We start from the raw sequence: 47,109 nt of genomic DNA, 5'->3' as shown, positions 1-47,109 counted from the left end.
CGGGAGCCGATACCATGATCGGCGGCGCCGGCAACGACACCTACTATGTCGACAATCCCGGTGACATCGTGCGCGAGACCGCCGGCGCCGCCTTCGCCGTTCCCGCCGGATGGACCCTCAAGGGCACCGCCGACTACAACGGCGACGGCGAGCTCGACGTCGTCGTCAGCCAGGGCAACACCAACCAGCTGTGGCTGCTCTCCGGCGGCGCCCTCCAGTCGACCGTGGCCCTGCCCGACCTCAGCGCCGGCGGCTGGCAGTTCCTCGGCATCGCCGACGAGAACGGCGACGGCACCAAGGACCTCCTCTACCGCCACACCTATCTCGGCATCTACTACAGCCAGCTCATGAACGGCGCCACGGTCGGCGGCGGCGCCAACGCCCCCGTCACCACCCCCGATCCCCTGCAGCCGCTCACCGCCTCCAACCAGGGCAACGACACCGTCATCTCCTCGATCACCTACGCCCTGACCGCCGGGGTCGAGAACCTCACTCTCGCCGCCGGCGCCGGCGCCATCGACGCCACCGGCAACGCCGTCGCCAACCTCATCGTCGGCAACGAGGGCAACAACCGCATCACCGGCGGCGGTGGCGCCGACACCCTCACCGGCGGCGCCGGCAACGACACCTTCGTCTTCACCGCCGCTTCCGACAGCACCCCGGCCGCCGCCGACACCATCACCGACTTCACCCAGGGCAGCGACAGCCTCGACCTCTCCGCCATCGGCCAGTTCCGCTGGCTCGGCACCGCCGCCTTCGATCACCAGGCCAATGCCCTGCACTATGCCTCGGCCGGCGGCATCACCACCCTCTCCGCCGACATCAACGGCGACGGCGTCGCAGACTTCGCCGTCAACCTCACCGGAACCCTTCCCCTCACGACCGCGGACTTCACCGCCGCCAGCATCGCCGGCGCATCGAGTGCTGTGATGACGCCCATGGATGCGCAAAGCGCGCAACTCATCCAGGCCATGGCAACGTTCGATACCACGGCGGCAGGACAATCGACGCTCTCGGCGATGCCCCAGGACTCGACCACCATCCCGCTCGCCGTCAATCACCACAACGCGTGACGGCGGATGGCATTCACTCCATCAAGCCACGTCCCTTCGGCTTGGCGAGTTCAGCGGTTTCGGGCCTCTTGGGGGTGAAGTAACCGGCCGCCTTTTTGGCGTCCATCTCGACCTGGGCGTCGGCCGGAATCAGTTCCTCCGGGATCGGCACCTGCTCGACGATCTCGATGCCTTGCTGGCGCAGGGCATCGGACTTCATGTTGCTCATCGAGGCGAAGCGATCGATCCGACTGATGCCCAGCCAGTGGAACACGTCGGGCATGAGCTCCTGGAAGCGCATGTCCTGAACGCCCGCGACGCATTCGGTGCGGTTGAAGTATTGCGCCGCCGAGTCGCCGCCGGGCTGCCGCTTGCGCGCGTTGTAGACGAGGAACTTGGTGACTTCGCCTAGCGCCCGGCCTTCCTTGCGATTGTAGATGACGACGCCGACGCCGCCTTTCTGCGCCATCTCGATGCAGATCTCGATGCCATGCGCGAGGTAGGGCCGGCAGGTGCAGATGTCTGAGCCGAACACGTCGGAGCCGTTGCATTCGTCGTGGAGCCGGCAAGCGATCCTGGTTTCGGGTTTGCCAAGCTGCGTCACGTCGCCGAAGAAGTAGATCGTCGAGCCGCCGATCGGTGGCAGGAATATCTCCAGATCGGGGCGTGTCACGAGCTCGGTGTACATGCCGCCGGTATGCTCGAACAGCGTCCGCCGCAGATCCGTCTCCTTGACGCCGAAGCGCTCGGCGATACCGGGCAGCCACCAGACCGGCTCGACCGCCGCCTTGGTGACCTTCACGTCGCCATTGGGCGTCAGGAGATCGTTGTCCGGCTTCAGCCGCCCGGCCGCGATGGCGTCGCGGATCTCGGGCATCTGCACGTGGGCCTTCGTGACGGCAATCGTCGGTCGGATGTCCCAGCCGGCGGCAAGCTTGTCGGCGAATACTTCCGCCACCATGTGCCCCCAGGGATCGAGCGACACGATCTTCTTCGGGTCGAACCAGCTCTCGAACGGGCCGATCGGCTCGGCCGGCGAGGTATTGGTGAAGTCCGGCCGATGGCCCGGCTTCAGCTCCTGGGCGGCAATGGCCAGCGCGCGGTAGATTCCGTAGCTGCCCGAATGGACGCCGATGGCGTTGCGCTTGGCGGGATCGGCAACGGTGCCCACCACCGGGCCGCGCAGCTTGGGATCGCGGGCACCCCAGATCACCGGAGGAGCAGCCTGGCCGCCCTGGGCGGGGTGAGTATTCAGTCTGATGTGAGCCATATGCTTTCCAGATGCCAAGAGGCGGGAAAGCGAGGCATTCTAGGCCCTGTGGATGAAGAAGAAAAGACGGCCTTGTGCCTGCAAAAACCGGGGCCGCTGACCACATAGCCGCTGAAACCGGAGGAGACCGCCCATGCCCGATAGTCATGCGACCCCAGGCAAACTCGCCATCGTCAACCATCTCGGCCCGGACTCCTTCAAACCGGACGGGCTGCGCCCCTTCTTCGAGTATCGGCCGCTCGGCCTCGACACGCTGACCGGGGGCAAGGTCGGCGCCCATGTGATCCGGGCCCGGCCGGGCATGCATGCCGACGCGCCGCGCCATACCCACGCGCTGACCTTCCAATTCATCTACGTGCTCAAGGGATGGGCCATCTTCGAGTATGACGGCTACGGCGAGCACAAGCTCGTGCCCGGTTCGACGGTCTATCAACCACCTGGAATCAAGCACAAGGAGATCGCCCACTCCGACGATTTCGAAGTCCTCGAAATCACCATGCCGGCCGAGTTCGAAACCGCGACGGTGGAGTAGCGGAAGCCCGTCATGAAATCGGCCATGGCCTTCTGCCTCGCGTTGCTGTCCGCTGTCTCGATCGCTTATGCCGCCGACCCCGGGCCTCAGCCGGTGCCCAAGCCCCGCGCCATCTTCTTCGCCACCGGTTCGAGCAAGGGCACGGTCGGTGGGCACGTGGCGCGTGGCGAACGCGATCTCTATTCGCTGGGCGCCAAGGCCGGCCAGATCATGACCATCACGATCACCGCGCCAGATGACAATGCCGTGTTCCAGATCTACGAACCCGGCACCAAGGTCGAGCGCGATGCCGACGGCACGCTCGACTTCAAGGGCAAGCCGTTGCCCGGTGTCGGAGATGGCGACGACGCGACACGATGGAGTGGCCGGCTGCCCCAGACCGGTCTCTATCTGATCGTGGTAGGCGGGACGCGCGGGAACGCACGCTACAGCATGGACGTAAAGATCGAGTAGCCGATGCCGACCACGATCGACGCCCAAACCGCGCTGGACACGATCCTGGGGGAGATCGATCAACCTTTTTATGCGGTCGACGGATCGTGGCGGATCACGCATTTCAATGCCGCCGCAGCGGCCCATTTCGGACGGCATCCCGACGATGTCATCGGACGCAAATTCTGGGAGATCTTTGCCGAGGATCGGCATTCCGAACGGGCCCGCGCCTTGCTCGAGGTCATGGACGGCCGCAGGACGCTGCGCGGTGAAGGCGCTTCGATGATGGCGGGCCGATGGGTCTCCTACTGCATGTTCCCGCTCGGCCAGGGCATCGGCGTGATGTTCCGCGACGTCAGCGACCGTCAGCAAGCCCGGCTCGAGAGAGACGAAGCGGTCGAAGCGCTTCGTAAGCGGACCATCGAGCTGGAAACCGTGCTGGAAGCGATCCCCACAGCGGTGTGGTTCAGCTACGACCGCGAGCTGCGCCATCTGACGGGCAATCGCCAGGCGGCTCAGCTTCTCCATCTCGGAAGCAGCAACCGATTCCCGTCGCTCAGCAACCTTCTCGAGGAACGCCGGCCATACAGCTTCTATCGAGATGGCCAGGAAGTGCCGGCCGACGCCTTGCCGATGCAGCGCGCCGTCCGCGGCGAAGAGGTGATGGACGAACTCCTGGAGCTGCGGTTCGAGAGTGGCGAGGCGCGACTTCTGCTGATGCGGGCCATGCCGCTGAGATCCCCCACGGGCGAGATCCAGGGCGCGGTTTGCGCCGCCGCCGACGTGACCGAGCGCCATCGCTACGAGGAACATCTCAAGCTGCTGCTGAACGAACTCAATCACCGCGTGAAGAACATGCTGGCGATCGTGCAATCCATCGCCGCGCTTACGCTGAAGAACGTCGATCCTGCCGCGCGTCGCGACTTCGAGCAGCGTCTGCTTACCCTGTCCGCCGTCCACAGCCTGTTGACCGATGCGAACTGGGAGGGCGTCCAGCTCCAGGCCCTGGCCCGAGGGTCGTTGCGTGCTCATTTCGACACCGACCGCGAGCGCATTCGTTTCGTGGGCGAGGTTTTCCGACTGCGCCCGAAAAGCGCGGTCGCGCTGTCGATCGCATTGAACGAACTCGGCACCAATGCCCTCAAATATGGCGCTCTGTCGGTGCCAGCAGGCCACGTCACGGTCAGCTGGACCGCCCTCAACGGCCGTTTCCATCTGCGCTGGGAGGAGCAAGGGGGGCCGGCGGTCGTCAGGCCGACTCGCCTCGGCTTCGGCGCCCGTATGATCGAGCGCGGCCTGCCGGCCGAACTGCAGGGCGAGACGCGCATCGAATACCGGCCGGAGGGGCTCGTCTGCACCATCGATGCGCCCCTCGAAACCATTCGCGAACGGCCTTTGGAGCCCGGCCGTGAGCCCGGGGACGTGGCGGCATGAGTGATCCAGACAAACGGCGGGTCCTGGTGGTCGAGGACGAAGTGCTGATGGCCATGCTCCTCGAGGACATGTTGTGCGATCTCGGCTACGAGGTGGTCGCTCATTCGGGCGAGCTCGATCAGGCCGTGCAGTTGGCCCAGACAGCTGCCTTCGACTTCGCCCTGCTCGATATCAACCTCAATGGGCAGCAGAGTTTCCCGGTCGCGGACGCCGTCCGGGCCCGCGGCCTGCCAGTGGTCTTCGCCACGGGCTATGGCAGCCGTATCCTCGTCCCGCCCTATCTCGACACCCCTCTCCTGCAGAAGCCCTTCAGCCTCGAAGAACTGCGCCGTACCCTCGTCACGGCCGGGGTCTGATCTCTGTTTTTGCACGCAACGTTCCATCGGCTCTTGTCGTTCTCTGTGGTCAGGCGTTGCGGAGGATGGCGGGGATGGACAGGGAGACCGGGCGCGAGCAAGGACGCGCACCTGCAAGTAGCGAGTTGCTGCGTCTGGTCTTCGAGAGCGCCAAGGACTACGCGATCTTCTCCCTCGACCCGGAGGGACGGGTAACAAGCTGGAATCCTGGCGCCGAGCGCCTGCTCGGATACGCTGCGCGCGAGATCAAGGGCCATTCGGCCGATGTGATCTTCGTCCCCGAGGAACGCGCGGCCGGGGCGGCGGAGGAGGAGCGCAGAAGGGCCTTGTCGGACGGTCGGGCCGAAGACGAACGCTGGCAGCAACGCAAGGATGGATCGCGCTTCTGGGCCTCGGGCCTGATGATGCCGCTGGCCGACCGCCGGCTGGGATTCGTGAAGATCCTGCGCGACCGTACAGACCAACATCGCGCCGAGGAACAGCTGCGCGAGGCCGAGCAACGCTTCCGGCTGCTCGCCACCAACGTCCCCCAGCTGGTCTTTCTCGCCCGCGCTGACGGCAGCCGGACCTGGCCAAGCCCGCAGTGGATCGACTTCACAGGCATGAGTGCCGAGGCGAGTGCGGGCTTCGGCTGGCTTGAGGCTGTCCATCCCGACGATCGCGCTCATACGTTGGCGGCATGGGAGACGGCGCGAGCAGCCGGGGAGTATCAGGCCGAGCATCGTGTCCGCCGCGGCAGCGACGGCAGCTATCGCTGGCACCAGACCCGTGCTCGGCCGATCGCCGGGTCGAGCCACCATGCAGTGCTGTTCGGCGACCAGGTCGATTGGGTCGGCACCATGACCGACGTGCACGACCTGCGTACCCTGCACGATCGCCAGCAGGTATTGATGGCCGAGCTGCAACATCGCACCCGCAATTTGCTGGCCATCACCCAGGCCATCGCGACCCAGACGTTGCGCAAGAGCGCCAGCCTCAAGGATTTCCAGCTCGAGTTCGAGAATCGGCTGCGGGCGCTGAGCCGCGTGCAGATGCTGATGTCGAGTGTCGACTACAAGGACATCGACCTCGGCGAGTTGCTGGGGGGCGAATTGCGTGCCCACGATGGCAACAGTCTGGAAGGCGGTCGCGTGCATTTCGACGGCCCGTCGGTAGCGCTGCCAGCCGCAGCGGCCCAGGCACTGGGCCTCGCCCTGCACGAACTCGCCACAAACGCCGCCAAGCACGGCGCCCTGTCGCAAGCCGATGGCCGGCTCGATGTCACCTGGCGCCTGGAGGACGACGACGAGGGGCGCACGATCGTGCTCGACTGGCGGGAAAGCTGTGTGGCCATGCCGCGGCTCGATGGCACGAGACGCTACGGCTACGGCACCGAGCTGATCGAACGCGCCCTGCCGTACCAGCTGGGCGCCAAGACCCGATTGGCCTTCAAGCCCGACGGGGTCCATTGCCATATTTCGGTCGGTCTGGGTCCGAAGGTGAGCAAAGCATGACGACAGACCCGGTCGAGATGGAGCGGCGGCTGCACGGCAAGCGCCTGCTCGTGGTCGAGGACGAGTACATGATCGCGCTCGACATCGCCGGCACGCTCGAGTCATTGGGTGTCCAGGTGGTGGGCCCGGTCGGATCGGTTCGCGAGGCGCTGGCGATCGTCAACCGCGAGGAAGAACGGCTGGACGCGGCGGTGCTCGACATCAATCTTCGCGGCGAACGGGTCTATGCGGTCGCCGACGCGCTGCTCGCGCGTCACGTGCCATTCATCTTCGCCACCGGCTACGCCGAGCTCCTGCTCGACAAGGCCTACATGCGTATTCCCCGCTGCGAGAAGCCCATCGACAAGCGCGAACTGATCCGGCAGCTCGCCACAGCAATGGACCAGGCTCACTAAAGATCCGTTGATCCTCAACAAATGTATGGCATTGGAGCCCGCGACGGCGCGCTCGTTACCGCGCGGTAACGCTTTAATAAATGGAAATAAAATGGAGCACGACCGCGCTCGCGCAAAAACGGCACCCTGCATGCCATACAAAATACACTCGGCGCCGCCGCAGCCCGATTCCGGTCTCTACTCCGGCCGTCACCAGCGCAGCAGCCGCCGCCCGAGCACCGCGCCGACGGTCACGGCCGGCACCATCGCCAGCGGGTACCAGACCAGCACGAACAGCGGCGAATCATCGAAGCAATGGAAGGCATAGATCACTGCGGCGCAGGTCGCGGCGAAGGCGCCGGCGGCCGCCCCGGCCAGCATCGGCGAGGCTGGTGCGGTGCGGCGCAGCGCCAGCAGCAACCCAACCAGCGGTGCGAGCGAAAAGAGCGGGATGGCCGTCGTGCAGACAAGCGCGTTGCTGCCGACCAGGCTGATCATCCACTGGCCGCGCGGCAGCACCGACAACTCCGCCGCCAGAGCGCCGGCCGCCAGCACGACCAACAGCGCCACGCACAGCCTCCAATGCGCGCTCGACTGGGGTCGCGCGAAGGCAAGGCAGCACGCGCCTGCCGCCATCACCGCCACCGCCACCAGCACCAGCTTGAGATCGAAGCGCCACGTCTCCAGGGCCGGCATCAGGTCGACGCGCGGTCCCAGCGTCACGGCAAAGATCGCCAGCGACACAGCGAGGCCCGCCGCGAGAGCGCGCGCGATGGTGGCGGCGATCGGGCGGCCCGCTCGTCCACCGTCGGCCACCAGCGCGGCTACGAGCTGTTCGGTCTTCATGCCTTCTCTCCCCGATAGACCCGCGCCAGCGCCTTGAGCGCACGATGCAAGGTCACCCGTACCGCGCCCTCGCTTAGGCCGAGCGCCGCGCCGACCTCGCGGGCGCTGCGCCCCTCGATCGAGATCGCCTCGACGATCGTGCGCTGACGCTCGGGCAGGGCCGCCAGCATCTGCTGCGCATCAGTGGAAGCGCCCTCCTCGCCTCCTCCTGGCGCCGCCAGGGTCCCGGCATGGTCGTCGATATCGACGTGGTCGGTGAAACCGCGACGGCGCAGGTGATCGACCAGCTTGTGGCGCGCGATGGCGCGCAGCCACGGCTCCAGCGGCTGTGTCGTATCCCAGGTCTCGCGCTTCAGATGCATGGCCAGCAATGTCTCCTGCACGATGTCTTCGCCATCCGCATGCGGTCGCCCAGCTGCCGCCAGCCCGCGTCCAACCACGCGACGTAGCCATGCCGCGACATGGAGCAGAAGGCGGCGATAGGCGTCGTCATTCCCCGCCAGGGCAGCCCGCATCAGCGCGGAGGGATCTTCGGGGAAGGACACGCAGATCGCTCGATCACGTATTCGTATGGGAGGGGCGAAACGTTACAGGCCGGCAAGCCGGATAAAAATCACGCTCCCCTGTAACACCTGCGACGGCTCCTCCGAAAGACATCATGCGAGGCCAAGATCGGCCTGCGCTTAATCCCGAGGAGGACTTCAAGATGACGATCCGTACCACCCCCATCGCGCTGGCCGCCGCCGTCGCCGCCGCATCGCTGCTTTCGGTCGCCGCCAGCGCCCAGACTCCCGATGCCAGCAAGGAGAAGTGCTACGGCGTCTCCATGGCCGGTCACAACGACTGCGCCTCGGCCGGCAACAACTCCTGCTCCGGCCAGTCCAAGGTCGACTACGACGCCAAGGCCTGGAAGCTGGTCGCCAAGGGCACCTGCACCGCGATGGAGGTGATGGCCAAGGACGGCATGAAGCACAAGGGCATGCTCGCGCCGATGTAACGGCCTGTTCGGGAGCTTTCGATCATGACGACGGACCGCCGCGCCCTTTCCCTCTCCCGCCCTCCTATGCGGGCGGGAGTCGGGCTCAAGCCTGAGCATTATCGGCCCATCCTCGACGACCATCCCGATATCGGCTGGTTCGAGGTGCATGCCGAGAATTACATGGGCGCCGGCGGTCCGCCGCACTATTTCCTCGAACGCATCAGGGCGGACTATGCGCTTTCCGTTCACGGTGTCGGCCTGTCGATCGGCTCGGCCGCCGGCCTGACCTCCGGCCATCTCGATCGCCTCAAGACCGTGGTCGACCGCTACCAGCCATTCGTCGTCTCCGAGCATCTCGCCTGGTCGACGCATGGCAATGCCTTCTACAATGATCTGCTGCCGCTGCCCTATACGCGCGCCACGCTCGACCTCGTCGCGCGCCATGTCGATGTGACGCAGGAAGCACTGGGTCGGCGGTTGCTGCTCGAGAACCCCTCGACCTACTTGCGCTTCGATGGTGAGGAGATGGGCGAGACGGATTTCCTCGCCGAGCTGGCGCGGCGTACTGGATGCGGCCTGCTACTCGACGTCAACAACGTGTTTGTCTCGGCGGCCAATCATGGCTTCGACGCGCGGGCCTATCTGGATGCCTTTCCCCTGGCGAGGGTGCAGGAGATCCACCTCGCCGGCCACGAGACACAGCATGGCGACGCCAACATGCCGACGCTGCTGATCGACACTCACGACCGGCCTGTCGCCGATCCAGTATGGGATCTCTACCGCCATGTACTTGCCCGACTCGGCGCCTGCCCGACCCTGATCGAATGGGATTCGGCCTTGCCCACCTGGCCGGTGCTGGCCGCGGAAGCGGCACGCGCCGAGAACCTGTTGCGCGCCAGTGAGGGAGCAGACCATGCGCGCGCGGCCTGAGACGTCGGCCGCTGCGGCTCAGCAGGCGGCGTTCGCGCAAGCGCTGCTGCACCTCGATGCGCCGACGCCGGCTGGCCTGACAACTTATAGCGAGGCCGAAGCGGCGCGGCGCTTCGCGGTCTATCGCAACAATGTCAGGGTGAGCCTCGTCGCCGCACTCGGTGCGCGCTATCCCGTGGTGCGTCGCCTGGTGGGCGCCGAGTTCTTCGATGCCGCCGCGCTGCTGTTCATCGCCCAGCATCCGCCGACCGGGCCCGTACTGGCCAATTACGGTGCGGGCTTCGACGCCTTCCTGGCCAGCTTCGAGCCCGCGGCGGACCTGCCCTACCTGCCTGATATGGCGAAGCTGGAGTGGTTGCGGCATCGCGCCTTCCACGCCGCCGACGCCGATCCGATCGGCATCGATCGTCTCGCCATGCTGCCGCCCGAACGGCTCGACACAGTGCGATTAGCACTCCATCCCGCCGTGCAGTTCATCGTCTCGCCGTGGCCGGTCCTGTCGATCTGGACCACCAACACCGAAGACGACGAGGTCAGGCCGCTCGGCCCCGAAGCCGGATCCGAATCGGTGCTGGTGACGCGGCCGGCGCTACAGGTGCTGACACAGCGGCTGCCCGCAGGCGCGGATCGGCTGCTTGCGGCGCTAGCCGACAACGCCCCGCTGGGCGCGGCGGTGGCAGCCGCAGTAGAGGCCGAGCCTGCCTTCGATATCGCGGGTTGCCTGGCCCTGCTTTTCTCCGCCGGCGCGATCGTCGGACTTACTGAAGGATCCCGCTCATGACTGCCCTGCTCGCCCGACTCGATGCGCAGCTGGACCGTATTCCGCACGACCTGATTGCCGCCCTGGCGCGGCTCGGCATCGGCACCACCTTCCTGCGCTCGGGCCTGCTCAAGCTCGACGGCTGGGCGGATGGCACGACGCTGGCGCTGTTCCGCGACGAATACCGCCTGCCGCTACTGCCGCCCGATCTCGCCGCGCCGCTGGCGATGGGCATGGAACTGTCGATGCCGGTGCTGCTGTTCCTCGGCCTGCTGACGCGCCCCGCAGCACTGATCCTGCTGGGCATGACGGCCGTGATCGAGATCTTCGTCTACCCCAACGCCTTCGACACGCACGCGGTGTGGGCCGTGGCCCTGCTCTACCTCGCGAAATTCGGACCGGGAACGCTGTCTCTCGATGCGCTTTTCACGCGCGGGCGAAGCGCCGCTGCGCCAGGAAGCCACCCGCGGCCAGCAGCACCAGCACCGCGACCTGTGCGATGACGAAGGGCGGCTCCGACTGGGTGGGCGCCAGCGCCGTCAGGGCCGGTATCTTGCCGAACGCCTGCGCCACGGCGACGAATACGTTGAAGTAGAGAGCGAGCGCTGCTGCCGCGGCATAGAGTGGCCGCCAGGCGCCGCTCAGGTGGCGTGGATAGAGCGCATAGAGCGCGATCGCCAGCACTAGCAGCGACAGCACGCCGAGAATGTGCGCCGGACCGAAGCCATGGAACGGGAACAGGAAGCCCGTCACGCTGGTCAGGATCGTCGTCACAAGGAACAGCTCGTTCCATCCGACAATCGGACGGAAGGCGACCATGCGATAGAGCACGACGATGCCTGAAACGATGCCGATCAGGCTGATGCCCACATGCACAAGTGTGAAGGTCGCCAGCGACAATCCCAGAACCATGATTCCTCCCGGCTTCCTGCGGGCATCCTGCACGGCTTTCCACATCAGGGATACTACCGATCATTAGTGGAGATACGGGTACAACCTCATCGATTGCAGGGACATCGAGCGCCGTGCATCCGATGGTGTGCCGAAAGCGGTGACCTTCACGGGAATGTAAGCACCGCGGCGTAAAGCGCGCGGGCCCGGCATTCGATCATGCTCCCCTCACAGAGCAAGACCTGCGTGTCGCGCATCGCCAATCCGAGAAAGTGCCACGCCTCGGGGCACGGATATTGCGGCATCTTCCGCCGCAGGCCCACCGGCCACGACAACAGAGACGCCGCGCCAATGACGGGGCAAAGGCGTCCGATCGGATCCCGACTCGCGGCCTCTCATCTCCAGGAAGGCCGCGTTTGATTCCATCTTGCCGACCGGCCCGCCGGTCGGAGCGTCCGCGTAACCAGAGTTCGAGAGTAGAGTACCCATGTCCACCCAGTCGCTTTCCGTCTCCGCCCCCTCCTCCGTTCGCTATGCCATCGTCCTTGGTCTCATCGTCGCGGTCGGTCCGTTCGCGATCGACATGTACCTGCCGGCGCTGCCCGCACTGGCACGCGATCTCGGCGCCGACACCGGTTCGGCGCAGGCAAGCCTGATGGCCTATCTGCTGGCCGTCGGCATCGGCCAGCTCCTATCCGGTCCACTGTCGGACATGTATGGCCGCAAGGCGCCGCTCTATGCCGGGCTCTCGATTTTCATCATCGGCAGTGCCGGCTGCGCCTTCAGTCCGACCATCGGCATGCTGATCGCCTGCCGCGTGCTGCAGGGCCTGGGTGCCTGCTTCAGCATGGTGATCCCGCGCGCGGTCGTTCGCGACCTGCACAGCGGGCCCGAGGCGGCGCGTCTGATGTCGATGCTGATGGTCGTTTTCAGCGTGTCGCCGATCCTGGCGCCTCTCGGTGGCGGCGTGGTCACCGAAGCGTTCGGCTGGCGCGCGGTGTTCGGCGTCGTCGGCGTACTGGCCTTCGCCTGCATGGCGATGGTGAAGACGCTGCTGCCTGAGACGCGGCCGGCGGTGGCGCGGAGCCAGAGCACGATCGGCAGCGCGCTCGCCTCCTATGCCGCGCTGCTGCGCGATCCGCATTTCCTGGGCATCGCGCTGATCGCCTCCTGTGCTCTCTCGGGCTTCTTCATCTATATCGCCAACTCGCCCTTCGTGATCGCCGCGCATTACGGCCTGCCGCCGCGGCTCTATGCGATCCTGTTCTCGCTGAACGGCGTCACCTTCGTCGCCTTCTCGCAACTCAACGGCCGACTCGCCAAGCGCTTCACCTTGCGCCGGGTCGTGCGTGCCGCCGTGATGCTCAACTGCGCCACGATCCTGGCGCTGCTCGCGTTGGTCGTCTCCGGCATCGATGCGTTGCCGGTGCTGGTGATCGGCCTGGCGCTCACCTTCGGCTTCGCCGGCATCATCGTCCCTTCCAGCATGGTGCTGGCGATGGAAGCGCATCCTGTCCGCGCCGGCGCCGCCTCAGCCTTCGTCGGCACGATGAACTTCGCCGGCGGCGCGCTCGGCTCGGCACTGGTGGCGCCATTCGCCAACGGCACGCCGATGCCGATGGTGACCGGCATCGCCGCCTGTTCGCTGCTCGCCGTCCCCGTCGCACTCGTCACGCTACGCCGCCGCAAGTCGCTGCCGTAGGCGTCGCCTGCACGCCCCCTCACCTCGGCGCTCGGCCGGAGGGGAACAGGAAAGCGGGAGAGACGAATCGGCTTGCTCTCTCCCGCGACAGCGATGGCGCTGCTAGGCCGCTTTCGGACCGGTCTGTCCCATCGCCGCCAGCGCCATGATGCCGCCCGGGTTCATGCTGTCGATCATGGCGGTCGGAATGAGAATCGTGGCGCCGCGTTCCTTGGTCGTCTCGTAGATGATGTTCATGGCCCGAAGCTGCAGGGCGGCGGGTGTGCTTGCGTAGACGGCGGCGGCCTCGACGAACTTCTGCGCCACCTCGAGCTCGGCCTGCCCGAGCGCCACGCGCGCGAGCCGTTCACGCTCCGCCTGGGCCTGCCTGCTCATGGCATCCTGCAAGGCCGAGGGTACGCCGATGTCGCGGATCTCGACCGAGATGACGTTCACGCCCCATTCCGCGGTCTTGCGGCCGATATCGTCACGGAGCATCTGGTCGCCCTGCTTGCGGTCGGAGAGCAGCGTCGCGAGAAGCGAGGATCCCACCATCTCCCGCAGCGATGTCTGGGCGACGCGGGCGATCGCCGACCGGTAATCCGAAATCTCGAGCGCCGCCCGCTCGGGATCATGCACCTGCCAGAATATGATGGCATCGATATTGACCGGCACGGTGTCCTTGCTGAGCGCCTGCTCGGCATTGAATTCCGTTGTCTGGATGCGCTGGTCGAGCCATGTGGCGACGGTATCGACGAAGGGGATGATCAGGAACAGGCCGGGCCCGCGGATCGCCTTCAGTCTGCCAAGGCGCAGGACCACCGCGCGCTCCCACTGGTTCGCCATCATGAGGGTCTGCGGGACGAGCAGCCCGGCGATTACCAGCACGACGGCCGCGCCCCACATGAACGACGACGCATGGTCATGGGCGGTCACAGCCGTGGCGACTCCGAGGGCAATGAGTAAGAAAGCGAGAACTCCAGCGGGCCGATTGCGCCCACCTCCGGTCAAGGCGTTCATCATGGCTTGGTCTCCTTCCCTGCGAGGGCCGTTATTCGGTCGGCCAAGTTTTTCGGGTCGACTCCCATGGCGAGTGCTGTCGCGATCACCTGCTTGGCCAGCGCATCGGTTTGCGCCGTTGCCTCTCGCCCGTTGAGCGCGGCGGGAGGATCGGCGACGAAACTGCCACGGCCGCGCACCAGCGTGATGGCACCGAGCCGTTCCAACTCGTCATAGGCATGCCGCACGGTGTTGAGATCGACCTTCAGCGCCACCGCGACCTCGCGCATGGTCGGCATCTGATCGCCCGGCCGCAAGACGCCTGCTCCCAGCAGCCTCAGGATCTGTTCCCGAAGCTGGACGTAGATCGGCACACCCGTGTTCTCGAGGCGCACCCGCTGAAGGACGGCCTGTGTATGCATTAACTAATACACTACTCTTTTAGCACAATGCGGTCAAGATCCGACCGCGCTGAGAGGGACGGTGCGCGCTCTCCCCTGACCTGTCCCGCACACAGGAAGAGGACCGTAAGAGCAAAGACGGACGACGAGAACGCTACCCCAGCGCCACGCACGCGCTGGTGCCCTCAAGAACGATCGTCGTCCCGAACGGCTTCGAGAGCGCCGCGAACCGGTCGAGGATCGATCGCGCCTGGTCGCCTTTGGCCAGGCGCGGGCGGCCGCGCCTGTGGCGCGCTTCCTTCCAGCCGAGGCTGATCGGAATAAGCTCGATGCCCTTCAGCGCGTTGCCCTGCCAGGAGAGCACCGGCACCACCGATTCCCAGAAGCGGCGGTCAGCGGGGAAACCGCCCTGATCGTTGTTGGTGCGCTTCTGGTAGACCTGCCCCGGCGTGAGATCGGGATCGGCACGGAAGCGGTCGTAGGCATCGGACGGCATTTTGGCCACCAGCTCATTCTGGCCGATGAAGTTACCGAGCGAATAGAAGATCGGCTTGCCCTTGTAGAGCTCCAGTCCGCGCAGCAAATGCGGGCCGTGGCCGATGACGAGATCGGCGCCGCCGTCAATCATCTCGCGCGCGAAGGCGGGGATGAACTCGGCCGGCACTTCCTTGCTCTCACCCTGCTCGTGCGCATGCAGGCTCACCACGACGAGATCGGCCAGGCCGCGCGCCTCCCGCACCCAGCGCAGGATGCCCTCGACGTCCTTGCGGTTCGCCGTCGTGCGCACGGCAGGCCGGTTGGAGCCGGCCGGCAGGGCGCGAAACCGCAGGTCGCCGAGCGGGAAGAGGGCTGGATCGGCGGGCGGAAATGCGAAGCCCATCTTGATGCGCTGCAGCCGCTCGGCCTCGAGTCCGAGCTGTTCGGCCATCTCGCGCAGGCTGGCGAGTTGCGCTTCCGTCACCTCGTGCACCGTCTCGAAGCGCAGAGGGTTGAGGCCAGGGCGGCCGGGCAAATCCGGCCGCTGCGCGCTCGCCTCCTGGCCCTTGGCGAAGGACGAGGCGCAGGAGATCAGCGCTACGGTGCCGTTGGGATGGGTGTGGTAGCAGGGGCGCCGCGCGTCCTCGAGATTGCGGCCGATGCCGGCGAAGGAAAGGCCCCGTCCCTCCAGCGCCTCCAGCGTGTGCAGCAGGCCCGAGACACCATAATCAAGACTATGGTTGGTGGCGGTGGCGAAGAGATCGAAACCGGCCACCCGCAATTCGTCCAGCACCCAGGCCGGCGCGCCGAAATGCGATCCGCCGCTCTCCAGCGCCGGATCGCCGCGATAGTCGTTCGCCAGCACTTCGAGATTGGTGAAAGCCACATCCGCTGCGCGCACGCGCTCGAACAGAGGCCGCAGCACGGGGTCGGCGTCGCTCAGAAGGCGGCGCTGGAGGATGGAATCGCCGGTGAGGAGGAGGTGGAAGGGAGAGGAGGTGGAAGGCGGGTACGCTGGACCGTTCATATCCCGACTCTCCAAAGCCGAGCCAGCGATGTCAAAACCATCTTGCTCGGCCCCCTCCCATCAATCGCCGCCGCTCCCTGCGGCAACAACTACCATCTCAGAACCCGCTTCAAGAGGGCCCAGGCAATGGCGACCAGGATCGCCGCGACAGCGACAAGAGAAGCGAGAACGATCAAGTTCATCTCCTTCTAGGTGCCGACCTGGGACCGAGGACGATGCCCGGTTTCGGGCACCGGCGGGGCGCTTGCCCCTAGGACTTAGGACCGAATCGGCATTTTCAATAGAAGCTGGGGCTCGTGCGCAGGATCGCGGGGGGCGTCATGCACGACTTCGCGGGTTGAGACGCGTGGGGGATACCCACTCGGCAACCGGCACGACGGGAGAAGCGCGGCCGGTTGCACCCCAAAGGGCTGGTTCACTTTTCCTGTGCGGGGGCGACCCTCCTTCGGCGATCGGACGCGCCGTGATCGCGCGTACGGTCAATCGTGTTTCCGGCTCCCCGTCCCTTCGGCGCAGCGCGCTGCCGGGACCTCGCCGCCTTCGGCGCGGCGACCGCTGTCTTCCGCGAGGCGCCGCGGTTCTCGTCCAGGCAGGCAGCGAAGATCCCCTCGATCAGCCCCCGGCAATCCTCGCTCGACATGTTGGCGAGCGGATCGACCCCCAGCACTTCCCGTGTGACCTTCAAGCCCGTCATGCAGGCGAGGAGCAGGGTTGCGCGCAACAGGGCGGGTTCCGGCAGCTTCGCCGCCAGCGGCTCTATGAATTCCCGCAAGCCGAACGCCTTGATGATTTCCCGCGCCTTGGGGCTGGAAAGCGAGCAGATGAAAATGCCGAATCCGATCGCATCGCGGTTGAAGGATTCGTCGGTGAAGATGCGCGGAAGATCCTGCTTTTCGCCCAGAATAGATGGTCCGGAGTCGCGCGTGGCTTCGAGCACGTCGGCGAAGAGTTGCTCCTTGGAACCGAAGCAGCGATGGACATAGGCGACGTCGATGCCCACGTCGCGGGCGATGTCGCGCAGCTTCACTTCCTCGTAGGAAGTCCGTGCGAACTGGAGCGCGGCCGCCGCCAGAATGCGTTGGCGCGTCTGCTCGCCGGACCGTTTTCTCGCGACCTTTCCCGTCACCGCCGCATCTCGCCAACCAATCTTGCAGTTTACTCGTATGCCGACCAACACGCTCTGTCAACAGCTGTTGACTACGCGGGACCACCGCGGCCACCCCTCCTGCGGGCCGACCGTCCTTGACTTAGGGAACAGTCATTTCCTAAATATCTAGTATGGTTGCCAATGCCGTCGTCCCCCGCCGCTCTCCTCTCCGCGGTCGACCGCGCGAGTTCGACATGGACGAGGCGCTGGACAAAGCGATCCGCGTATTCCGGGAGCAAGGTTACAACGCCACCTCGATCACCGATCTCGGCACGGCCATGGGATTGGCAGCAGGCAGCCTTTACAAGGCCTTCAAGGACAAACGCGCGATTTACCTGGCGGCGCTGGAACGTTACCAGATGCTACGCGCCGAACAGATACGCCGCCTCGCCGAAACGCCCAGGAGCGGTCGCGCCAGACTGTGTGACCTGCTGTCTTTTTATGTCGATTCCGCGCGCGGCATCGAAGGGAAGCGCGGATGCCTCGCGATCGGCGGCGCAGTCGAGCTCTCGATCCTCGATCCCGAGGTGGCTGCCCTGGTCCGGCGTAACCTGGCACGCATCGAGAGCCAACTGGCCGATTTGATCCGACAAGGCCAAGCCGATGGCTCGATCTCGCGCAGTGTTGATTCGGCGGAGACGGCGCGCGTCATGCTATGCCTGCTGCAGGGCCTGCGGGTGGTTGGCCGCGCGGGTCGTCCGCCCGACGACCCCGCTGCCACCGTCGCCATCGCGATGAAACTTATTGCCTGAACAATGCGCGTAAATGGGGAATGTACATTCCCCATGTCGAGTAGAGTGGAGTAGCGTCATGTCGACGATTGCCGAATGCGCCGAGCCGGTTTCACCGGCCGCCGCCCTGCCCGCCTGGATCACCTTCCTGCTTGCCGCCTCGTGCGGCCTGATGGCGGCCAATCTCTATTATGCCCAGCCTCTGGTGGCGCCGATCGCGGCCGATCTCGGCCTGTCGCCTCAGGTCTCGGGCATCGTGGTGACCATGACGCAGATCGGCTATTGCCTCGGCCTGCTGCTGATCGTGCCGCTCGGCGACCTGGTGGAGAACCGGCGGCTGGTGCTGGCCACGCTCAGCCTCTCCGCGCTGGCGCTGCTGGGTGCCGCGGTCTCGACGCATCCCCTGCCGTTCCTGAGCGCCGCACTGCTGATCGGGCTGGGTTCGGTCGGCGTACAGATTCTCGTGCCTTATGCCGCGCATCTGTCGCCACCGGAAATGCGCGGCCGCGTGGTAGGCAATGTCGCGACCGGCCTGATGCTGGGCATCATGCTGTCCCGGCCGGTGTCGAGCCTCATCGTCTCCTTCAGCTCCTGGCATGCGGTCTATTTCATCTCGGCTGCCGCCATGCTGGCTTTGGCGCTGGTGCTGCGGGCGACGCTGCCCATCCGCAGACCCGAGGTGCGGATCAGCTATGGCGCGCTGCTGCTGTCTCTCGTGCAGCTAGTGCGCACAACACCGCTTCTGCGCCGTCGCGCCTTCTATCAGTCCTGCCTGTTCGGTGCCTTCAACCTGTTCTGGACCACCACGCCGCTCCTGCTGGCGAGCCCCACCTATGGCCTCAACCAGAGCGGCATCGCCCTCTTCGCCTTCGCCGGTGTGGCGGGCGCCATCGGCGCGCCGGTCGCGGGCCGGCTGGCCGATCGCGGCCATACGCGCATCACGACCGTCTTCGCCATGCTTCTGTCGGCCGGCGCTTTCCTGCTGACGCGTGTAGCGGAGCCGGGCTCGACCACCGCCCTCGCGCTGCTGGTGGTGGCGGCGCTGGCGCTCGATTTCGGCGTCCAGGCCAACGTGGTGCTGGGGACGCGCGCCCTGTTCATGCTCGGCGCCGAAGCGCGCGGGCGGCTGAACGGTCTCTATATCGCGATCTTCTTCGTCGCCGGCGCGGCCGGTTCGGCGATCGGCGCCTGGGCCTATGCTCAGGGAGGCTGGCCGCTCGCCGCCTGGATCGGCTTTGCCGCGCCCGTCGCGGCGCTGCTGTACTTCGCGACCGAGTGAGCAACGCACCAGCGCGAAAGCGGGATCGGGACTCGCGGCAACCGTGCCGCCTCCCCATATAGCCTCTCCATTTGCGGAGGTGCGTCATGCCGCTGGATGTTCCCAGCCCCCTCGATGACAACTCGCTGCTCGATGCCTATTCGCGTGCCCTGATCGCGGTGGTCGACCGTGTCGGACCAGCCGTGGTGCGCGTGGAGCGTCTCGGCGAAGACGGCCAGCCGGCCGGCGGTACCGGCTCCGGCGTCGTGATCGCCGGCGACGGGCTGGTGCTGACCAACAGCCACGTGGTCGGTGGCTCGACACGCGTGCGGCTTTCCTTCGCCGACGGCAATGCGCGCGAGGCCCGCGTGCTGGGCGACGACGCCGATACCGATCTGGCGCTGTTGCGCACCGACCTGCCGGCCGGAACGCCGGCGGCGGCGCTGGGCGACAGCAAGGCGCTGCGGCGTGGACAGCTCGTGGTGGCGATCGGCAATCCGCTCGGCTTCGAATCCACGGTCACGGCCGGCGTCGTGTCGGCGCTCGGCCGCAGCCTGCGCGCGACCTCGGGGCGGCTCATCGACGACGTGATCCAGACCGACGCCGCGCTCAATCCCGGCAATTCGGGCGGACCGCTGGTCTCCACTGCCGGCGAGGTAGTGGGCATCAACACTGCCATGATCGCGCGCGCCCAGGGCATCTGCTTCGCCGTGGCGTCGAACACCGCGGTCCTGACCGTAAGCGAGTTCATCGCCCACGGTCGCGTGCGCCGCGCCCATATCGGCATCGCGGCCGAGACCGTGCCGCTACCGCGCCGTATCGGCCTTGCCACCGGGGCCGGCAAGCGTGCCATCCGCATCAGCGAGGTGATGCCGGGCGGCCCGGCCGCCATGGGTGGTCTGCTGGCAGGCGATCTGATCCTGTCCGTCGATGGCATCACCGTAGAAGGAGCCGACGACCTCGTGCGCCTGCTGGGCGCGTCGCGCATCGGACAGGAGACGAGCGTCTCGATCCTGCGCGGCGGTGCGGTCCAGACGAGGACGCTGGTGCCGATGGAGCGGCGCTCGAAGTAAGCGGTACCCGATAACGGCTGGCCGCTTATACGCCTCGCTGTCATTGAACTGTCATCGCATCCACGTATCCCCCGCCCGGGTTCTGCAAGCCGGCAGGAAGGGAAGCGGGGAGCGTGTCGCGCATAGAGGTGGAGCACCTCGTCAAGGACTTCGGCGGCCGCGCCGCCGTGAACGACGTGTCGTTCTCGGTGGAGCGCGGCGCGTTGTGCGTGCTGCTGGGCCCGTCCGGCTGCGGTAAATCGACGACGCTGCGCCTCATTGCCGGCCTCGAGGAGCCGACCGCCGGCCGCATCGTCATCGACGGCCGCGACATCACGCACCTGCCATCGAAGGACCGGCGCATCGCCATGGTGTTCCAGTCCTATGCGCTGTTCCCGCATCTCACGGTGGCGCAGAACATCGTATTCGGCCTCGAGGTGCGCGGGGTGGCGCGGGCGGAGCGCGATGCCCGCCTCGGCAAGGTCGCGGCGCTCGTGGGACTGTCGGAGTATCTGACCCGGAAGCCGGGACAGTTGTCGGGCGGTCAGCGCCAGCGTGTGGCGCTGGCCCGCGCCATCGTCTCCGAGCAGCCGGTCTGCCTAATGGACGAGCCGCTTTCCAATCTGGACGCCAAGCTGCGCCAGGAGATGCGGGTCGAGATCCGCGCCCTGCAGCAGCGGCTCGGCATGACGATGATCTACGTCACCCATGACCAGGTCGAGGCCATGACCATGGCCGACCAGGTGATCCTGATGAAGGACGGGGCCATCGAGCAGGCCGGCTCTCCCGTCGATCTCTACCAGGCGCCGGCGACCGTGTTCGCCGCCCGCTTCGTCGGCGCGCCGCCCATGAACCTGATCGCCGCGGCCGGTCCGGAGCCATCCGTGGTCACGGGCGTCCGCGCCGAGGACATGCGGCTCGCGCCGCCGACCGGCAACGGTGCCGATGCCGAGGTCACGAGCATCGAATATCTCGGTGCCGACACGATCGTCGGCCTGCGGCGCAGCGACGATGGCGACGCCATCCTCGTGCGCGTCCCGGGTCGCGCATCGGCCCGCATCGGCGAACGCGCCGCCCTCGCCTGGGATCCCGCGCACGAGCATCGCTTCGATCGCGCTTCGGGCCGCCGTCTCTCCGCCTTTCCGCCTTCCACCGACAGGAGTCCTGCATGACCATCAGCCGCCGTCTTCTTCTCGCCTCAGCGCTCGCCGGCAGCGCCGCCCTCGCGGCGGGCCCGGCGCTGGCCGAGACCCAGCTCAGCTTTTTCTATCCGATCGCTGTCGGCGGCCCCGTCACCAAGATCGTCGATGCCATGGTCGCCGATTTCGAGAAGGCCAATCCCGGCATCAAGATCAAGTCCGTTTATGCCGGTTCATACCAGGACACGATCGCCAAGATCCTGACCGCGCTGAAGGGCGGCGACTCCCCGCAGGTCGCCGTGCTCCTATCGACCGACATGTTCACGCTGATCGATGAGGATGCCGTCATTCCCTATGACGAACTGGTCAAGGGCGACGAGGGCAAGAAGTGGTTCGCGAGCTTCTACCCAGGTTTCATGCAGAACAGCCAGGCCAACGGTAAGACCTGGGGCATCCCGTTCCAGCGCTCGACCGTGGTGCTGTACTGGAACAAGGAGGCCTTCAAGGAGGCCGGCCTCGATCCCGAGAAGCCGCCGCAGAGCTGGGAGGAGATGCGCGCCTTCGCCCAGAAGCTCACCAAGCGCGATGCGTCTGGCAACGTGACGCAATGGGGCATCGAGATCCCTTCGGGTGGCGCCTTTCCCTACTGGCTGTTCCAGGGCCTGACCACCGAGAACGATGCCATCCTCATGAACCAGGACGGCACCAAGGTCGCCTTCGACAAGCCGGCCGTGGTCGAGGCGCTGCAATACTGGGTGGACCTCGGCCACAAGGACAAGGTGGCACCGTCGGGCCTGGTCGAATGGGGCACCACGCCGAAGGACTTCTTCGAAAAGAGGACGGCGATGATGTGGACCACGACCGGCAATCTCACCAACGTGCGCGACAACGCCAAATTCCCCTTCGGCGTCGCGATGCTGCCGGCCAAGGTCCGGCGCGGCACACCGACCGGTGGTGGCAATCTCTACGTCTTCAAGAAGTCGACGGCCGAACAGCAGGCTGCGGCGCTCAAGTTCGTGCAGTTCATGACCAGCCCCGAACAGGCGGCGCGCTGGTCGATGGCCACCGGCTACATTGCCGTGTCGCCCGCCGCCTTCGAGACGCCGGCGCTCAAGGAGTACGTCACCAAGTTCCCGCCCGCCGCCGTAGCGCGCGACCAGCTGCCTTGCGCGGTCGCCGAGCTGTCGACACACGACAATCAACGGGTGACCAAGGTCTTCAACGACAACCTGCAGGCGGCGCTGCTCGGGACCAAGACACCAGCCCAGGCCCTGAAGGATGCGCAGGCGGAAGCCGACCGTATCCTCAAGGCCTACCAGTAGCCCGAGCGTCGCCGGCCTCGCCACCGTTGGAACACGTTCCTCCCTTTTACCGGTCCGCCTCTCAAGAAGGGCGGGCCGGAGGCTCGCGGTCCGGCAAGATGTCGTTCGGCTTGCACCGTTTGATGCCGCGTCGGACGACGGTCGAGGCGTGGCTGCTGCTCCTGCCATCGGTGGTGCTGCTCGCTACCTTCGCACACATCCCGATCGTCGCGACGCTGATCGATTCCTTCTATTCGACACCCAGGCGCAATCGGCCAGCCCACTTCGTCGGTCTCGACAACTACCGGGACATGGTCGCCGACCCGATCTTCTGGAAGGCGCTGATCAACAATCTGATCTATGCCGCCGGCACGATCCCAGCGGCTGTCGCGATCGCGCTCGCCATGGCGCTGTTCGTCGACAGCCGCCTGCCCGGCCGGTCACTGCTGCGTATGGCCTACTTCACGCCCACCGTCCTGCCGATGATCGCCGTCGCCAACATCTGGCTGTTCTTCTACACGCCGGGCTATGGCCTGCTCGACCAGATCGCGATTCTGTTCGGCGGACACACCACCAACTGGCTGGGCTCCCAGCACACCGCCCTGGCCGCGGTTATGGTCGTGGCAGTGTGGAAGGAAGCCGGCTTCTTCATGATCTTTTATCTCGCTGCCCTCCAGCAGATCCCGCCCGACCTGCGCGAGGCGGCGGCGATCGAAGGCGCCTCGCGCTTCACTTTCTTCCGCCGCGTGACCTGGCCCCTGCTGATGCCCGTCACGCTCTTCGTGCTGGTCAATGCCGTGATCAACGCCTTCCGTACGGTCGACCACATTTTCATGATGACCGGCGGCGGGCCGGACAATGCCACCAACGTCCTGCTGTTCCATATCTACGAGATCGGCTTCAAATTCTGGGACCAGGGAGCCGCCACGGCGCTGACCATGGTGCTGCTGGCCCTCCTCGGCCTGTTGGCGCTGGCGCAATTCCTGTTCGCCGGCCGCAAGGTGCATTACCAATGAGGGCGCGCCCTTCTCTCGCCCTGGAGACCGCTGCGGCTTGGGCGCTCGGCCTGTTCTGGCTGGCACCGCTGCTCTACGCCGTCTGGACCGCTTTCCATCCCGCGGCGTACGCGACCCACTTCGACCTTACCGCGCCCCTGACCCTGGAGAACTTCGCACGGGCCTGGAGCGCCGCGCCGTTCGCGCGCTATTTCCTGAACACCATCCTGATCGTGGCGATGATCGTCGGCACGCAATGCGTGCTGTGCACCCTGGCCGCCTTCGCCTTCGCACGCTTCACCTTTCGCGGCCGGGACCTGCTGTTCGCCCTGGTACTGATACAGCTCATGATCTCGCCAGAGATCCTGGCCGTCGTGAACTACCGCACGGTGCGCGCGCTGGGTTCCATCGATACGCTGTTCGGCGTGGCACTGCCCTACCTCGCTTCGGCCTTCGGCATCTTCCTGCTGCGGCAGGCCTTCCTGCAGGTGCCCAAGGACCTCGAGGAAGCCGCACGCATCGAAGGCTGCGGCACGCTCGGCGTGCTATGGCGCGTCTACGTGCCTCTGGCGCGGCCGATCTATCTCGCCTACGGCCTGGTGCAGGTGAGCTACCACTGGAACAACTTCCTGTGGCCGCTGATCGTCACCAACTCGGTCGAGACGCGGCCGCTCACGGTCGGCCTCTCGGTGTTTGCCTCGTCAGATCAAGGGATCGACTGGTCGGTCATCACGGCCGCGACCCTGATGACCTCCGGTCCTCTTCTGGTCGCCTTTTTGCTATTCCAGCGCCAGTTCGTGCAGAGCTTCATGCGCGCCGGCATCAAGTAGCCACCTGCAGTCAGTGCCGATGGGCCATGGCAACGAGCCGACGACCATGGTCGACGATCCCATCCGCCGTCATCAGGCATTGCACGCGCTGACGGATGGCGATGTGTGCCCGGTTCTTCAGCTCAGGCGGCAAATGACCGAGAAAGTTGCCGAAGGTGCTGGCCTCGGAATAGCGGATCACCGCCTCGGCCGACGGCCAGGTCCGGGTAGTCTCAAGCACCTCGATCCGCGACGGCACAAAACCCGTCATGCCGAAGAAGGCCCTCATCTCTTCGGCGTCGACCGGGAACGCGAGCTGGGCCCGGGGCCGCGGGAACTGGTTGAAGGGCGGCTCGGCCAGCACCTTGCTGGCGATCTGATGAACGTGCGTGCGATGCCCCTTCAGCATGGTACTGATGCCGATCCGGCCGCCCGGACGCAGCAGCCGGGCGCATTCGAGCAGCGGCTTGGTCTTCTCCGGCAGCCAGTGGAACACCGCGTTCATAATCACGACGTCGAACGTGCCATTGGCGAGGTCGTCGAGGTCGTAGGCGTCGCCGACTTCGAAGCGGAGATTGTCGCGTCGCTTGCTGTGCGCCAGCTCGATGCGCAGAGGCAGAGGATCGATGCCAACGACTTCGCCCGTGGGGCCCACCAAGTCGGCCACATGTTCGGCCAGCAGCCCGGTCCCACAGCCGAGATCGAGCACACGCTCGCCCGGCTGGATGGCGAGATCGGCAGCAAGTTTCTGCCCCGCCTGGAATTGGCGTGTGGCGCTGATCCGTTCGTAGTCCCGCGCCAGCTCGTCGCTATCGAGTGAAAGCGAGGGCGCCCCGACCAATCGCAGATGTCGTGCCGCCGCCATACCGTCCTCCAACGCTTATCCTTTACGCGCCTCGCTCGGCACTATAGCTCGAAACCGAGCAGAAATGCGGCCAGCTTGTCCTGCTGGCAGGGGCGGTTCGCCATGACATACTGGCATTTCACAAGAAAGGCACCGTGAATCCATGCGCGTCGAGATCCTGTGTACGGGCGACGAAATCCTCACCGGCAAGACCATCAACACCAATTACAGTCACATCGCCCGGCGTCTGGGGGAAGTTGGCCTCGACGTGGTCTGGGGTACGGTTGTGGGCGACGATCGGGACAGCCTGCTGGCCGCCTTTCGCCTTGCGGGTGGACGTGCCGATGCGGTGATCGTCAATGGCGGCCTGGGCCCGACGGTCGACGATCTCTCGCAGGAGGTGGCCGCGGAGGCTTGCGGCGTTCCGCTGGTGCTAAGCGAGTACTGGCTGCAGCGCATGACCGAGTCCTACGCCCGGCGTGGACGCGTCATGCCGGCCAACAACAAGAAACAGGCCATGCTGCCCGAAGGGGCGGAATTCATCGACAATCCGATCGGCACGGCCTGCGGTTTTGCCGTCACGATCGGCAAGGCACGCTTTCTCTTCACGCCGGGCGTACCACGCGAGATGCGCCGCATGCTGGACGAGCAAGTGATCCCGCGCCTGCTAGCACTGGGCGGCATCACGGGTGTTTCGCGCCTCAAGCGCTTTCACAGCTTCGGAATCGGCGAAAGCCGCGCCGACGAAATGCTGGCTGGCATCCCCGGCCTCGCGATCGACGGCGAGATCAAGCTCGGCTTCCAGGCCCATTTTCCGCAACTGGAAACCAAGTTGGCCGTGCGCGGAGCCGATGAAGCGGACCTCGTCGCCAGGCTCGCACCGGTGGAAGCCGAGGTGCGCCGAAGGCTCGGGAATTTCGTCGTCGCGGAGGACGAGCAGACGCTGGAAGGCGAGGTGATGCACAAGCTGCTCGCCCTGGGCCAGACGCTGGCCGTGGCCGAGACCTTCACCGGCGGCAACATCGCCGCGCGCCTTGCGCCGCTGGCGGGAGCGGAGACGGTGTTCAAGCGCGGAGTGGTGACCCGCACTCTGCCGACAGAAGGCGCATCAGCCCAGGCCGCAATCGAAGCCGCGGCTGCTCTGCGACGGGAGAGCAGGGCCAGCCAGGCGCTGGCGGTCCTGGTGCAACTGGATGATGGCCCCGACCGGCCCGATTTCGGCGCCACGATCGCCATCGGTATCGCCGATGCATCGGGAACCGTGTCACGTCAGGCGCGCATGGTCGGAGGCCGAGATTGGGTGCGGGTCGGTGCGACCGAACTCGCCCTCGACTGCCTGCGTCGCCATCTGTTCGGCCTGCCGGTCGACGAACGCATCGACTTCGAACGCCGTTGACGGCCAGTAATCACGACTGCCACGGTAGCTTCACGCGCTGCGGCGGGCGGTCGGGGGGACCGAGCACGAGCATCTTGCGCCAGGCAGCGTCGGGCGCCTTGTCGTCGAACACGATCTTGCCGCCGGCTTGGGTAACGCCAAGCCGCTTCCACAGCTCGTCGAGATCGACCGCCTTGCCTTTGAGGTAGTGATTCTGGACCAGCCCGGTCATCACGTCGGTCTGGCTGGCCCGGTCACAGGCTTCGGCGAACTCCTCGACTGTCGTGCGCCGCGTTTCATCGAGCCCATTCCACAGCACGCCCTGCAAGCAGTCCTCGAGTCCCCGCGCTCCCTGCGTGGCGCGACGGATGCCGACATCGGCGAGCAACATGAAGAGGGCGCCGCCCCAGAAGGTCTGTTGTCCGGTGGCATTGGCGAGGCCGCCGGTAAAAGCGGCGGTACCGCGCGGCATGTTGTCGACCCACTCCTTCCACACATCGACCTCGCGCTTCCAACCGGCGCGGGCTCGTACGATCGACTGGCCATAGGTCGCGAGACCTTCCGTCAGCCACGTGCCGCGATTGGTGATAGTCGGCATGCCGCTGCGCATGAGCTCGCGCATCAATCCCCACTGGCCGTAGAGCCGTCGCAGCTCGATGTCGGCGCCGACCTCGACCATGATGGTAGTACCGCCGCCGGCGATGCTGTTGGCAATGCCCAGACCGGACCGATTCTCATTGGGCACGAGCGTGAGCAGGAGCTGGCGGGCCGTAAAGCCTTGCCAGTAATTCGCCACCGCCTCGGCCGTACGGCGGACCCAGCCGAGAACGTCGCCGCGCCCCTCCGCATTCAGCCCGTCGAGCAGCGCTACCCGCAGGACACCCTGCTCCTTCGGCTGGCCGGGCCGAAGCGAGCCCGGCGCGGGCACCGGCATGTCATGCTGGGCGAAGCGCCCCATCGCCGTATAACCGGCAAGCCGCACGGTCGAATCCTTCAACCGCCAGGCATCACCGACCTTCGGCAGGCCAGAGGCGAAGGCAAGACCTTCCGCCGCCTTGACGCGGATATCGATCACCGGCGCGTGGCCAAGGCCGCGTGGTTCGAGCAACCAGGTCTCGAGCATGCCTAGAATGGCGCCGCCGCGGACCACGGCCGTTCGGACCGTCGTGATCTCCTGGGCGTAGCCCATCAGATCGATGCGGTAATGCACCTCGGCGATGCCTTTCGCCGGCTCGACCCACCAGGAAGTGGCTGCGCGCTGCAGCGTTCTGCCGGTGCCGTCGATGACGTCCGTCACGCGTTCCGCCATCTTGTCGTTCGCGGCGTTGAAAGTCAGCGGGCCGGCCGACTGGCATCGGAACACAACGCCGACTTTCAGGCCATCGCCGGTGAGCTCGATATCGGCGGTGCAATCGGGCATAACCGGCTGGGCCTGCACGTTGGGCGCGCAAGTCGCGGCGACAAGCAGGGCAGTTGTGATCAAGCAGCGACGCAACATGCGGCGACGCTAGCATGACCTCGAACAGGCGTCCTAGACGTTGCGCCGCGCGATGGCTCGGCCGGCGATATAGCCAAAGGTCAGGCAGGGTCCGATCGTCGTCCCTGCCCCCACTGCCTTGGTGCCGATAGGACTCGCCATCGCGATACCGGCGCAATAGAGCCCGCCGATCACGCTACCGTCCGGACGCAACACCTCGCAGCGATGGTTGGTCCGCGGTCCGCCCTTTGTGCCGAGACTGGCATAAAGGAAAGGCGCCGCATGCAACGGCGGCTTCTCGACGGTCGCGAGCGCCTGGTCCTTTGTGTAATGACGCTCCCAGGCCGTCTCGCCGCGATGGAAGTCGCGGTCGACGCCCTCCTTCGACCAGCCGTTGAAGCGATCGACGGTGGCGCGCAGCGTTGCCGGATCGAGACCGATCTTGGCTGCCAGTCCCTCGATCGTGTCGGCGGTGCGGACGAAGTCCGGGTCCTTGGACGCGTACAGGGCCGAGAGCCGATTGACGTAGCGCGAATCGAAGATGCGCCAGGCGGGGATGTGCCTCGACCGCCCGTCCGGCCCGCGCTCGTCGATGGCTGCCCCCAGGGATGGACTGCCTTCGCTCGTGAAGCGCTTGCCCTCGCGGTTCACGAGGATGCAGTGCGGAGCGTAGCTCTCATAGAGCGGCTGCGCATGACGCTGGCCTTCGTAGGTCGTAAAGGTGGCAGGCGCGATATTGGACTGATCCATGTGGGCGAGCGCGGCGCCGACCTCGGCGGCCATCCGCTGGCCGTCGCCGGTATTGGTGCGAGGTGCGCCGATGATCTCGATGCCGGGAAAGTGCTTCGGCATATAGTCGGGCGCCCAGTCGAAGCCGCCGGTGGCCAGCACCACGCCCTTGGCGGCGCGGATCGTGACTTGCTTGCCATCGATCACGGCCTCGACACCGCTGATCGCCTGGCCGTCGCCGGTCAGACGTTTGACGTCGGCGTCCATCAGGATGCGGCAGCCATGATCGAGACAGCCACGGGTGAGCCCGACGATCAGGCCATTCCCTAGTCCCACCTGGCCGGCGATCACACGCCAGACGAGGGACGGACCGAGCCTCAAGACGGCGCGCACGGGATCCTTCAGCACCCCGTTGACCATCTCCTTGTAAGTGAAGAACTGCGGCTTCACCGACTTGCGCACGCGGTTCCACCAACGGCCGAGCCGATAGCGGCTGATCAGCGTCGGCGACACCATGCGCCCGAACAGCTTGCCGCCCGGCGCCTCGACATAAAAATCCGGATGGTTCACCAGCTCGAAGACGAGCGGCGTGTGATCCTCGACGAAGCGCAGCATGGGTGCGGAATTCTCCGCCAGCGCCCGCCACAACTCGTCCTCGGTTTCCCGCCAGCCCGGCGGCGCGACGGCGCGGATATAGGTCAGCGTCTCTTCCGGCGAATCGGCAATGCCAGCCGCCAGCATGTGATGGTTCGCCGGCACCCAGGTGCCGGCAGCCGACATGGCCGTGGTGCCGCCGAGATAATGCGATTTCTCCAGGACGACGACCTTGGCACCGCCGACCGAGGCAGCCAGCGCCGCCGACAGGCCGGCTGCCCCCGACCCGACGACAACGACGTCGCAATCGATGTCAGCCATGGTCACGCGCCCACAGCCGCCGCCACACAGGCGCGAATAGGCTGGCCAGCCCTTCCATGGAGAAGCGCATCAGCACGATCACGATCAACGCGAACACGGCGAGATTCCATTCACCGTACTTCTGCAGGTAGGTCATGACGATCTGCACCGGCGCCGCGCCGATCACGGGACCGAGGAAGGTTCCGAATCCGCCGATCACCACCATGATGACGATCTTGGCCATCTCGCTGAAGTCGATCATCTGCGGGCTGAGAAGCCCGATGAAATGGCCATAGAACGCGCCGGCGAGACCCGCGACTGCACTCGAGATCGAAAATACGGCGATCTTCACCCGCGTCGTGTCGATACCTAGGCTCTTGGCGCGCAGCTCGTTGTCCTTGATGGCACGCATGAAGTAGCCCAGCGGCGAATCGATCAGCGCACGCAGCCCGATCAGAACGACGGCGGCGAGCGCGAGGAACGTGAAATAGTACGGCAGCGGACCAATGGTACTGTAAAGCGGCTTGACGCTGAGACCAAGTTCGCCGCGCGTGAATTGGTAGTCGGCGGTCAGATAGATGTGCACCGTCTCGGCGAAGGCCCAGGTCGCAATGGCGAGGTAGATCGCCCGCATCCGCAGCACCAGCCGGCCCAGGACAAGGCCGAACAGCGCCGCGAGGACGACGCCCGCCGGAATGCCGATCCACGCCGGCGCACCGAGGTGGTAGCCCAGCAGGCCCGATGTATAGGCACCGACCGCGGCGAAGGCGTGATGCGCCAGCGAGAACTGGCCCGTGTAGCCGGCGAGCAAATTCCAGCTCGAGGCGAGGATCACATAGTAGAAGCCGATGGTCAGCACGTGCAGGGCAAAGTCGCCAGCGACCAGCGGCGCCAGGGCGAACAGAGCCACCGTTACCAGGATGGCAATGACCGAGCGGTGAAAACTCGGCGGGAACCTGAAGGAAGCGCTCATCCCAGCAGGCACTCCTGGATGAGATCGCGCACGCGGTCCTCACCGAACTCGGCAACCGGCCCGGCGGCTTTCACCTTGCCGAGATTCATCATCACCACAGCCTCGGCATGGCGCAGCGCATCGGACACGTTCTGATCGACCAGCAGGATCGTGGTCGGGATGGCTTTCCGCGCCGTCTGCAGGAGTTCGTACACCTGATCGGCCAGGTTCGGCGCGAGGCCGACCGTCGGCTCGTCAACCAGCATCAGCCGCGGCTCGGTAATCATTTCGCGGGCCACCGACAACATACGCCCCTGCCCGCCACTGAGGCTGCCAGCCTTGTCACGCCGACGCTCGGCCAGCACCGGGAAGATCTCGTACACCTGGGCAATGCGCCTCTTGAGGCGCGCCGCATCCTTGCGGATCGTCCAGCCGCCGACCCGCAGATTCTCTTCAACGGTCAGGTGCGGGAACGTGTTGAGTTCCTGCGGCACATAGCTGACGCCGAGCCGCTTGACCTCATGCGGTGGCAGGCCGGCGATCGGCTTGCCATCGAGGGTAATGGCGCCGCGATGCGGGCCCAGCAGACCGAACACCGTCTTGAGCAGCGTCGACTTGCCCGCGCCATTGGGACCGATCACGAGTACGAAGCCGCCCAATGGCACGTCGAGCGACATGCCCTGCAGAATATCGACGCCACTCTGGTAGGCGGCGTGGATATCCTCGATGGCGAGAAGCGGCGCGGTCATTCCAGCGCCTTCCCGAGATAGCCGGCGATCACCTCCGGCAGCCGCGCCACCTCGTCGAGCGATCCCTGCGCCGCGACCCGGCCTTCCATCATCACCGTGACCTGCGGGCAGAGGCGCCGCACGATCGACATCTCGTGGCTGACGATCAGGAAGGTGGCGCCGTGCCGCCGATTCACGTCAACGATCATGTCGATGATGGAATCCTTGATCACCGGATTGATGCCCGAGAAAGGCTCGTCGAGCACGTAGCAGGTGCCGGGCACCATGAAGCCGCAAGCCATCTGGAGAAGCGCACGCTGGCCGCCCGACAGCTTCTTGGCCTGGGTATCGGCGAGACGCCCCAGCTTGGTGAGCTCGATCATGCTGTCGGTCAGCGCAAGCCCATCGCCACTGTGCAGGCTGCGACGCGCCAGGAACGAGGTCAGCAGATTCTCGCGCACCGTCATGTTGCCGAACAGGCGCGTCACCTGGAACGAGCGCACCAGGCCGAGCCGCGCGATCTGGTGCATGCCGAGCCCCTGCAGGCTCTTGCCGGCCAGCCTCACGTCACCGGCGTCAGGCGCGTGGACGCCCGTCACGAGATTGACCAGCGTCGTCTTGCCGGCACCGTTCGGCCCGATCAGGCCGCGGATCTCTCCAGGCGCCACGGTCAGCGACACATCGTTGGTCGCCAGCAGACCGCCGAAGCGCTTGCGCAGGCCCTGCGTCTCGAGAGCCCAAACCTGTCCAGACGACATCAGGCTTCCCGTCCGCGCTCGCCGAACAGGCCGGTGGGCTTGAACGCCAGGATCAGCAGCACCAAGGCGAAGCCATAGATGTTCTGATAGGCCGAATCGATGAAGGCCGCGCCGAAGGACTCGATCAGGCCGAGCAGGATGCCGGCGATCAAGGCGCCCGGAATCGAGCCTAGGCCGCCGATCACCACGATCTCGAAGCCCTTCACGGTGGTGATCAGGCCGTTGGTCGGGAAGACCAAAAACACCGGCGCCAGCAGCGCCCCCGCGAGGCCCGCCAGGGCGACACCAATGCCGAAGGCGACGCGATCGATGCCGAGCACGTCGATGCCGGCGGTCTGTACACCGACCCGGCTCTGGGACGTCGCGCGCAAGGCGAGCCCGTACCAGCTGTAGCGCAGCACGCCGTAGAACAAGGCCAGCGCCACGAGGGCAAAGACGAACGCCGCCACACGCGCGCCCGCCATCGGCATCGGTCCGACCATCACGATCGGGAGATTGGAGCCGGGCGTGAACTGATTGGGCCCCGCCAGTCCGGTAGCCAGGCTGCGCAGCAGAAGCAGCAGGGCCAGTGTCACGACCGTGGCGTAATCGTCGCGTGCTTCCGGCGGCTTCTTGAAGATCGGCTTGATCAGGCCCCACTGCACTACGAGGCCGAAGGCGAAGACGCCGGCCGCGGAGATCGGGATGGCGAGCCACCACAGATCAGGTCCGAGCAGGAACGCCACCAGCATATACTGCAGGTAGCTTCCGATCATGTAGAATTCGCCCATCGCCCAATTGATCATGCGCATGATCGAGTAGATGAACGTGATCCCGAGAGCCATGAGGGCGTAGAGCACGCCGATCATGACTCCCGAGATGAACGTCTGGACGACGAGCTCTGTCGAAAACATCCGAGGATCGAAGAAAGAAGGCCTGTCAGTCCGTCACGCGGCTATTTGGCAGCCGGTGCCGAATACTGGACCTCGACTTCAGCGTCCTTCCAATCCTGCATCGGCTTGGTGTAGTGCAGGATCAGCACCGGCGGCACCCAGTTGTGCCAATACACGCCCTCGGCCCGCGGGAAGGTCACCGGCGCATCCGGCCAGCTCTTGAAGGTTCCGGTCTCCAGCGTCTTGATCAGCGCCTTCGAATCGGTGCTCTTCGCGGCGTTGATCGCCTGAGCGATGATCTGAATGGCGCCGTAGCCGTTCAGCGCGCCATAGACCGGATCTTCCTTGTACTTCTCGGTATAGGCGGCCGCGAAGGACTTGCCGATGTCCGACAAGGGCGTCTTCGGCGAATAGTAGGCGATGAAGTAGATGCCCGCGCCGTTCTTCTCGTGCAGCTTCCAGAATTGCGGCCGCGCCGGTGCGTCATAGGAAACGATCATCGGCGTATTGGGCAGCAGGCCGATGGTCGTCGCCTGGTCGATGATCAGATCGCAGGGCTGGCCGACGCCGATATTGATGACGAGGTCCGGCTTGAACGCCTTGACCTGCAACAGCTGCGGCGTGAGATCGGTGACCGAGCGGTCGAACGCAATCTTCTGGACCTCGAGACCGCCCACCTTCTTGGCCTGGGCGATCGTCTCGTCGGCGATGCCGATGCCGTAGTCGGTCGTCTCGGCAATCATCGAGATGCGCTTGAAGCCCTTCTTCTTGATGAGCTCCATGAAGGTCGCGACGCGCACTTGGTCGACCGCATGGGTGCGGAAGGCGGTTTCATAATGCTTCGACGTGATCTCTGCAGCCGAGGCCTGCAGCGACATCGTCGGCACGCCCATGTCCTTAGCAACCTCGTTGGCGGCGATGGCGACCGAGCTGTGGAAGAAGCCCGGGACGAAGACGACCTTGTCCTCGCTGACGAGACGGCGATAGGCCGCGACACCGGCCTCCGGCTTGCCCTGCGAATCCTCGACATAGAGCTTGAACTTGCGCCCCCCGAGAACGCCGCCGGCATTGTTGACGGCATCGATGCCCATCTCCGCTCCACGGCGAATGAGCTGGCCACCCGTCGGATCGCCCGGCGGCGACAGCGGTACGATCAGGCCGATGCCAATATCCTGGGCCTGGACCGGCAAGCACGTAGCCGAAAGCGCGGCGGCAACCGCGGCCGCCAGAAAGAAACCCTGTTTACGCATGCCCATTCCCCCAACAGCTTTTGCGTTGCCCGGACTATCGCAGCAATTTTGATGCCCGTCAGCCCAGCCGCTTCCGAAAGTCGCGCAAGAGATCCAATACGTCGCAGACTTCCACCCCCAGGGCGGCACGCAAGGCGTGCTTGTAGGGCGGCAGGTTCGTGCATTCCAGCACGATTGCGTCCACTGCCGGATTTTTTCGCAGCAAGGCTCGTCCCGCCTCGATCGCCTCCCCTTCGACGGCAGCGCGATCGAGGTTTGGACCATTACCGAGGAATGTCGCCGCGAACGCGCCGCCCTCCGGCATTCCTTCGATCGGCGTATCGGGCGGCGCGCCGACGGCCGCCAGATGGCGCGGCGTCAGGTTCCGGGCCGACGCCGTGATGACCCCGACTTTTCGGTTTGTCAGGGACGGGATCAACATCAGCGCCGACGTTGCCACCGGCACCGGTGACACCGCTGTCAGTTCATTCTGAAACAGGGCGAGAAACCCGCAACTCGTGGAGATCCCGACAGCCCCCGCCGAGGCCAGCCGCTCGGCATTGGCCGCGAGCGCCGCCATGACGCGCGGCTTATCCGGATTGGCCGCCACTGCATCGGCTGGCCCGATGCCTTCCAGCCGTTGGTAGATCACCGGGAAATCGAACGATGCCGGATTGCCGATATCGCCGACAATGCGCGGGAACCGCGTATCGAGCATGAGGATGCCGAGAGGGCGTGGCGTCATGGTTAGATGTCCGCATATACCTCGAGCAGATTGCCGTCGGGATCTCGGAAGAACAACGTACGATGGCCGAACGGCCGGTCAGTCGGCGGCGACACCAACTCGACGCCCTTCTTCACGAGCTCGTCGGCACACTGATCGACTTCCATCGGCGGAACCTTAAACGCGATCTGAAGGGCCGCGCTGCCGTTGGGCGTCGGCGCATCGGCTGCCGTCAGGCCCGGCGTGGCCAGGGCCAGGGTATTCGCGCCCACACGATACTCGAACCAACGGGACGAAAGCTCCCGAACCATCGGAAAGCCGAGGACGTCTTCGTAGAAGCGGCGCATCGCCACCATGTCGCGCACGAAGATAACCGTATAGTCGATCGCCCGAATGGATCGGAAGGCGCTCATGCGACCGGTGGCTCCGGCCACGGCTTCTGCGGACCGCGCGCCGATTCGAACCAGCGCGAGAGTCGCAGGACGCCAAGATCGTCGAAGCGACGACCGGCGATCTGCAAGCCGATCGGCTTGCCCTCGCCCGTGTAGCCGCAATTGATCGATGCGGCGGGCTGCTCGCTCATGTTGAAGGGCATGGTGAAGGAGATGTGCTCGAGCGGCCGATTGACGTCGTTGGTCGGCGTCTCCCACTCCGCTGGGTAGGTCGGCACCGGCGACGTCGGCGACAGCACAAAATCGAATGGCATCGTCGCCCGCACCGTGGCGGCGCGGATCGCCATGTAATTGTTGATGCTGCGCATGACCGCCACGCCCGAGACATCGGCGCCGCCACGGCACCAGTCGGCAATGAAAGGCAACACGCTCGCCTGCTTGGCGTGGCTCAGCCCGGAAAAATCCGCCCAGCTACGGACGCGCCAGAAGAGGTCCTGCAGATGCAGCATCTCGGGCGATAGGAAGCCTTCCAGTGGCTCGATGACGGCGCCGGCATCGGCGAACAGCCTGGCCGCCTTCTCCACGGCGTCCTTCACCTCCGCGTCGACCGGCAGGCCCGACCCGGCATCGAGCATCAAACCGATCTTCAGGCCCTTGGGATCGAGCGGTCCGGCCGACCAATCGATGTCGGTAGCCGGGAGGCTGGTATGGTCCCGCGCATCCGGCCCGCAGACCGCAGCCATCACCAACGCCGCGTCGCCGACCGTCCGCGTCATCGGACCAATGGCGCGACCGAGGAACGGCGGATCGACCGGGATGCGGCCCAGGCTCGGCTTCAGCGTGAAGATGCCGTTCCAGCTCGCCGGCAGGCGCACCGAACCGCCGATGTCTGTGCCGAGATGCAATGGACCGTAGCCCGCCGCCGCCGCCGCTCCTGCGCCGGCGCTCGAACCTCCAGGATTCCAGGCCAGGTTCCACGGATTGCGCGTCAGTGGATGAAAGGAACTGCGGCCCGAGGACAGCATGCCGAAATCCGGCATCGTGGTCTTGGCGAGAATGATCGCGCCTGCCTGCCGCACACGTGCGGCGGCCGGGGCGTCCGATGCGGCCGCAACGAGATCCGTTGCCGCAGTGCCAAGCGGCACCGGCACACCCTTGGTGGCGATGTTCTCCTTGATGGTGATGGGCACGCCATCGAGCGACCCTTGCGGCGCTCCCGTTCGCCAGCGCTTCTCCGACTCCTGCGCCGCCTTGCGGGCATTGCCGAAATCGGGCGCATAGAGCGCCTTCAGTTTCGGCTCCCACTTCTCGATACGGCCGATGACTGCGTCGATGGCCTCGACCGGAGAGAGGCTCTTGGTCTTGTATGCGGCCAGAAGTTCGGCCGCGGTCATGTCATGGATGATGGTCATGCAATAAGGACTCTACCGAAGCCGCATCATCGCCGATAGCTCAGCAACGCAGCATGTGCGGATCGTTCGTGGCTCGCGTTCAAGATGGCTCCGCATTTTTGAGGAAGCCCGCCCGCGTGGCGAGATACTTGGTCAGTGCTGGCCCCAGGAAGAGCACAGCGATCAGGCGGACCGTCTGCATCGCCATGACGAAGGAGACATCGACGCTGCTCGATGCCGAGATGATGGCTACGGAGTCGACACCGCCCGGACTTGTGGCGAGATAGGCGGTGAGCGGATCGACCCCGGCCCCGGCGACGAGCAAGGTCGCGACGCCGGCGCACAGGCCGATCAGGAGCAGCGTGAAGACGACGATGACGGGAAGCGATCGGGCAGCATGGATCAGCAGCGGCTTGGTGAAGCGCAATCCGATGTTCCAGCCGACCAGGGCATAGGCACCGGCCAGCAGCCAGGTCGGCAGCTCGATCTTCATCAGGCCGAAATGCGCCAGCACGATGCCGATCACCATGGGCACCAGGAACGCGCCTGCAGGAATACGCAGCAAACGGGCAAGATAAGGTCCGACAATGGCCAGAGCGACGGTTTCGGCCAGCGCGAGCCAGTCGACCGGCGGGAACCAGACGATGGCGGGAGCATGGGCCGTGTTAGCAGCGAAAAAATGCGCCACCAAGGCTGCCATGCCGGCAACGGCCAGGACACGGAAATACTGCATGAAGGCGACGAGCCGGACATCGGCGCCGTACTCCTCGGCCATCAGGGTCATGATCGAGGCGGCTCCGGGGCTCGATCCCCAGAGGGCGGTCGTGCCCGGCATCAGGCGCAAACGCCCCATCACCACACCCAGTACGCAACTCGCGGCCACGACCGACAGAACGCCGACCGTGAAGAGCAACCAGTGCTGCGCGATATCGCCCAGTATGGAGGCAGGCACCATGCGCGCGATGAGGCAGCCGACGACACCCTGCGCCATCACGAACAGCGGCACGGGGAAGCTGATCCTGGCGCCATTGGCGGCAACCACTATAGCCGCCGCCAGCGGACCGAGCAGCAATGCCGCCGGGGCATGCATCCAGACGAGAATGCCACCGATGATCGCCGAAGTGGCAATCAGGGCCATCCAATGCCGAGCGGGAGCATGCCCGCCACTCTGTCGAGAAGAACTGCGTGCGGGCTTTTCGGCCATGGACTACTGAACCAACTCCTCGGCCTCCCCGCCCATCTGATGGATGGTCTGGATCAACTCGGTGGCCGCGGCCGCAAGCCGTGCATCATTCGTGCCGCGCAGCACCAGGGACACGCTCACCTTGCCAGCGCGGAAGCCCGGATAGCTGCCGATATCGATGTCGTCATAGCGCTTTTGCAGCGCGCCGAGGGCTTCGGCGATGATCCCTTCAGGCAAATTCGTCCGCACGGTGCGCGAAAGGACCGGATCGCCGCCCACCAGGCGATGCTTCATCGACTCGAACATGCTCTGCGCGATCGTCGGGATACCGGCAAAGGTGAACACATTGCCCATCTGGAAGCCGGGCGCGACCGAGATCGGGTTGTCGACCAACGTCGCCCCATGCGGGATACGGGCCATGCGCCGCCGCGCCGGCGTGAACAGCGCGGGGTCGCCATAATGGCGGCTCATGCGGGCAACGGCCTCGGGATGCTCCGAGATCCCTACGCCAAAGGCCTTGGCGATGCTGTCGGCGGTGATGTCGTCGTGGGTCGGCCCGATGCCTCCTGTAGTGAAGACATAATCGAACTTGGCCCGCACCTCGTTGACCGTCGCGACGATCGTGGCCTCGATATCCGGAATGACCCGGCATTCCATGACGCGCACACCGAGCTTGTTCAATTCGGTGGCGAGGAAGGAAATATTTGCGTCCTTGGTCCGCCCGCTCAGGATTTCGTTGCCGATGACGACGATGCAGGCCGTCACGATTTTTGCCGGCGCCGCAGGCACTTCAGGCATTGAGGCCCCTTTTCCCTTGGTTTTCAGCACTTTAGAGGAGGCAGCCCGTCGGGCCAAGCGCACGCGCGCGGCCTTGTTACCGCCCGTATCGCATGCCAAATAGAGGGCCATGACCAGCCCCCGCGATTTCGAGGACGACAGCGCCGACTATTGGCGCCGCGACGAGCGCACCATCAAGCTGCATGGACCGGAAGGGTTCGAAGGCATGCGCCGCGCCGGCCGCCTGGCAGCCGAGACGCTCGACTTCATAACCCCCTATGTGCAGCCCGGCGTCACGACCGACGAACTCGACCGGCTGTGCGACCAGTTCATCCGCGATCACGGCGCCATTTCCGCTCCGCTCGGCTATCGCGGCTATCCCAAGTCGATCTGCACCTCCATCAACCATGTCGTGTGCCACGGCATTCCGGGTGAGAAGCGGCTGCAGAACGGCGATATCGTCAATATCGACGTGACCCCCATCCTCGATGGCTGGTACGGCGATTCGAGCCGCATGTACTTCGCCGGCGATGTCAGCGTGAAGGCGCGGCGGCTGTGCGACGTGACGTACGAAGCCATGATGCGTGGCATCGCCGTCGCCAAGCCCGGCGCCCGCCTAGGCGATATCGGCCACGCCATCCAAACCTATGTCGAAGCCCAGCGTTTCTCGGTGGTGCGCGACTTTTCGGGCCACGGCGTTGGCCGCATCTTCCACGATGCGCCGAACGTGCTGCACTACGGCAAGGCCGGCACCGGGCCGGTGCTGAAGCCGGGCATGTTCTTCACCGTCGAACCGATGGTGAATGCGGGCACCTGGCAGGTGAAGATCCTGAGCGACGGCTGGACCGCGGTCACCCGCGACAAGCAGTTGTCGGCGCAGTTCGAACATTCGGTGGGTATCACCGAGACAGGCGTGGAATTCTTCACCCTCTCGCCGATGGGCCTGACCAAGCCGCCCTACACCCTCGAGACCAAGGCCGCCTAAAGCGGCTCTGCCGTCAGCACGAGCTTCTGCAGCCCCGGTCGCGCGTCGGGCGAAAGGATGATCGTGCCCTTCAGGCGACCACGCGCACAGGCCAGTGTGAACTTGCCGCCCAGCGCATGGGTGGGCTCGATCCGCTCCAGCCTGCCCTCGCCCAACCGCTCCTTCAGCGAGGCGAGTTCGGCGTCGCGGTAGCGCGCTGGCGTGTCGAGCAGGAAATTCCCGGCGAAGATCGCACCCGGCACCTCGATCCGGCCGGCGGCATAGGCGGCCACCACCGATTCGACGGCCTGTGCGAGAAACGGCGATGGAGGCGGCAACGGCGGCGTTGCCGTAGCGTCGTGAAGCATTTCCGCAAGACGCAGCGTCAGACGCGACATCGGCGCGTAGGTGCGATTGGCGAAGGCGAACACGCCGCAGCCGCGCTCCGGCATCATCAGCACATGCGAACCATAACCCGGCAGACCGCCCGAGTGATGCAACCGCCGTCCCAGCTTGCCGTGTACGGAGTTCATCAAGCCGGCGCCGTAGGCCGTCGCCTCGGGAACTGCGCCCGGCAGTTCGAGCGGCCAGGGCATCGAATGCCATAAGCCCATCTCTCGAATTGTCGACCGCCGCACCGGTCCCGACTCCGGGTCGTCCCGCGCCGGCCAGGCATCGAGCAGGAAGGCGATCCAGCGCGCAAAATCCGGCACCGTGGTCACCAGCCCGCCCATCGCACCCACTTCTCCATCGGGCTCGATGCGCTCGCGCGACCATTGTCCCTCGTCCTGCCGATAGCCCCACGCGAAATCCTGCTTCATCGCGGCGAACGCATCGAACGTCGTCCGCGCCATGCCAAGCGGATCGAGGAAAGTGCGCCTGATGAAAGATTGATAGGGCTCGCCGCTGACATTGGTCAGGACGCGACCGAGTAGTGCATAGCCGAGGTTGCTGTATTCGAAAGCGAGACCCGGCGGCCGCGCGAAGAGCTGGCCCTCCGCCATCAAGGCATCGAGGGCCGCCGGCGTCATGCCGAGCATCCGGTCGCCCCACGGGTCGTCGGTCACGAACCCTGCCGCATGGCTCATGAGGTGCCGCACCGAGACCGATGCGCTGTCGCGCGTTGCCGGTTTGACTGCCGCGAACTGTGGCACGTACTCGGCAACCGGCGCATCGAGCACGAGCTTTCCCTGATCCCGCAGGGCCAGCACCGCCAGCGCGGTCATATGCTTGGTCATGGAGGCGATGCGGAAGGCCGTCTCCGCCATCACCGGCCGCGCGGCCTCGATGTCGGCCAGCCCGATCGTCGTGACATGGGTCAGCCGTCCCTCTTGTACGATGCCCGCCGCCAATCCTGGCAAGCGCTCCTGTTGGGTGAAGGCCGTGCAAGCGGCATCGATCTCGGCGAAACTCATGGCGCCGGCACGCTACAGGGATCGCGGCTTGACCACCATCCTGCCCGGTTTCTGCCGCGGTTGGATGGGACGGTTGTCGCATGGGGAGAGCACGAAAAATCTGTGCCGCAGAAGAGGACGCCGCGTCCATTTCCGTGGACCGCGCCGCCGATGACGATGCGCTTCTGGCATTGCTCGCTGCCGGGCTGCGGCTGCAAGCGACCAATGCGCTTTGGCGCATAAGCGGCAACACGCTTCCGTACCGTACCCTGCTGCGTGACGCCGGCGGCACCTGGAACCGTCTCGACCAGTGCTGGGAGTTCATCGGCGAGGATCCGTCGCCGCGACTGAAGGCGGCCCTCGAAGCGCGGCCCGCAGTCGCCAGCCACAACAGCGGCATGTCCGAGCCCAAGCCGCACTATCACGGCCACCGTGCCCGCGTGCGCGAGCGGGTGCTCAAGGCGGGGATCGAGTCCCTGCCGGACTACGAGCTGCTGGAACTGCTTCTTTTCTATGCCATCGAGCGCATCGACACCAAGCCGCTGGCGAAGCGGCTGCTCGAGCGCTTCGGCACGCTGGGCGACATCTTCGCCGCCGAACCGGCTCAGTTGCGCGAGTTCGAGATCGATCAGCGGACGCTGGTTCTGTTCCGCGCGGTGCGCGAGTCAGGCCGCCGGCTGGCCGAGCGCAAGGTCAAGGACATGCCGGTGCTCACCAATTGGCAGCAGCTCCTCGACTATTGCCACGCCGCGCTTGCACACGAGAAGACCGAGCAGTTCCGCATCCTGTTCCTCGACCGCAAGAACGTGCTGATCGCCGACGAGGTCCAGCAACGCGGCACGATCGACCATACGCCGGTCTACCCCCGCGAGGTGATCAAGCGGGCGCTCGAGCTGGGCGCCGCGGCATTGATCCTCGTGCACAACCATCCGAGTGGCGATCCCAAGCCGTCACGCGATGACATCGAGATGACGAAAGAGATCCGCAAGGCGGCCGAAGCGCTCGGCATCTCGATCCACGATCACCTCGTGATCGGCCGCAAGGGTCATGCGAGCTTCAGGAGCCTCGGACTGCTGGCATAAAGCACGCTCGATCGGGAAGCCGCCGAGGTCCTCACATCCGTCCCGCCATCTGGGTCAAGCCGAGCGCAACGGACAGGAGATCCGACTTACCGGCCACCCGCGCAGACGGTGCCGCCCGTCCGATCGCGACCCGCACTGCCGGAACGCGGCTCGATCCGCCCGTGAGGAAGACCGTATCGATGCCTGATGGTCCGAGTCCTGCCGCTGCAATGCAATCGCCCGCGGTCTTGTAGAGCTGTTCCATATCGGCCTCGATAGCACGATCGAAATCGACCCGCGTCGCCGTCGCCGCGAAACCGGGTTCGATGAAGGCGAGAGGGACGCCCGCCCGCTTCTCGACGCTAAGCCCGATCTTCGCCTCCTCCACGGCCAAGGCGAGGCGATGGCCGAGCCGGTGCTGCACCACAGTCAACAGGCGCTCCACCTTTTCAGGCTCGCATGCGAGTGCAGCCAGCTCGGCGAGGGCACGTTCGTTGCGATAGGTGTAGGCGAAGTTGATCGTCGCCCAGGTGGCGAGCTCATGATAAGGCGCGTTTGGCATCGGCAGGTTCTTCTCGACGAGCCGGGTGCCCAGCCCCAGAAGCGGCATCACGGCAGCGAGGCTGAGGGCGCTGTCGAAGTCGGTACCGCCGATATGCACGCCGGCGGTGGCAAGAACGTCACGACTGCGGTCCGCGCGCTCCCGAAGCTGCGGGCCGACCCGGATGATGGAAAAGTCGCTTGTGCCGCCGCCGATGTCGGCAACGAGCACCACTTCCTCGTGCTGTATCGTCTGCTCATAGTGATGAGCCGCCGCGATGGGTTCGTAGACGAACCGGATATCGCGAAAGCCCGCCCGCCGGGTGATGCCTTCCAGCACTGTCTGCGCCCGCGCATCCGCCTTGTCGTCGTTGTCGACGAAGCGCACCGGCCGGCCATGGACGACAGTCGTGATCTCCCGACCGGCAAAGGCTTCGGCCTTGCCCTTCAGGTGCCGTACGAAAATCTCCACGACTTCCGTGAGCGCCACCTTGCGACCACCCAGGCTGGTCTCCTCGTCGATCAGGGGCGACCCCAGCAGCGACTTGAGCGCCCGCATCAGCCGGCCTTCGGTCTGTCCGACATAGGCCGCGATGGCCTCGTTGCCGAACAGCACCTGGCCCTTGGTTTCATAGTCGAAGAACAGCGCGCTCGGCATCAGCGTGTCGTTGCCCTCGATCGGCGCCAGCGCCGCTGCCCCATCGCGCGCGACGCCGATCGCCGAGTTCGACGTGCCGAAATCCAGTCCGCAAGCGATCATGATGGTCCTCTCCGATGCGCGAAGGGGACCTCATCTATTGCGATGTGCCGACCGTTGCCAGACTGTTTCTTTTCGTCTAACAACGCGACTGCAAAAGGCCGCCCGAAATCCGGGCGGCCTTTTGTTTGCGGAGTGTCCTTTCAGTCGGCAGCCTTGTTGCGTGCTGCCTTCCAGGCCTCGTAACGCGCCTTGTTCTCGGCGTTCGGCGGATAGAGGCCGGGCAGCGAGGCACCGCTTTCGACCTCCGTCATGATCCAGGCTTCGAGCTTTTCCTGCTCGCCGGCCACCGCGACCACATCGTCAAGCAGCGCCTGGGGGATCAGGACGGCGCCATCGTCGTCGACGACCACGACATCGTTGGGGAACACGGCAACGCCGCCGCAGCCGATCGGCTCCTGCCAACCCACGAACGTCAGGCCGGCAACCGACGGCGGCGCCGCTCCACCCTGACACCAGACCGGAAGGCCGGTTCCCAGCACGCCAGCCAAATCGCGCATCACGCCGTCGGTGACCAGGCCGGCCACGCCACGCTTCTTCATGCGCGCCGTCAGGATGTCGCCGAAGATGCCGGCGTCGGTGACGCCCATCGCGTCGGCAACCGCGATGCAACCGGCCGGCATGTCCTCGATCGCCGCGCGGGTCGAACGCGGCGACGACCAAGATTCGGGCGTGGCGAGATCCTCGCGCGCCGGGACAAAACGCAGGGTAAAGGCTCGTCCCACCAGCCGAGGCTGGCCGGGCTTCAAGGGCCGCGTGCCGCGCATCCAGACGTTTCGTAGCCCTTTCTTCAGCAGGACTGTGGTCAGGGTGGCAGTGGAAACGGCGGACAAGGCGTCGATCACCGCGCGGTCGAGGGTCATGCGTGTCTCCTGTTCAGATTGGCGGGATCATGCCACCGACCAAGGAGAAGACCGAGCCCGGATTGCGTGAACCGCGGCGGACGCTCGACAATGCCGCAGCATGCTCGCAGCCCCCTAGGAGCCGTCAGGAGCCGCCTCGAACAACGGAAGTGGCAGTGAGCATTATCCCTGAATCATCGTCCGCAGGATGGCTTCAAGCTTGCCGGCTCCTTCGGCATCGAGGGTCCCCAGGATGTCCCGTTCCTGCTGGACGGCAAGACCTTTCAGCTTCTTGTGCAGCGCCTGCCCCTTGGAAGCGAGAAAGACCAGGACCCTGCGCCGGTCGTTCGAATCGGGTGCCCGGTACACCAGCGCGTCGGCCGTCATCTTGTCGATGATCTTGGTCAAGGTGGTCGAATCGACCAGCACACGGTGCGCAAGTTCGCCCATGGGCTGCCCGTTCTGGGAGGCAAGCGCACTCAGGATCCGGAAGTGCTCGAGGGCCACGCCCTCACCTTTGAGCTTCTCTTCGAGGTCGATCTCGAGCTGCCGGTTTACGCTCGCGATGAGATAGGCAAGCTGGTGTTCCATTCTGTCGGAGCGGGGCACGACGCGGTTCTCGTCCGTTGATATCTGAATTTTCAGATATCTAACCGACGGAGCGCTGCAACTTCAAGACCTTCGATGAGTCTCGGGCTGCGGCGTCGGCCAACCAGCCATCTATTGGCACGATAACTGCTTCGATTTTTGCGTCCTTTGCGGCGTTCTGGGGCGGAGTGTGGGCTCACGATGGACGGCGGTCGCCGGATCGTCGCCCCGTCGCCAACGCCACAACGGATGACGCCCGCGGAACGAGGGCATGTCCGCGTCCCGTTCGCAGTGACCATGGGGCACGTTCGATGATCCGCATTGGCTTGTTGACGCCGCTCGAAGGACCGGCGGGGATCTGGGGGCCCTCGGCAGAGGCCAGCGCCATCATGGCAATCGCCGAGATCAATGCCACCGGTGGATTGCTGGGCCGCGAGGTCGATCTCGTCATCGCCAATGCCGGCCGTACCGGTGCCGATGCCGCGGAGGCGGCGGCCGTTGCGGTCGATATCGACGGTATCGACGCCATCGTCGCCATGGTTCCGAGCTATGCCCGCAAGCCGGTCCTGCGGGTCGTCAGCGGCCGCGTCCCCTATGTCTACACGCCTCAGTTCGAGGGCGACGAACACGATGCCGGCGTACTTACCGTCGGCGAGACGTCCGATGAGCTGCTGAAGCCAGGGATCGAATGGCTTGGCACGGCCAAAGGCGCGAGCCGCTACTACCTCGTCGGCAACGACTATGTCTGGCCGCGAGCCACCTTTGCCAAAGCCAAGCGCATGATCCGGGATGCCGGCGGCACGGTCGTGGGGGAAAGAATCCTCCCGTTCGGCTTCGAGGATTACGATCTGCTTTTTGCCGACATCCGCCGCGCGCAAGCCGACGTCGTCATGCCTTATCTGCTCGGATACGAGGCCATCGGCTTCAATCGTGCTTTCGCCGAAACAGGCCTCGCCCGGCACTGCCTCCGCTTCACGTCGGGCATAGACGAGACGATCCTCTACGCGATCGGCCCCGATGCGACAGAGAATTTCTACGCGACCTCGGCCTACTTCTCGACACTACGCTCCCGCAATAACGATGCCTTCCTCGAGCGCTATCACGACTCGTTCGGGGAGACACCGCCGCCCATCAACGCCTTCGGCCAGTCCTGCTACGAGGGCATCCATTGCCTGGCGAGCCTTGTCAGTGCCGCCGGCGCCTTTCAGCAGCCAGCCCTGCGCAAGCGCGTCGGCCGAATAGCGCAAAGCCGTACAGCGCGCGGCACCGAACCGATCGCCGCGGCGGGCATCAGCCGGCCGATCCATTTCGCCACTGTCGAGGGCTGTGAGTTCCGGATCATGAGCCCGACATAGCGACGGGCAGGTCGAAGACCCGCAGCACAACCGCTCGAATATGCCGGGCGGAAGAAATTACTTGCGAAATGGATTATTTCGTTTTCATATAATTTAAGCGGCAGCGAGCCGCCTTCGATCAGAGGATTTTCCATGCGGCTTCCGCGACGTAGCGTTCTCAAGGCAACCCTGTCGGCATCGGCGGCGCTCGCGTCTCCGGCCATCTTTACCGGCCGTGCCTTCGGCGCAAACGAACCGATCCTGGTGGGCAGCCTGCACGATCAATCAGGTCCGATCGCGGCCTCCGGCGTACCGATGGTGGACAGCCTGATCCTCGCCATCGAGGAAGTGAACGCGGCGGGCGGACTGCTCGGCCGGCCGCTCAAGCTGGTGCATTACGACACGCAGTCGAACATCCAGATGTACTCGCAGTACGCCCAGCAGCTGGCGCTGAAGGACAAGGTCGCGGTCGTCCATGGCGGCATCACCTCCGCGTCGCGCGAGGCGGTCCGGCCGACCTTCGACCGGTTCAAGGTCCTGTACTTCTACAACACGCTCTATGAGGGCGGCGTCTGCGACCGCAACACCTTCTGCACCGGCACCACGCCCGCCCAGACGGTGGAGAAGCTCGTCCCCTATGCCATGAAGAAGGCGGGCAAGAAGGCCTACATCATCGCGGCCGACTACAATTATGGCCAGATCACCGCCAAGTGGATGACCAAGTACGCAAAGGACAATGGCGGCGAAATCGTTTCGGTCGACTTCTTCCCGCTCGACGTCACCAACTTCGGCCCGACCATCAGCAAGATCCAGGCAGCCAAGCCGGATCTCCTTCTTTCCGCCCTGGTCGGCGGCAACCATACCTCCTTCTACCGCCAGTGGACCTCCGCCGGCATGAAGGCGCAGATTCCCATCGCCTCGACAACCTTCGGTCTGGT

49 protein-coding genes (1 of these 49 running past the window's edge) are annotated in these 47,109 nt (G+C 65.5%); 24 read left to right on the top strand and 25 right to left on the bottom strand.

The window, feature by feature from the left end; translation table 11 throughout:
- Nucleotides 1-1,073, top strand: a 1,073-nt coding sequence (locus tag B5D62_RS31075; protein WP_218191394.1) for a calcium-binding protein, incomplete at its 5' end; no start/stop codon positions are given.
- Between the two features lie 13 nt (nt 1,074-1,086).
- Here B5D62_RS31075 and B5D62_RS31070 read toward each other — a convergent pair.
- A complete protein-coding gene (locus B5D62_RS31070; RefSeq protein WP_419188828.1) occupies nt 1,087-2,340 on the bottom strand; it encodes a GTP cyclohydrolase II in 1,254 nt (417 codons plus the stop codon).
- A 115-nt stretch (nt 2,341-2,455) separates the two neighbouring features.
- Here B5D62_RS31070 and B5D62_RS31065 point away from each other — a divergent pair, with 115 nt between their 5' ends.
- The 6 genes from B5D62_RS31065 (at nt 2,456) to B5D62_RS31040 (ending at nt 6,964) form a co-directional block, all read left to right on the top strand.
- Complete coding sequence (locus B5D62_RS31065) at nt 2,456-2,854, top strand: cupin domain-containing protein (RefSeq protein WP_085937973.1); 399 nt, start codon at nt 2,456-2,458, stop codon at nt 2,852-2,854.
- Between the two features lie 12 nt (nt 2,855-2,866).
- The gene (locus B5D62_RS31060; RefSeq protein ID WP_085937972.1) at nt 2,867-3,307 is read left to right on the top strand and encodes a hypothetical protein; all 441 of its coding nucleotides are present in this window, start codon (nt 2,867-2,869) and stop codon (nt 3,305-3,307) included.
- 3 nt (nt 3,308-3,310) lie between these two features.
- A complete protein-coding gene (locus B5D62_RS31055) occupies nt 3,311-4,720 on the top strand; it encodes a sensor histidine kinase (RefSeq protein ID WP_085937971.1) in 1,410 nt (469 codons plus the stop codon).
- Nucleotides 4,717-5,076 carry a response regulator gene (locus B5D62_RS31050; RefSeq protein ID WP_085937970.1) on the top strand — a complete coding sequence of 120 codons (360 nt, stop codon included), beginning with the start codon at nt 4,717-4,719 and terminating at the stop codon, nt 5,074-5,076. Before B5D62_RS31055 ends, B5D62_RS31050 begins: the two co-directional genes overlap by 4 nt.
- A gap of 74 nt (nt 5,077-5,150) precedes the next feature.
- Nucleotides 5,151-6,569 carry a PAS domain S-box protein gene (locus B5D62_RS31045; protein ID WP_170921241.1) on the top strand — a complete coding sequence of 473 codons (1,419 nt, stop codon included), beginning with the start codon at nt 5,151-5,153 and terminating at the stop codon, nt 6,567-6,569.
- The gene (locus tag B5D62_RS31040; RefSeq protein ID WP_085937968.1) at nt 6,566-6,964 is read left to right on the top strand and encodes a response regulator; all 399 of its coding nucleotides are present in this window, start codon (nt 6,566-6,568) and stop codon (nt 6,962-6,964) included. The genes B5D62_RS31045 and B5D62_RS31040 overlap by 4 nt, the downstream gene beginning before the upstream one ends.
- 189 nt (nt 6,965-7,153) lie before the next feature.
- Here B5D62_RS31040 and B5D62_RS31035 read toward each other — a convergent pair whose 3' ends face one another.
- A complete protein-coding gene (locus tag B5D62_RS31035; RefSeq protein WP_085937967.1) occupies nt 7,154-7,789 on the bottom strand; it encodes an NrsF family protein in 636 nt (211 codons plus the stop codon).
- Complete coding sequence (locus B5D62_RS31030) at nt 7,786-8,334, bottom strand: sigma-70 family RNA polymerase sigma factor (RefSeq protein ID WP_139374188.1); 549 nt, start codon at nt 8,332-8,334, stop codon at nt 7,786-7,788. Before B5D62_RS31030 ends, B5D62_RS31035 begins: the two co-directional genes overlap by 4 nt.
- 161 nt (nt 8,335-8,495) lie before the next feature.
- Between B5D62_RS31030 and B5D62_RS31025 the strand changes: the two genes are divergently transcribed.
- From B5D62_RS31025 to B5D62_RS31010, 4 genes are read left to right on the top strand one after another with little or no spacing between them, the layout of a single operon-like run.
- Entirely contained in the window at nt 8,496-8,786 is a 291-nt protein-coding gene (locus B5D62_RS31025) for a BufA1 family periplasmic bufferin-type metallophore (RefSeq protein ID WP_085937985.1), read from the top strand.
- A 24-nt stretch (nt 8,787-8,810) separates the two neighbouring features.
- Entirely contained in the window at nt 8,811-9,698 is an 888-nt protein-coding gene (bufB, locus tag B5D62_RS31020; RefSeq protein WP_085937965.1) for an MNIO family bufferin maturase, read from the top strand.
- A complete protein-coding gene (locus tag B5D62_RS31015; RefSeq protein ID WP_085937964.1) occupies nt 9,682-10,479 on the top strand; it encodes an HvfC/BufC N-terminal domain-containing protein in 798 nt (265 codons plus the stop codon). Before bufB ends, B5D62_RS31015 begins: the two co-directional genes overlap by 17 nt.
- Nucleotides 10,476-10,961, top strand: coding sequence for a DoxX family protein (locus B5D62_RS31010; RefSeq protein ID WP_085937963.1), 486 nt, complete (start codon nt 10,476-10,478; stop codon nt 10,959-10,961). Before B5D62_RS31015 ends, B5D62_RS31010 begins: the two co-directional genes overlap by 4 nt.
- Here the strand turns inward: B5D62_RS31010 and B5D62_RS31005 are convergent.
- Nucleotides 10,885-11,370, bottom strand: a complete 486-nt coding sequence (locus tag B5D62_RS31005) for a hypothetical protein (RefSeq protein WP_085937962.1) — start codon at nt 11,368-11,370, stop codon at nt 10,885-10,887. The two genes, B5D62_RS31010 and B5D62_RS31005, sit on opposite strands and share 77 nt — an antisense overlap.
- Before the next feature lie 466 nt (nt 11,371-11,836).
- On the opposite strand from B5D62_RS31005, the gene B5D62_RS31000 reads away from it, so the two are divergent.
- A complete protein-coding gene (locus tag B5D62_RS31000) occupies nt 11,837-13,051 on the top strand; it encodes a multidrug effflux MFS transporter (protein WP_085937961.1) in 1,215 nt (404 codons plus the stop codon).
- Between the two features lie 102 nt (nt 13,052-13,153).
- On the opposite strand, the gene B5D62_RS30995 is transcribed toward B5D62_RS31000, so the two are convergent.
- The 4 genes from B5D62_RS30995 to B5D62_RS30980 all read right to left on the bottom strand — a co-directional run bounded on the left by B5D62_RS30995 (nt 13,154) and on the right by B5D62_RS30980 (nt 17,060).
- Nucleotides 13,154-13,966, bottom strand: coding sequence for a slipin family protein (locus B5D62_RS30995; protein ID WP_231715004.1), 813 nt, complete (start codon nt 13,964-13,966; stop codon nt 13,154-13,156).
- Nucleotides 13,967-14,049: 83 nt separating this feature from the next.
- Nucleotides 14,050-14,451, bottom strand: coding sequence for a GntR family transcriptional regulator (locus B5D62_RS30990; protein WP_085937959.1), 402 nt, complete (start codon nt 14,449-14,451; stop codon nt 14,050-14,052).
- Between the two features lie 133 nt (nt 14,452-14,584).
- Nucleotides 14,585-15,934 carry a CapA family protein gene (locus B5D62_RS30985; protein ID WP_085937958.1) on the bottom strand — a complete coding sequence of 450 codons (1,350 nt, stop codon included), beginning with the start codon at nt 15,932-15,934 and terminating at the stop codon, nt 14,585-14,587.
- A 415-nt stretch (nt 15,935-16,349) separates the two neighbouring features.
- Nucleotides 16,350-17,060, bottom strand: coding sequence for a TetR/AcrR family transcriptional regulator (locus tag B5D62_RS30980; protein WP_170921240.1), 711 nt, complete (start codon nt 17,058-17,060; stop codon nt 16,350-16,352).
- A 215-nt stretch (nt 17,061-17,275) separates the two neighbouring features.
- Between B5D62_RS30980 and B5D62_RS30975 the strand changes: the two genes are divergently transcribed.
- The 7 genes from B5D62_RS30975 (at nt 17,276) to B5D62_RS30945 (ending at nt 24,387) form a co-directional block, all read left to right on the top strand.
- Entirely contained in the window at nt 17,276-17,833 is a 558-nt protein-coding gene (locus B5D62_RS30975) for a TetR/AcrR family transcriptional regulator (RefSeq protein ID WP_085937984.1), read from the top strand.
- A 58-nt stretch (nt 17,834-17,891) separates the two neighbouring features.
- Nucleotides 17,892-19,091 (top strand): MFS transporter, encoded by a 1,200-nt coding sequence (locus tag B5D62_RS30970; protein WP_085937956.1) that lies wholly within the window; start codon nt 17,892-17,894, stop codon nt 19,089-19,091.
- Nucleotides 19,092-19,177: 86 nt separating this feature from the next.
- On the top strand, nt 19,178-20,143 hold the full coding sequence (locus B5D62_RS30965) for a S1C family serine protease (protein ID WP_085937955.1): 966 nt from the start codon (nt 19,178-19,180) through the stop codon (nt 20,141-20,143).
- 113 nt (nt 20,144-20,256) lie between these two features.
- Nucleotides 20,257-21,294 carry an ABC transporter ATP-binding protein gene (locus B5D62_RS30960; protein ID WP_085937954.1) on the top strand — a complete coding sequence of 346 codons (1,038 nt, stop codon included), beginning with the start codon at nt 20,257-20,259 and terminating at the stop codon, nt 21,292-21,294.
- Complete coding sequence (locus B5D62_RS30955) at nt 21,291-22,583, top strand: ABC transporter substrate-binding protein (protein WP_085937953.1); 1,293 nt, start codon at nt 21,291-21,293, stop codon at nt 22,581-22,583. Before B5D62_RS30960 ends, B5D62_RS30955 begins: the two co-directional genes overlap by 4 nt.
- Nucleotides 22,584-22,705: 122 nt before the next feature.
- The gene (locus B5D62_RS30950; RefSeq protein WP_085937983.1) at nt 22,706-23,578 is read left to right on the top strand and encodes a carbohydrate ABC transporter permease; all 873 of its coding nucleotides are present in this window, start codon (nt 22,706-22,708) and stop codon (nt 23,576-23,578) included.
- Nucleotides 23,575-24,387 carry a carbohydrate ABC transporter permease gene (locus B5D62_RS30945; protein WP_085937952.1) on the top strand — a complete coding sequence of 271 codons (813 nt, stop codon included), beginning with the start codon at nt 23,575-23,577 and terminating at the stop codon, nt 24,385-24,387. The genes B5D62_RS30950 and B5D62_RS30945 overlap by 4 nt, the downstream gene beginning before the upstream one ends.
- 10 nt (nt 24,388-24,397) lie before the next feature.
- Here the strand turns inward: B5D62_RS30945 and B5D62_RS30940 are convergent, their stop codons facing one another.
- On the bottom strand, nt 24,398-25,231 hold the full coding sequence (locus B5D62_RS30940) for a class I SAM-dependent methyltransferase (RefSeq protein ID WP_085937951.1): 834 nt from the start codon (nt 25,229-25,231) through the stop codon (nt 24,398-24,400).
- Between the two features lie 142 nt (nt 25,232-25,373).
- On the opposite strand from B5D62_RS30940, the gene B5D62_RS30935 reads away from it, so the two are divergent.
- A complete protein-coding gene (locus B5D62_RS30935; RefSeq protein WP_085937950.1) occupies nt 25,374-26,606 on the top strand; it encodes a CinA family nicotinamide mononucleotide deamidase-related protein in 1,233 nt (410 codons plus the stop codon).
- Nucleotides 26,607-26,616: 10 nt separating this feature from the next.
- Here B5D62_RS30935 and B5D62_RS30930 read toward each other — a convergent pair whose 3' ends face one another.
- The 12 genes from B5D62_RS30930 to B5D62_RS30875 form a co-directional block, all read right to left on the bottom strand.
- Nucleotides 26,617-28,068, bottom strand: coding sequence for a hypothetical protein (locus tag B5D62_RS30930; RefSeq protein ID WP_139374186.1), 1,452 nt, complete (start codon nt 28,066-28,068; stop codon nt 26,617-26,619).
- Nucleotides 28,069-28,116: 48 nt separating this feature from the next.
- Nucleotides 28,117-29,706, bottom strand: a complete 1,590-nt coding sequence (locus B5D62_RS30925; protein ID WP_085937948.1) for an FAD-dependent oxidoreductase — start codon at nt 29,704-29,706, stop codon at nt 28,117-28,119.
- Nucleotides 29,699-30,658, bottom strand: coding sequence for a branched-chain amino acid ABC transporter permease (locus tag B5D62_RS30920; RefSeq protein WP_085937947.1), 960 nt, complete (start codon nt 30,656-30,658; stop codon nt 29,699-29,701). The genes B5D62_RS30925 and B5D62_RS30920 overlap by 8 nt, the downstream gene beginning before the upstream one ends.
- Nucleotides 30,655-31,386: an ABC transporter ATP-binding protein gene (locus tag B5D62_RS30915; RefSeq protein ID WP_085937946.1), complete on the bottom strand. Its 732-nt coding sequence runs from the start codon at nt 31,384-31,386 to the stop codon at nt 30,655-30,657. The genes B5D62_RS30920 and B5D62_RS30915 overlap by 4 nt, the downstream gene beginning before the upstream one ends.
- Nucleotides 31,383-32,123, bottom strand: coding sequence for an ABC transporter ATP-binding protein (locus tag B5D62_RS30910; protein WP_085937945.1), 741 nt, complete (start codon nt 32,121-32,123; stop codon nt 31,383-31,385). Before B5D62_RS30910 ends, B5D62_RS30915 begins: the two co-directional genes overlap by 4 nt.
- Nucleotides 32,123-33,016: a branched-chain amino acid ABC transporter permease gene (locus B5D62_RS30905; RefSeq protein WP_085937944.1), complete on the bottom strand. Its 894-nt coding sequence runs from the start codon at nt 33,014-33,016 to the stop codon at nt 32,123-32,125. Before B5D62_RS30905 ends, B5D62_RS30910 begins: the two co-directional genes overlap by 1 nt.
- 41 nt (nt 33,017-33,057) lie before the next feature.
- A complete protein-coding gene (locus tag B5D62_RS30900) occupies nt 33,058-34,245 on the bottom strand; it encodes an ABC transporter substrate-binding protein (RefSeq protein WP_170921239.1) in 1,188 nt (395 codons plus the stop codon).
- Between the two features lie 58 nt (nt 34,246-34,303).
- Entirely contained in the window at nt 34,304-34,969 is a 666-nt protein-coding gene (locus B5D62_RS30895; protein ID WP_085937942.1) for an aspartate/glutamate racemase family protein, read from the bottom strand.
- A gap of 2 nt (nt 34,970-34,971) precedes the next feature.
- The gene (locus B5D62_RS30890) at nt 34,972-35,361 is read right to left on the bottom strand and encodes a VOC family protein (protein WP_085937982.1); all 390 of its coding nucleotides are present in this window, start codon (nt 35,359-35,361) and stop codon (nt 34,972-34,974) included.
- Complete coding sequence (locus B5D62_RS30885; protein WP_085937941.1) at nt 35,358-36,752, bottom strand: amidase; 1,395 nt, start codon at nt 36,750-36,752, stop codon at nt 35,358-35,360. The genes B5D62_RS30890 and B5D62_RS30885 overlap by 4 nt, the downstream gene beginning before the upstream one ends.
- A gap of 79 nt (nt 36,753-36,831) precedes the next feature.
- Nucleotides 36,832-37,869, bottom strand: coding sequence for an AbrB family transcriptional regulator (locus tag B5D62_RS30880; RefSeq protein ID WP_231715003.1), 1,038 nt, complete (start codon nt 37,867-37,869; stop codon nt 36,832-36,834).
- A gap of 69 nt (nt 37,870-37,938) precedes the next feature.
- Nucleotides 37,939-38,823 (bottom strand): competence/damage-inducible protein A, encoded by an 885-nt coding sequence (locus tag B5D62_RS30875; protein ID WP_231715002.1) that lies wholly within the window; start codon nt 38,821-38,823, stop codon nt 37,939-37,941.
- Between B5D62_RS30875 and map the strand changes: the two genes are divergently transcribed.
- Nucleotides 38,822-39,676 (top strand): type I methionyl aminopeptidase, encoded by an 855-nt coding sequence (map, locus tag B5D62_RS30870; protein ID WP_085937938.1) that lies wholly within the window; start codon nt 38,822-38,824, stop codon nt 39,674-39,676. The two genes, B5D62_RS30875 and map, sit on opposite strands and share 2 nt — an antisense overlap.
- Here map and B5D62_RS30865 read toward each other — a convergent pair.
- Nucleotides 39,673-41,070 carry a serine hydrolase domain-containing protein gene (locus tag B5D62_RS30865; protein ID WP_085937937.1) on the bottom strand — a complete coding sequence of 466 codons (1,398 nt, stop codon included), beginning with the start codon at nt 41,068-41,070 and terminating at the stop codon, nt 39,673-39,675. The two genes, map and B5D62_RS30865, sit on opposite strands and share 4 nt — an antisense overlap.
- 377 nt (nt 41,071-41,447) lie before the next feature.
- Between B5D62_RS30865 and radC the strand changes: the two genes are divergently transcribed.
- The gene (gene radC / locus B5D62_RS30860) at nt 41,448-42,131 is read left to right on the top strand and encodes a RadC family protein (RefSeq protein WP_085937981.1); all 684 of its coding nucleotides are present in this window, start codon (nt 41,448-41,450) and stop codon (nt 42,129-42,131) included.
- A gap of 31 nt (nt 42,132-42,162) precedes the next feature.
- Here the strand turns inward: radC and B5D62_RS30855 are convergent, their stop codons facing one another.
- The 3 genes from B5D62_RS30855 to B5D62_RS30845 form a co-directional block, all read right to left on the bottom strand.
- Nucleotides 42,163-43,410 (bottom strand): Hsp70 family protein, encoded by a 1,248-nt coding sequence (locus B5D62_RS30855; RefSeq protein WP_085937936.1) that lies wholly within the window; start codon nt 43,408-43,410, stop codon nt 42,163-42,165.
- 140 nt (nt 43,411-43,550) lie between these two features.
- A complete protein-coding gene (locus B5D62_RS30850; RefSeq protein ID WP_085937935.1) occupies nt 43,551-44,270 on the bottom strand; it encodes a ribonuclease activity regulator RraA in 720 nt (239 codons plus the stop codon).
- A 162-nt stretch (nt 44,271-44,432) separates the two neighbouring features.
- Nucleotides 44,433-44,858: a MarR family winged helix-turn-helix transcriptional regulator gene (locus B5D62_RS30845; RefSeq protein ID WP_218191392.1), complete on the bottom strand. Its 426-nt coding sequence runs from the start codon at nt 44,856-44,858 to the stop codon at nt 44,433-44,435.
- Between the two features lie 290 nt (nt 44,859-45,148).
- Between B5D62_RS30845 and B5D62_RS30840 the strand changes: the two genes are divergently transcribed.
- Complete coding sequence (locus B5D62_RS30840; RefSeq protein ID WP_085937933.1) at nt 45,149-46,192, top strand: substrate-binding domain-containing protein; 1,044 nt, start codon at nt 45,149-45,151, stop codon at nt 46,190-46,192.
- A gap of 132 nt (nt 46,193-46,324) precedes the next feature.
- Nucleotides 46,325-47,109: the 5' portion of an urea ABC transporter substrate-binding protein gene (locus B5D62_RS30835; RefSeq protein WP_085937932.1), read on the top strand. The gene runs 451 nt beyond the window's last position; the window shows 785 of its 1,236 coding nt (coding positions 1-785); its start codon is at nt 46,325-46,327; its stop codon lies off the right edge, out of view.

This window comes from Enhydrobacter aerosaccus (assembly GCF_900167455.1).
In the GTDB taxonomy this organism is placed as follows: Bacteria; Pseudomonadota; Alphaproteobacteria; order Reyranellales; family Reyranellaceae; genus Reyranella; species Reyranella aerosaccus.
The sequence above is the reverse complement of the archived record's forward strand: the minus strand, read 5'-3'. Positions and strand labels throughout refer to the sequence as shown.

Bases quoted from the DNA above. Each gene is read 5' to 3' on its own strand.
- B5D62_RS31065 (WP_085937973.1), top strand. From the start codon at position 2,456: ATGCCCGATAGTCATGCGACCCCAGGCAAACTCGCCATCGTCAACCAT.
- B5D62_RS31060 (WP_085937972.1), top strand. From the start codon at position 2,867: ATGAAATCGGCCATGGCCTTCTGCCTCGCGTTGCTGTCCGCTGTCTCG.
- B5D62_RS31055 (WP_085937971.1), top strand. From the start codon at position 3,311: ATGCCGACCACGATCGACGCCCAAACCGCGCTGGACACGATCCTGGGG.
- B5D62_RS31050 (WP_085937970.1), top strand. From the start codon at position 4,717: ATGAGTGATCCAGACAAACGGCGGGTCCTGGTGGTCGAGGACGAAGTG.
- B5D62_RS31045 (WP_170921241.1), top strand. From the start codon at position 5,151: ATGGACAGGGAGACCGGGCGCGAGCAAGGACGCGCACCTGCAAGTAGC.
- B5D62_RS31040 (WP_085937968.1), top strand. From the start codon at position 6,566: ATGACGACAGACCCGGTCGAGATGGAGCGGCGGCTGCACGGCAAGCGC.
- B5D62_RS31035 (WP_085937967.1), bottom strand. From the start codon at position 7,789: ATGAAGACCGAACAGCTCGTAGCCGCGCTGGTGGCCGACGGTGGACGA.
- B5D62_RS31025 (WP_085937985.1), top strand. From the start codon at position 8,496: ATGACGATCCGTACCACCCCCATCGCGCTGGCCGCCGCCGTCGCCGCC.
- bufB (WP_085937965.1), top strand. From the start codon at position 8,811: ATGACGACGGACCGCCGCGCCCTTTCCCTCTCCCGCCCTCCTATGCGG.
- B5D62_RS31015 (WP_085937964.1), top strand. From the start codon at position 9,682: ATGCGCGCGCGGCCTGAGACGTCGGCCGCTGCGGCTCAGCAGGCGGCG.
- B5D62_RS31010 (WP_085937963.1), top strand. From the start codon at position 10,476: ATGACTGCCCTGCTCGCCCGACTCGATGCGCAGCTGGACCGTATTCCG.
- B5D62_RS31005 (WP_085937962.1), bottom strand. From the start codon at position 11,370: ATGGTTCTGGGATTGTCGCTGGCGACCTTCACACTTGTGCATGTGGGC.
- B5D62_RS31000 (WP_085937961.1), top strand. From the start codon at position 11,837: ATGTCCACCCAGTCGCTTTCCGTCTCCGCCCCCTCCTCCGTTCGCTAT.
- B5D62_RS30990 (WP_085937959.1), bottom strand. From the start codon at position 14,451: ATGCATACACAGGCCGTCCTTCAGCGGGTGCGCCTCGAGAACACGGGT.
- B5D62_RS30985 (WP_085937958.1), bottom strand. From the start codon at position 15,934: ATGAACGGTCCAGCGTACCCGCCTTCCACCTCCTCTCCCTTCCACCTC.
- B5D62_RS30975 (WP_085937984.1), top strand. From the start codon at position 17,276: ATGGACGAGGCGCTGGACAAAGCGATCCGCGTATTCCGGGAGCAAGGT.
- B5D62_RS30970 (WP_085937956.1), top strand. From the start codon at position 17,892: ATGTCGACGATTGCCGAATGCGCCGAGCCGGTTTCACCGGCCGCCGCC.
- B5D62_RS30965 (WP_085937955.1), top strand. From the start codon at position 19,178: ATGCCGCTGGATGTTCCCAGCCCCCTCGATGACAACTCGCTGCTCGAT.
- B5D62_RS30955 (WP_085937953.1), top strand. From the start codon at position 21,291: ATGACCATCAGCCGCCGTCTTCTTCTCGCCTCAGCGCTCGCCGGCAGC.
- B5D62_RS30950 (WP_085937983.1), top strand. From the start codon at position 22,706: ATGCCGCGTCGGACGACGGTCGAGGCGTGGCTGCTGCTCCTGCCATCG.
- B5D62_RS30945 (WP_085937952.1), top strand. From the start codon at position 23,575: ATGAGGGCGCGCCCTTCTCTCGCCCTGGAGACCGCTGCGGCTTGGGCG.
- B5D62_RS30940 (WP_085937951.1), bottom strand. From the start codon at position 25,231: ATGGCGGCGGCACGACATCTGCGATTGGTCGGGGCGCCCTCGCTTTCA.
- B5D62_RS30935 (WP_085937950.1), top strand. From the start codon at position 25,374: ATGCGCGTCGAGATCCTGTGTACGGGCGACGAAATCCTCACCGGCAAG.
- B5D62_RS30925 (WP_085937948.1), bottom strand. From the start codon at position 29,706: ATGGCTGACATCGATTGCGACGTCGTTGTCGTCGGGTCGGGGGCAGCC.
- B5D62_RS30920 (WP_085937947.1), bottom strand. From the start codon at position 30,658: ATGAGCGCTTCCTTCAGGTTCCCGCCGAGTTTTCACCGCTCGGTCATT.
- B5D62_RS30915 (WP_085937946.1), bottom strand. From the start codon at position 31,386: ATGACCGCGCCGCTTCTCGCCATCGAGGATATCCACGCCGCCTACCAG.
- B5D62_RS30910 (WP_085937945.1), bottom strand. From the start codon at position 32,123: ATGTCGTCTGGACAGGTTTGGGCTCTCGAGACGCAGGGCCTGCGCAAG.
- B5D62_RS30905 (WP_085937944.1), bottom strand. From the start codon at position 33,016: ATGTTTTCGACAGAGCTCGTCGTCCAGACGTTCATCTCGGGAGTCATG.
- B5D62_RS30900 (WP_170921239.1), bottom strand. From the start codon at position 34,245: ATGCGTAAACAGGGTTTCTTTCTGGCGGCCGCGGTTGCCGCCGCGCTT.
- B5D62_RS30895 (WP_085937942.1), bottom strand. From the start codon at position 34,969: ATGACGCCACGCCCTCTCGGCATCCTCATGCTCGATACGCGGTTCCCG.
- B5D62_RS30890 (WP_085937982.1), bottom strand. From the start codon at position 35,361: ATGAGCGCCTTCCGATCCATTCGGGCGATCGACTATACGGTTATCTTC.
- B5D62_RS30885 (WP_085937941.1), bottom strand. From the start codon at position 36,752: ATGACCATCATCCATGACATGACCGCGGCCGAACTTCTGGCCGCATAC.
- B5D62_RS30880 (WP_231715003.1), bottom strand. From the start codon at position 37,869: ATGGCCCTGATTGCCACTTCGGCGATCATCGGTGGCATTCTCGTCTGG.
- map (WP_085937938.1), top strand. From the start codon at position 38,822: ATGACCAGCCCCCGCGATTTCGAGGACGACAGCGCCGACTATTGGCGC.
- B5D62_RS30875 (WP_231715002.1), bottom strand. From the start codon at position 38,823: ATGGCCCTCTATTTGGCATGCGATACGGGCGGTAACAAGGCCGCGCGC.
- B5D62_RS30865 (WP_085937937.1), bottom strand. From the start codon at position 41,070: ATGAGTTTCGCCGAGATCGATGCCGCTTGCACGGCCTTCACCCAACAG.
- radC (WP_085937981.1), top strand. From the start codon at position 41,448: ATGTCCGAGCCCAAGCCGCACTATCACGGCCACCGTGCCCGCGTGCGC.
- B5D62_RS30855 (WP_085937936.1), bottom strand. From the start codon at position 43,410: ATGATCGCTTGCGGACTGGATTTCGGCACGTCGAACTCGGCGATCGGC.
- B5D62_RS30850 (WP_085937935.1), bottom strand. From the start codon at position 44,270: ATGACCCTCGACCGCGCGGTGATCGACGCCTTGTCCGCCGTTTCCACT.
- B5D62_RS30840 (WP_085937933.1), top strand. From the start codon at position 45,149: ATGATCCGCATTGGCTTGTTGACGCCGCTCGAAGGACCGGCGGGGATC.